Origin of the sequence: Desulfurobacterium indicum (assembly GCF_001968985.1) — a bacterium.
Lineage (GTDB): Bacteria > Aquificota > Aquificia > Desulfurobacteriales > Desulfurobacteriaceae > Desulfurobacterium_A > Desulfurobacterium_A indicum.
In genome coordinates this window covers 1-45,416 of record NZ_MOEN01000013.1, presented here as the reverse complement: position 1 = coordinate 45,416, position 45,416 = coordinate 1, and the positions used below count along the sequence as shown (strand labels likewise).

Sequence of the window (45,416 nt, the reverse complement as noted above, 5' to 3'; positions counted from 1 at the left end):
CCTGTAGCTATAGAAGAAGGACTCAGATTTGCTATTCGTGAAGGTGGTAGAACTGTAGGTGCAGGTGTTGTTACTGAAATCCTTGACTAATTGGAAAAAATACATAAATTCCCATCGGCGGGCATCCCTTGTGGATGCCCTTAATTTTGTAAAACTGTAAAACCTCATGATTTGGGAGTTTGAAATGGCCAAAAAAGGACCTCGTGAAATAATTCAGCTTGCATGCACAGAATGTAAGAGGAGAAACTACTCTACAACTAAAAACAAGAGAAACACTCAGGAGAGACTTGAGCTTAGAAAATACTGCCCCTGGTGTAATAAGCACACCTTGCATAGAGAAGTAAAATAGGTTATATTCTCTCACGCGAAACATGAAGGGTAGGCCAGTAGCCCAATTGGCAGGGCACCGGACTCCAAATCCGGCGGTTGGGGGTTCAAGTCCCTCCTGGCCTGCCATTTTATTTATTTTTACGGAGGGCTGATGTCCCCTATAACTTTCTTGAAAGAAGTTAAGCAGGAACTTGATAAAGTTACCTGGCCGACAAAGGAAGAGGTCGTAGAGGCTACTATTGGAGTGCTTGTTTTTACAGGTATAATAGCAGCATACTTCTGGGTTATAGATATGATATTTACGAAACTTCTTCAGTTCATAATCAAACAAGGGGTTTAAGTTAATGGCTGAGAACAGATGGTACACCCTTCATGTTCAGTCCGGTTTTGAAGACAGAGTAAGAGCAAACATTGTTAAGGCTCTGCAGCAGGAAGGGCTTCTTGATAAGGTTGAAGAGATATTTATTCCGGCTAACGAAAGAGTTGTAATAAAGGTTGCCGGAAAGGAAAAGGCAGTTTTTCCTCTTAAGGGAGAACCGGTTGCTTATGAAGTGGAGACGGAAGATGGCAAGAAGGTGATTTTTCATATTGAAGACGGGAAGGTGTGGGCAGAGCCGGTAGAAACCAGGAAAGGATGTCTTCCACAAAAACCGATAGGGAGGATTGGCCAGAAGATAAAGTGTCCAGAGCTTAAGGCGGAAGCGAAAATAGAGCTGAGGGATAAGCTTTATCCGGGATACATCTTTATTAAGGCGGACCTTGATAATAGAGTAAGAAGCACGGTAAGAGCCGTTCCAAGAGTGCTCGGATTCGTTAGCACAGGTGGAGAGCCGGTAGTTGTACCGGAATCTGAAATAGTGGCTATGAGAGAAAGACTGGAGAAAGGTGTGCCTAAAGTTACAAAACTTAAGTTTGATAAAGGTGATAGAGTTAAAATTAAAGAGGGTCCGTTTATTGGTTTTGAGGGTGTTATATCTGAGATTGATGCGGAGAGAGAAAAAATTATCGTTCTTGTAAACATTTTTGACAGACAGACACCTGTTGAACTCGAATTTGATCAGATAGAGAAAGTAAGCTAAATGAGATAAATAGCGGAGGAATAAAATGGCAAAAAAGGTTGTTGCTGAAGTTAAACTTCAACTGCCTGCTGGCGAAGCCACACCTGCGCCACCGGTTGGTCCGGCACTTGGTCAGCATGGTGTTAATATTATGGAATTTGTAAAAGCATTTAACGCCGCAACTGCAGATAAGAAAGGACTTGTTATTCCTGTAGTTATCACAATTTATGCCGACAGATCTTTTAGCTTCATAATGAAAACTCCTCCGGCTTCTGTTCTTATAAAGAAAGCAGCCGGGATAGAGAAAGGTGCTCACATGCCTAAGAAGGAAAAGGTAGGTAAGATTACCAGAGAGCAGCTCAGGCAGATTGCTGAAACGAAGATGCCTGACCTTAACTGTTATGATGTTGAGGCTGCAATGAGGATAATTGAAGGGACAGCCAGAAACATGGGTGTTGAAGTAGTTGACTAAAACTTTTCATACTTTACCACCAAAAATGGTGGGAGGCATAAAGAGTTAAAATGCCGATAGGAGGAAGTAATGGCTAAAAAGCACGGTAAGAAGTATATGAATGCTCTTGCCCTGATCGACAGGACAAAAGCGTATCCGATCGATGAAGCAGTTTCTCTCGTTAAAAAGATGGCGGATGTTACAAAGAGAAACTTTGATCAGACAGTTGAGCTGGCGGTGAGACTTAACGTTGATCCCAAATATCAGGATCAGATGGTTAGAGGAAGTGTCGTTCTTCCTAACGGTCTTGGAAAGGACGTAAAGGTTGCCGTTATTGCTCAGGGAGAAAAGCTTAATGAAGCAAAAGAAGCTGGAGCTGATTTTGTAGGCGGTGATGACCTTGTTCAAAAAATACAGCAAGGCTGGCTTGATTTTGACGTTCTTATAGCTACGCCTGATATGATGAGTAAGGTGGGAAGATTGGGTAGAATTCTCGGTCCAAGAGGACTTATGCCTAATCCGAAGACAGGAACCGTTACGTTTGATGTAGCTAAAGCTGTTAAGGAAGCAAAAGCCGGTAAAGTTGATTTCAAGGTTGAGAAAGCCGGTATTGTTCATGCACCAATAGGAAAGGTTTCTTTTGATGAAAAAAAACTTTTAGAAAATGCTCTTGCTTTGGTTAAAGCTATTCTTGCTGCTAAGCCTTCGGGTGCAAAAGGTCAATATATTAAAAGCATGGCTATATCTGCTTCAATGGATCCTGGCGTAAAAATAGATATTTTTGATGCTATTAATAAAGCACAATCTATCGAATAATAGCGCGGGGATTATCCCCGCATTTTCTTGATTTTTCCGACTTAGATTTTATTTTATATTTAGTCGAGTGTCGGGGCGTGGCGTAGCCTGGTAGCGCGCTGGCATGGGGGGCCAGAGGTCGCCCGTTCAAGTCGGGTCGCCCCGACCATTTCTTTTTGGGATTAAACAATGAAAAGATGGTTTTTTATAGTTTCTCTTCTTTTTTTCTCTTCATGTGTATTCCAATCAAAACCTGTAACACAGCCATATCCCTGGAATTTTGTTAAGAGACCGGCAGAAATTTTGAAAGGAGTAGTCAAGTGTTCTGTTTACTGCTCTAACGGTACTAACGTTTCGGGAAAGGCGGTTGTTAAGGTTGATAGTAACAAAGCTCTGGTGAAGGTTTATGGTCCTGCCGGTGTTTACGGCGGAAAGATTGTTATGAGAAATGGAGAGGTTTTTGCAGATGAGAATCTATCTTCTTTTGCAAAGTATCTTTACTCTCCAAAACAGTTAAAATCCATACTTACAGGTTATATCTACGGAAAATCGTATAAAATAATAACACCTTATACTTTGAGGATTTCTTTTGGGAGATTGAAAGAAACATATATGTACGGTGCGGAAGGAATTAAAAAAGTTGTTATATCTGATGGTACCTGTAACCTTGTGATTAAACCTGTTAAGGTTATAGAGGAGAAGAAATGAATTCTTGTGTTGTCATTCTATCCGGAGGTCTTGATTCTACTACGGTTCTTTATTGGGCAAAGAAACATTTTGACGATGTTTACGCGATAACTTTTTTCTACGGCCAGAGGCATAACATAGAAGTTGAAATGGCCAGGAAAATTGCTGAAAATGCACGAGTGAAGGAGCACAAGATTTTTGAGATAGACCTTTCTAGGATTGGAGGTTCGGCTCTCACCGATAAAAGTATAGATGTTCCCGAAGCTCATACTGTTGAAGAGATAAAGGATAGAGGTATTCCGATTACCTATGTTCCGTTCAGGAACGGTATTTTTATTTCAATAGCCGCGGCTTATGCCGAGACAAAAGGTTGTACCGATATAGCAGGCGGCTGGAATGCCGTTGATTACAGCGGATATCCCGATTGCAGACCTGAATTTTTGAAATCGATGGAAGAGACTTTAAATAGGGGAACAAAGATAGGCGTAGAAGGAGTTAGATGGCACATTCACGCTCCTTTGATAAATTTGACTAAAGGAGAAATAATTAAACTGGGGCTTTCTCTAGGTGCTGATTATTCCTATTCTGTCTCCTGTTACAGAGGCGGAGAGATTCCCTGTGGTAGATGTGATAGCTGTGTTTTAAGAGCTAAAGGCTGGGAAGAGGTTGGAGAAGAGGATCATCTTATAAGGCGTCTTAAGAGAGAAGGAAAAATTCAGGAGAGAATATGAGAATTATCCTGCTTGATGCTAATATTCCCGATTTAGATATTGAAGAGAGAGAACTGGAAAAGCATATTTTTTTCACGTTTCTCGTTGATGGTATTTCAAGAGCCTGTTCTCACCAGCTTGTTAGACATAGGCCTGCTTCTTACAGTCAGCAGTCTCAAAGGTATGTTTCTATGAAAGATTTTCCTTATGTAAAGCCTGAATCTCTAAAGGATAAGTTTATTTTATATGAAAATAAAAAGATCTCTTTTGACGATGTTATGTCTTTTTTAGGTGATGTTTATGAAGCGTTTATTGAAGCAGGAGTGCCTAAAGAAGATGCCCGTTTTGTTCTTCCTAACGCCTGCGCAACGAGAATTGTTTTTACCATGAACAGTAAAGAGCTTATTCATTTTTTGAAGCTCAGAACCTGTAACAGGGCTCAATGGGAAATAAGGGAAATGGCGATTAGAATGCTTAAATTACTTAGAGAAAAAATGCCTGAGATTTTTGATAGGGTTGGCCCCGGATGTTTTATGACAGGTGTCTGTCCGGAAGGAGGGAAAACCTGCGGTAAACAGCCAGAAGTTGTTTCATTCTTTGAAAACCTGTAGAATAGGCAGGTTTATGACAGGAGGTTCTTTATGGAAAAAGGACTCGAAAGGGTTATAAGTATCTTGAAAAAGCAGGATATAGGAAAGTTTGATATATATGCCGTTTCTACTGAAGGTTACAGTGTAGAAATTAAAAACGGAAGTGTTGAGAAGGTAAAAGTTCCTGTTAAGAAGGGTGTTGCTATAAGGGTTATTGTTGATGATAGACTCGGTTTTGCCTATACCAGAGATACAAGTGATGATGGTATAAGGATAGCTATTGAATGTGCCAGGGAGAATGCAAGAAGTGCTGATCCTGACGAGTATGAGCTTTCCATGCCTGCTCAATCATCTCTTGATTTTTCTCTCGCCGATGAGAATTTCAAAGATATTCCAGTAGATAGAAAAGTGGAGATAGCCAAACAACTTGAAGAAAAAGTCCGTTCTATGGATAGAAGAGTTAAAGTTGTGAGAAAAGCCTCTTATAGTGATTCTGTAACGAGAGTATTTTATTACAATTCCAACGATCACTCTTTTTCTTACGAAACAACCTCTTTCTCCCTTAGTGTAATGCTTAAAGCCGAAGATGATGGTGACAGTCAGATGGGCTGGGATTTTGATGTTGTGAGATATTTTTCCCGGCTTAATACAGATGTTGTTGCTATGAGGGCTGTTGAAAGTGCCGTTTCTCTTTTAGGTGCAGAACCAATTAAAACCAGGAAAATTCCTGTAATATTTAAAAATGTTGTTTTTGCCGAGCTTATAGATGCTCTTTCTGCCGGCTTTCTGGGAAACAATGTTTTGCGAAAGAAATCTCTGTTTGCAGGTAAGCTGGGTTTTGAAGTTGCTAGTCATGTTCTTTCAATTTATGATAATCCTCATCTTGAAGATGGAATTGGCTCAAGACCTTACGATGACGAGGGAACTGTTACCAGGAAAAAAGCAATTATAGAGAGAGGGGTTCTTAAGAATTTCCTTGTTGATATATACTCTGCCAGAAGATTGAATCATCCGACTACTGGTAACGGCATAAGAGCAGGCATAGCTTCTCTTCCGCAGTCGGGAGTTACAAATCTTGTGATAGAGCCTGGAGCTTTATCTTTTGAAAGCCTTGTAAGAACGCCTGAAGAAGTTCTTGTTATAACAGATGCAATGGGTATCCACACAATTAATCCGATTTCCGGTGAATTTTCCATAGGTGTCAGCGGACTTCTTTTGAGGGAAGGGACAGTTATTCAGCCGGTTGTTGGATGCACTGTTGCAGGTAACGTTAAGCATTTGCTTAATAACATAAGTGAAGTCGGAAGAGACAGCAGGTGGATAGGTAATATAAGCAGCCCTTCCGTTCTGGTTAAAGAGCTTATGGTTGGTGGAGTATGAAAAATAGAAGGAAAGAGAGAGTTGAATCTCTGTTAAGAAGGGAAATTTCGGATATTGTAACTTTTGAAATAGACAAACCAGAAGGGATTAAATTTGTTTCTGTTTCATCTGTAAACGTTTCAAAAGATGGACGGAAAGTGGTGGTTTACATATCGGCTTTAAAAATGGAAGAGGCTGCTGCAATGGTGGAGGTTTTGAATCATGCAGCGGGCTACATTCACCACTTACTTGGTAAGCGCCTGAGGATGAAAGTTGTTCCGAGGCCGGAATTTAAGGTGGCGCCGGATATAAATGTAATGCCGGGAGATGTAATTTGAAAAGGATGTCAAGGAGAGAAGTAGCTCAGCTAATAGAAAATATGGAAGGGAAAATTCTCATTACATCTCACAAGAATCCTGACGGAGATGCTATAGGTAGTGCTTTGGGGTGGTTTAATTTCTTGAGGAAGCTTAAAAGAGATATTAAAGTGATACTTTACGATAATGTTCCGTACTTTTACGATTTTCTTCCCAACGTAGGAAAAATAGTCTCTTCGAAAAGGATAGATAAGCAGTTTGATTGGGCTATAATTCTTGATGTTTCGGAAGTTTCAAGGACAGGTTTTGATTCCATCCCGGCGAAAAATTCTCTTGTGATAGACCACCATGTAACTGCAAATCCTGAAAGTACGTTTGCAGTAGTTGAACCTTCTATGCCCAGCACCTGTGAGCTTTCTCTGGAGATAATGAGACTTATAGGTGAAGATTTAATAGACTATGAAGTTGCCCTTCCTATATATACCGGAATGGTTACGGATACGGGAAGTTTTGGGTATAGTTCTACGACGCCTCAAACTTTGCGAAATGCTGCGTTTCTGCTTGAGAAAGGTGGTATTAATCCTTATACCGTTATAAAGAATCTTTTTGAGAGAAACCGTTTAACGAGAATCAAGTTGCTTCAGAAGGTTCTTGAAACGCTTGATTTTGCCCTTAACGGAAAGATTGCTCATATTACACTTTATCAAAGGTTTCTTGAAGAGACAGGAGCAGGAATAGAGGAGACGGAAGGTTTCATAGGGTATCCCCGTTCGATTGAAGGGGTTGAGGTAGCCGTGTTTTTCAAGGAATATGAACCAGGAAGATGGAAAGTCTCCCTTCGTTCCAAGGGAAGTGTAAATGTTGCAGCTATTTCAAGTAGATTTGGCGGTGGTGGCCATGTTATGGCGGCAGGCTTTGAATATTCCGGTGCAGAAGGACTTGAAAAGCTTAAAGAAGAGCTTTTCCACGCAATTGGAGAGGCTCTTTCTCAGTAATGTTTGTCTCCTATAAGAAATACCGGTCCACCTGGTGTCTGAATGATTTGAATTTTTACTCCGTAGATTTCTGAAAGTATTTTTTCATTCATGATTTCTTCTTTGCTTCCTGCTATAAATTTACCGTTTCCTACGATTATTACCTTTTCGATGTAGGGCCACACAAAGTTAAGATCATGGGTAACCATAAATATGCCGAAATTTTTTTCTCTGTTTAGCGTGGCTATAATGTCCAGAATTTTTCTGGAGCTTTTTATGTCGACTCCCGTAGTCGGTTCATCAAGAAATAAGTAGTGTGGATTGCTTATTAATGCCCTTGCTATTAGTATCTTCCTCTGCTGTCCCCCGGATAGTTTTGAAAACGGCTTCTCTGCGAGGTGGTCAAGCTCTAACATTCTTAACCAGTGGAGTGCAAGTTTTTTATCGCTTTCTTTAACAGGTTCGAATCTTCTTTTTCTGGGAAAGAGACCGGATATTACAATGTCAAGAGCTGTAGCCGGAAATATTTTTGAATAACTTTCCATCTGAGGAACATAGCTTAGAAAATGTTTTTCTTCACAGTAACCGGTGTCCGTGCAGTCAACGCCGTGGATGTATATTTCCCCTTCCAAAGGGGGGACTATTCCGAGTATAGTTTTCAGGAGAGTTGACTTACCTGCACCGTTTGGGCCCACGACTACCCAGAACTCACCTTCGTCCATAAATAGAGAAAGCCCCTTAATCAGGGGCCTTGTTATATCGTAGCCTACCGTAAGGTTTTTAAGTTCGATTCCTCGGTTTTGCATTGTCATTTCATCTTGAGAAGCTGGTCAAAGGGAATAAATCCACGATGGATGTAACCTTTGTTGTTCTCTCCTGGTGGGATGTAGATGATGGTTGGGGTTGCATTTATTCCTTTCTTGAGAAGGTCGCTTCTTATCTTTGTGTAAAATTTTTCAAGTTCCTTTCTCTCTTTTTCCGGTATTTTATTGTAATTCTTGTTTACTTCTTCTGCAAGGCTCTGGTTAAATTTCATAAAGTTACCGTTTCCTCTCATAAAGATGTGTCCCATTGCCTTTTGAGCACCTTCCTTTCTGGCAAGATATGTGTAGTAAACGAATCCTTTTATGGAACGTTCTCCGTGAACTGGAAGAGGGACAAATACAAGTTTTATCCCTTTTTTGAGAGATTCCGCTACCTTTGAGAAGTTCTGGTAACAGAATGGGCAATAGACGTCCCATACTATATAGATAATTTTATTTCCGTTTCCTACAACATGAGGTATGTTGTTTTTGTCAAGCTCTTTAAGGATATTTTTAAACCATGATAGGTCTGTTTTTATCATTTTTTCACGAACTTTAGGTTCTATGACAGAGGCAAGAGGCATACCGCCTTTTGTTTCGGAGTCAAACTTATACAGTTTGAGAGCCATATTTTTGCCGTTGTCCGTCATCCATACGTAGCCGTATATGTATCTGCTTCCGGCTTTATCTTTGAATTTAAGTTTATAAGCTCTGAGGGTTACTGTTTTGTTCGTCGGTTCAACGTCAACGAGTTCAAGATTTTTTCCGCCAGCGTGACCGAACATTTTTTTGATAAGTGTTTTTACGTTTTTTGAATTTGCTGTATCGGTTTGAGCTGTCTGTGTCTGTGCACATGAGAAGGATGTTGTTGCGGCAACTGCAAGAAAAAGATAGATAAGACGTCTCATTTTTTCACCTCTTGTTTCGTTATTTAAAAAAAGGGGGGCGAATGCCCCCTTAATTTTGCTTATTACTTAATCTAATCTTTGCCTGTGCCGCTGCAAGTCTTGCTATAGGAACTCTGAAAGGAGAAGGACTTACATACTGGATTCCTATCTGCTGGAAGAAGTTAATAGAACGAGGATCACCGCCGTGCTCACCGCAGACACCTGTTTTAATGCCGGGTCTTGTTTTGTTTCCTTTTTCTATCGCTATCTTTATGAGCTGGCCTACTCCGTTTTCATCAATATGCATGAAAGGATCGCCTTTTAGGATGCCTTTTTCTACATATTTTCCTATGAATTTGCCAGCATCGTCTCTTGAAAGTCCGAAAGTCATCTGTGTAAGGTCGTTTGTTCCGAATGAGAAGTATTCGGCGTCTCTTGCAAGCTGATCTGCTATAAGTGCAGCTCTCGGAATTTCTATCATTGTTCCTACCTGATAAGGGACTTCAACGCCTGTTTCTACGAAAACTTCGGCGGCAACTCTGTCTATCATTTTTTTAAGTTCTGCAAGTTCCCTGTCATCGGCAATTAGAGGTAGCATTATTTCAGGTTTTACGTCGATGCCTTCTTTTTTGCATTCACAGGCGGCTTCTATGATTGCCCTTACTTGCATTTCGTAGATTTCAGGGTAAGCTATGCCAAGTCTTGAACCTCTAAGTCCGAGCATCGGATTAACTTCGTGAAGTTCTTCTGCTCTTTTCTTTATCTCTTCAACAGAGAGTCCCATCTCTTTTGCTGTCTTTTCAAACTCTTCTTCTGTTTTTGGAAGGAATTCGTGAAGTGGTGGGTCGAGAAGCCTTATGTTGACAGGTAGTCCGTCCATAACTTCAAAGATTGCCTTGAAGTCACTTCTTTGCATCGGCAGAAGTTTTTTAAGTGCTTTTTCTCTTTCTTCTTTTGTCTTTGCAAGGATCATTTCTCTAACAACTGGAATTCTGTCTTCGTTGAAGAACATGTGTTCTGTTCTGCAGAGTCCTATACCTTCGGCACCAAACTTTCTTCCCTGAAGAGCGTCTTCCGGTGTGTCGGCGTTTACTCTTACCTTGAGGTCTCTTATTTCGTCAGCCCACTTCATGAGCTCTTCAAATTCACCTGAAATATTTGCTGGAATGGTTTTGATTTCACCGTGGAAAATTTCGCCGGTTGAGCCATCAATGGTTATGATATCACCTTTTTTGACGACGATATCACCGACACGAAATTCCTGCCTGTCGTAATCGACAGTTATTGTTTCTGCACCGACAATACACGTTTTACCCATACCTCTTGCAACGACGGCAGCGTGGGATGTCATTCCACCTCTTGCCGTTAATATACCTTCTGCAGCGTGCATTCCGTGGATGTCTTCCGGTGATGTTTCATGTCTTACAAGGATTACTTTTTCGCCTTTCTCTTTCATTTCAACAGCTTCATCAGCTGAGAAGACAACTTTACCAGATACTGCACCCGGAGCAGCAGGAAGACCTTTTGTAATAAGTCTTCCTTCTGCGATAGCTCTTTTCTTGTCTTCTTCATCAATCATTGGATGGAGAAGCTGGTTGATGAGAGAAGGATCTATTCTCATTATGGCTTCTTCTTTTGTTATGAGTCCTTCTTTTACAAGGTCAACTGCAATTTTTACGGCTGCTCTGGCAGTTCTTTTACCTGTTCTTGTCTGAAGCATGTAAAGCTTGCCGTTTTCTATTGTAAATTCTATGTCTTGCATGTCTCTGTAGTGTTTTTCTAGAATGTCTCTGATTCTTTCAAGCTCTTTGTATACTTCCGGAAATTCCTCTTCGAGAGATACCTGGGATTCGTCTGTTTTTTGTGACTTTCTAAGTGGTTGTGGCGTTCTTATACCTGCAACAACGTCCTCTCCCTGAGCGTTTTTTAAGTATTCGCCGTAGAATTCGTTTTCTCCTGTTGATGGGTTACGCGTAAATGCAACACCTGTTCCTGAGGTATCTCCCATGTTTCCGAAAACCATTGCAACGACGTTAACGGCCGTTCCGTAATCTTCCGGGATCTTATTGATCTCTCTGTATCTTATGGCTCTTGGGTTGTTCCATGAATCGAATACGGCTCTTACTGCCATTTCAAGTTGTTTATAAGGGTCTTGAGGGAACTCCTGTCCAGTTTCCCTTTTTACCATCTCTTTGTATTTTTTAACGATATCTTTGAAATCTTCGGCCGTAAGGTCTATGTCAGCTTTTGCTCCGACTTCTTCTTTTTTTGCTTCCAGAATTTCCTCGAATTTCTCATGAGGAATGCCCATAACGACGTTACCAAACATCTGGATAAATCTTCTGTATGAGTCCCATGCAAATCTTTCATTTCCGGTGCTTTCAGCAAGGCCTTCTACGGATTCGTCGTTAAGGCCAAGGTTGAGAATGGTGTCCATCATTCCAGGCATTGATACAGGAGCACCTGAACGAACGGCAACAAGAAGTGGTATCTTTCTGTCACCGAATTTTTTGCCAACAACCTCTTCAATCTTTTTCATTCCTTCTAGGATTTCTTCCCACAGTCCTTCGGGGAATTGTTGCCCGAGCTGGAAGTATTCTTTACATACTTCGGTTGTTATCGTAATACCTGGTGGAACAGGTAATCCGAGGTTTGTCATTTCGGCAAGATTTGCACCTTTGCCGCCCAGCAGATCTTTCATCTGTGCGGTTCCGTCCGCCCTTCCGTTTCCAAAGAAATAGACTCTTTTAGCCATTATGCCGCCCCCTAACTTCTAATATTTCTAAAGTTCGCAAATTGCGATAGAGTTTCTGAGATAAGTTTTAAGATTGATAACCTTCGATGCTTGATTTCTTCGTTTTTATCCATAACCATGACGTTATCAAAGAAAAGATCAACGTTTCTTTTAAGAGACCCGATTCTGAGAAGAGCTGATTTGTAGTCTCCGCGTTTAATGTCTTTTTCAATTTCTTCTTTGATGGTTTTAAATGCTTCAAGAAGTTGCCTTTCGTATTCGTTGTCCGTTTCTATTTCATTGCTGGTTGCATGGAAATCTGGCGGTATTATGTTCATCACTCTTCTCATAGTTAAAAGGACAGTTTCAAACTCTTCGTCTTTCCTGAGTTCATCTATTGCCCTTATCCTTTCAACCGCGTCGGTGATATTGTTTGTTACGTCAAGGACTGCATCTATTGTATCTTGGCGGAATTTTTCAGAAAGTAGGGTTTTGAGTCGTTCTTTTATGAAGTTTACAACGTCTTCCGGATTGCTCTCAGAAAGCTTCTTTCCCTGAGATTCATAAATGTTGAATGCAAGGGTAGCAATTTCCATTATGTCTATGAGAATGCCGTTTTCTGTAAGTGTTTTAATTATTCCTATGGCGTTTCTTCTTAGAGCGAACGGATCCATAGAGCCTGTAGGTTTGAGTCCAACTCCGAAGAAACCTACGATATTGTCAAACTTTTCAGCAAGTGATAATGCTATTCCTGTTTTTGTTTTTGCCGTTTGATCATCAGAGAATCGGGGTAGATACTGTTCGAATATGGCTTCAGCTACCTCTCTGTCTTCACCGTCAAGCAGAGCGTAATTTTTCCCCATTACGCCTTGAAGTTCGGTAAACTCTTTTACCATTTCGGTTACAAGGTCTGCTTTTGATAAGAACGCCGCTCTTTCTGCTTTTTCGGAATTGCCTTCAATGAGTTCTGCTATTTTAGGTGTAAGTTTCTGGAGTCTTTCAACTTTTTCAAACATCGTTCCCAGTTTGTCATGAAAAATAACGCCTTTTAGTTCGGGAACTCTTTCTTCCAGCTTCCTCTTCCTATCTTCATTGAAGAAGAAAAGAGCGTCTGATAATCTTGCTCTTAATACTTTTTCATAGCCGTGCCTTATAAGTTCCTCTTCTGGTGGTTTTATGTTTGCGACTGCTATGAAGTAGTTTTTAAGCTTTCCGTTTTTATCCTTTACGGAAAAGTATCTCTGATGTTCTTTCATAACTACAATGGGAACTTCTTCAGGTAGCTGGAGAAAACGTTCTTCAAAGCTTCCCAGCATTGGATATGGAAATTCAACCAGATTGGTTACTTCTTCCAGTAGATCTTCATCATCTATAAGAACACAGCCTGCTTTTTCTGCAAGGTCTTTTGCTCCGTCAAGGATTAAGGATTTTCTCTTTTGAACGTCTGCTACTACGTATCTTGATTCGAGTTCTGATATAAAATCGTCAACCTCTGAAACGTCGAAAGGTTCAGGGGATAGGAATCTGTGCCCTCGTGAAAGATTGCTGCTTTCTATTCCGTCAATGGAGAAGGGCACAGTCTCTTTTCCAAAGATTGCACATATCCATCTTATAGGTCTTCCGAACCTTAAGTTTCCATTGCCCCAGCGCATACTTTTTTTGAAAGGAATTGATCTGATAAGTTCAGGTATTTTTTCAGATAGGATGTTTCTTGTTTCTTTACCTTTTATCGTTCTCTTAATTCCTGCGTAGATACCTTTCTCTGTTTCTATCTTTATCAGTTCTTTTGCGGATACGCCTTTTGAGCGGGCAAATCCTTCTGCTGCTCTTGTCGGATTGCCGTTTTCGTCAAATGCTGCCTTCCATGCCGGGCCGGTTATTATCTCTTCTCTATCAGGTTGCTTTGTGGGAATTCCAGATGCTATGAGAATAAGTCTTCTTGGTGTTCCGAAAATTTCCAGACTTTCTGTTGACAATTTTGAATCTAAAAGGATTTTTTTAAATTGCTCTTTTATACTTTTTAACGCTGGTTCTATGAAAGATGCTGGAAGTTCTTCGGTTCCTATTTCGAGAATAAAATTTTCAGCCTTCACCTGCTGTTACCTCTTTCTCTTTTTTCAAGTATTCTTTTGCACAAAGGTTTGCCAGTTTTCTGACTCTTCCTATGTAAGAAGCTCTTTCTGCTACTGATATTGCGCCTCTTGCGTCCAGTACGTTGAATACATGGGAACACTTAAGACAGTAGTCATAGGCAGGAAGGACAAATCCTTTTTCAACAAGCCTTTTAGATTCTTTTTCATACATGGAGAAGAGATTGAATAGCATATTGACATCTGCTTCTTCGAAGTTGTAAACGGACCATTGATATTCTGATTCTTTGTATAGGTCTCCGTATTTCACTCCGTCTGTCCAGATTATGTCGTAAACGCTATCTACATTTTGAATATACATTGCTATTCTTTCAAGGCCGTAAGTTATTTCAACAGAAACAGGTTTAAGTGTTATACCTCCTGCCTGCTGGAAGTAAGTGAACTGTGTTATTTCCATTCCATCAAGCCATACTTCCCAGCCGAGTCCCCATGCACCTAATGTTGGTGATTCCCAGTCGTCCTCAACAAATCTTATGTCATGTTTGTAGGGACTTATTCCAAGGGCTTCCAGGCTGCCTAGATAAAGTTCCTGAGCATTTTCAGGAGAAGGTTTGAGAATAACCTGAAACTGAAAGTATCTTTGCAGGCGGTTCGGGTTGTCGCCATATCTTCCGTCAGCTGGTCTTCTGCAGGCTTGAACATAAGCTATGTTCCACGGTTTTGAATCAAGAACTTTTAAAAATGTAAAAGGGTGCATTGTTCCTGCACCCTGTTCTACATCGTAACTTTTTCCTATGACACAGCCTTTTTCTGACCAGTAGGTTTCCAGTTTAAAAATCAATTCCTGAAAAGTCACCGTATTCTCCGTTTACCCATAATTTCACACTTATTTTAAAATCTCTTCTTCAGGTAGTCAAACGCCCGCTTTTACTCTGGAATTGCTAATAATTTTAACATTAAATTTTTCGTATCGATCGACTAAACTATCCGATTTTAAAATAGTTTTTATTATGAAATTATTTTTGATGATGGTAAAAATGATAAACTATCTGAAGTTTTTAATATTTGACAAGGAGCGGAAACTCCGCTCCAAAAGATTAATTATTTTTTAATTTCTTCTGCTATTAGGTCGCCTATTTCTTCAGTGCTTACTTCCTTGCATCCTTCTGACATGATGTCTTTTGTTCTGTAACCTTTTGCAAGAACTGCTCTGACAGCTCTATCTATGGCTTTTTCAGCTTCAGGCATGTGGAAGGAATATGTAAACATCATGCCTGCAGAGTTTATTGTTGCAATTGGGTTTGCAATGTTCTGACCTGCAATGTCAGGAGCAGAACCGTGGATCGGTTCGTAAAGGCCTATTCTTCCACCGATGCTTGCAGAAGGGAGCATCCCGAGAGAGCCTGTAAGCATGGCACATGCGTCAGACAAAATGTCACCAAACATATTTGTTGTAACTATAACGTCAAACTGCTTTGGCCATCTGATTATCTGCATTGCCGCGTTGTCAACATACATATGGTTGAGTTCAACGTCCTGATAGTTTTTGTGAACTTTTTCAACAACTTCTCTCCAGAGGACAGTTGCTTCAAGGACGTTCGCCTTGTCAACGCTGGTAACTTTTTTGCCTCTTTTTCTAGCAACTTCAAAAGCTACCTTTGCAATTCTTTCAACTTCGTGTTCATAGTATCTGAGCGTATTTATACCTACTCTTTCATCACCATCGATAAAAATACCTTTTGGGATACCAAAGTAAATACCGCTGTTTAATTCTCTTACAACCATTATGTCAACGCCTTTTACAATTTCCGCTTTAAGTGAAGATGCATCTATCAGTTCGTCGTAAAGTTTTGCAGGTCTCAAGTTTGCAAAGGCGTTAAGGAGTTTTCTCAGTCCCAGGAGTGCCCGTTCTGGTCTTATTGAGAATTCAAGATTGTCCCACTTGGGGCCACCTACAGCACCGAGGAGAACTGCATCAGATTTGAGAACGATTTCTTTTGTCTCTTCCGGAAAAGGATTTCCAGTCTCGTCTATTGCAGCTCCGCCGATAAGGCCGTATTCGTAGTTGATTTTGAAGTTAAACTTTTCAGCAACTGCATCCATAACTTTTATAGCTTGTTTTACAATCTCCGGTCCTATTCCGTCTCCAGGAAGAACCGCAACGTTAAACTCTTTCAACTTTTTGCCTCCTAAATTTTATTTTTCTTGAAGCTTCTGTTTTGCGTATTCCATTAATCCGCCAGCATCCATGATTTTTCTTATTTCAGGAGGGATCGGAGTGGCTTTAAATTCGGTTCCTTTTGTTATGTTTTTGATTACTCCGGTTGCCGGATTAACTTCTACGATATCTCCTTCTTCTATTCCCTCTACTGCTTCCGGTGATTCGAAAATGGGTAATCCTATGTTTATACAGTTCCTGTAAAAGATTCTTGCAAATGATTTTGCAATAACAGCTGAAACGCCGGCAGCCTTTATCGCTATTGGGGCGTGCTCTCTTGAAGAACCGCATCCGAAGTTTTTTCCCCCTACGATTATGTCACCTTTTTGAACTTTTGAGGGGAATTCAGGATCAGCATCTTCCATACAGTGTTTTGCCAGTTCTGCCGGATCTGAGGTGTTAAGATACCTTGCAGGTATGATTTCATCAGTATTTATATCGTCTCCGAACTTAAAAGCTCTGCCTTTGTAAGTTTCTTCTGACATCCATGCCTCCTTAGATTTAAATAGTGATGAAATTTTAACATCTAATTTTGTAACGAAGTATTGGTTACGGCTAAATATATGTTACTATCTCAAATCATGGTATTTTTGCCTGATTATAATGCGGGTTAGTCTTCTTCGCTATATATTTAAAGTTTGAAATATATTTAAGGTATGGTGGTAGGATGAAGATAAGGACAAAGTTCATACTGCTCCTTTTTGTAATGGGTTTTTTTGGTTTTTTGGCGGCAACTACCGGAATGTATAGCATGCGCGTTCGTGAAAAGGTAGATGAGAAGATTGAAGCTGTCAGCACTGAAAGGTATCTTCTTGAAAGGATGCTCCTTGATTATGCTGTTTCTTACGAGAAAAATTTTTCGGGGAAGGAAAGAGAGGATTTAAAAAGAACAATTTCTATCTTTGAAAAGAATCTTTCAGCTCTTGAAAAAGGTGGAGAATTTGTTCATTTTACCGGTTTAAAGCATGAGTCTTCTTTGAAAGAAAAAATAGAGATCGATAAAGGTTTATGTAAAGAGAAAGGATGTCCGGCTGAGATAAAGATAATCAATGAACAATGGAAGCGTTTGAAGAAAGAGCTTTTAAGCGGAAATGTTCCTTTGGAGAAGATAAGAAGAGAAGCAGCTTCAATAAGGGAGGCATTTGGACGTATTGAGGATAGGTTAAGGAAGAGTGATGAAAGGCAGCTCTTTTATAAATTGGAGAGTATTTATATAGTTCTGGGAACCTTTGTCTTTGTTTTGATAGCTTTAATGTTAAGGGATGTTTCTTACAGGTTAGGCAAGTTAACTTATGCCATTTCAAGTATTCCCTCTGGGCTTGTGTGTAAACTTTCAAATGTTCCTGATAAATATAAAACAAATGATGAGATAGGAGAGGCTTTTAGAGCTGCGGAAGATACAGCCAAGTTAATCTTTACACTTCTTGGCAGAATAAAGTTTATGCTTCAGAATTTCCAATCCGGCAGAATTGAGAAGATACGTGTTGATGACCTTGAAGGTAAGTGGAAAGATATAGGTGAACTTTTGAATACTATATCCGATAAATGGGCAGAAGCTGCACAGGCAACTTTGAGATGGATAGAGTGTTTTAAAGGGCTTAGATCATGTGAAACTTGCGAGAATCGTTTTAACTGCATTGTTCCGGCGGACAATAGAGGAATTTATAAACAGATCTATGGAACGCTAAAAAGACTTAAAGATGAGACGATGGTTGCAGCTGATGAAATAGAACGTTTCAGGGAGGAGGTTTCAAAAGCGATAAGAGAAGGGAAGAGTTACATTCCGTCAACAATTGATTATTCTAAGATTCCAGAGTTTCTTATCCATATAGCGAGAGCACTTGAAGATATGGCTATCTATCTTATAAATGCGCTTTCAAGCCAGAAAATTTTTCTTGCCACGATTTCTCATGATATCAGGACTCCGTTGAACGGCATTATCGGATTTTTAAATCTTTTGTCTCAATCGGATAAACTTGACGAAAAAGATAAAGAGTATGTGGAGCTTGCCCTTTCAAGTGCGAAACAGCTGTTGAGCCTTGTTAATGATATTCTTGATGTGGCAAAGATTCAGGCTGAACAGATAGAGCTTTACACGGAGCCTCTTAACATAATAAAAGTTTTGAAAGAAACAGCTTATGCTTTATCTTCAAATCTTAAAGAAGGTGTGGAGCTTAAATTTAATTTCCCTGAAGATGAGATATGGGTTGTTGCAGATGAAAAGAGAGTTAAGCAGATATTTTTCAATCTCCTTTCCAATGCAGCTAAGTTTACGGAAAAAGGTTATATAGAAGTGGGTCTTAAGAAGAAAAAAGACCAAGGGGATCTTGTTAAGCTTCTATTTTATGTTAAAGATACAGGAATAGGTATTCCTTATGAGAAGCAACCGCTCCTTTTCAGGCCGTTTTCTCAAGTGAAAAGTCATATAAGTAAAAAAGTTGAGGGAACAGGGCTTGGGCTTTTTATAACGAAAAAACTCGCAAATATAATGGGTGGGGATGTCTGGGTAGAAAGTGCTCCCGGAAAGGGTTCTACATTCTATGTTTTAATTACACTTAAGAAGACCAAAGCACCTGCCAGACAATCAGCAATGAAATCTATAAGCTGTAGGCATGTTGATAAAAATCTGAAAGTTCTTGTTGCCGAAGATGTCCTGGTAAATCAGATATTTATAAGAGAGCTTTTGAAAAGGAAGTTCGGAATAGAGCACGTGAGAATCGTTGACAACGGTAAAAAGGCGGTTGAAGAGGCAGAAAAGAACGAATACGACATTATACTTATGGATTTAAAGATGCCGGAGATGGACGGATTAACTGCCGTTAAAGAGATAAGGAGAAGAGGAATAGATGTTCCAATTTTTGTTCTTACCGCCGATGCTTTCAGAGATTCAGAAGAAAAGGCAATGAAGGCAGGAGCAGATGGTTACCTGGTTAAGCCTGTTGAGTTTGCGCAGTTGTGTAAGGCTTTGACTTATGCAACAAAATATAAAATGCGGAAAGAAAAAGACGGCAAATAACAGACAGTTGCTTCTCTTTAGTTATATATCATATATTCACGTATGAAATATCTCTTCTTGTTGGAGTCTTGCAATGGCAGAAGAAAGAGAAAAAGTAGGAGTATGTCTTAACGAATCAACGCCCAGAGAAGTTGCGTTTATGAGTCCAGGCAACATTTCTCTCGGGGATTATGTTGAGCTGGAGTATGAGAATGCCCGCGTTCTTGGTTTTGTAAAGTCTTTGTCCTGTTCAAATCGTTTGTTTGATAATGATTTTGATTTTAAAGATGTTAACAGGTTAAAAGAGATTTCAAGTGATCACAGGATTTTATACGGTAAGATTTCCATTCTGGGAGATGTTGACAAAAATATGTTTATTCCGAGGGTTCCTCCTCCACCCGGGACAGATGTTTATCTTGCCTCATCGTCCACTTTAAAGAAAGTTTTCGGTGGAAGCGATGAAAAGAAAATATGTATAGGTTCTCTTCTTACCAGAGAGGATGTAGATGTTTATGTTGATGTTGACCAGATAGTTAGCAGACATCTTGCCATACTTGCCGTTACCGGTGGCGGGAAGTCAAATACAGTTTCCGTAATTATAGAAGGTATGCTGGAGAAGTTTGGTTCTATACTGGTTTTTGATATGCATGGAGAGTATGTAAACTTTGATTATAAAATAAATGGAGAAAGTATCGTTAAGAAACTTGATTTAAAACTCAATCCCGTTCATCTGAGTTACAGAGAGTTCAGGCAGTTTGCAAATGTTGATGATAATTCTTTTATTCAGGACAGATATTTGAAAAGGGCGTTCAAAAAAGTTATAGATGAAATATCAACCGGTGTGATTCAGGTGGATAATTTCTGGGAAAGGCTTTTAGGGGAACTTGAATATTATAAGGAGCTTGCTTCAGATAAAGATAGCGACATAAGAGAGGACAGAAAGTCCATAATTGGTGTTATTAATAAAGTTGAGGATATGAAAGAAAGTTACAGTGAGCTTTTTGATCTTTTTCAGAAGCCGATTGCTGAGCAGATAGAGCCTGCACGTTTGAACGTTATCGATTTTTCGCATGTTGATGAAAAGGTAGCAGATATTATAGTGAGTCATGTTTTAAGAAATATGCTTGAAAAGAGGAAAAGGTATGTTCACGGGTATGACGGAGGGCTTGAATTTCCAGTTTTCTCGATACTTGAGGAAGCCCATATTCTTGCGTCTTCTTCCGCACGCACCCGTTCAAAATACTGGATATCAAGGGTTGCAAGAGAAGGTAGAAAATTTGGATTGGGTCTTTGTCTTGTAAGTCAAAGACCCAAGGCTCTTGATGTGGATTCGCTTTCACAGGCGAACAACATGATAATTTTGAAACTTGTTGAACCGAGCGATCAGAGGCACGTTCAACAGGCTGCGGAAGCTCTGAGCAGTGAGCTTGTGGAACAGCTTTCGTCTCTGAATGTTGGTGAAGCCCTTATAATGGGGAAAATGATACCTGTCCCTGCCCTGGTTAAGATAAGACGCGCAAGGGGTAAAAAATCTGGTAACGACACAAGTGCTGTCGAAGAGTGGAAAAAGATTGCGAAGAAAAAGGAGAAGTTGCTTGAAGAAATAGAATCTTTTTACACTGACAAGGAGGAGTTTTGATATATAAAGAAAAGAAAAAAATAGCCCTTATGTCGGTTTTTTTAAATTTGACTCTGTTTTTGATTAAGCTTTCAGCAGGCCTTGTTTCTAATTCTGCATCTTTGATAGCCGATGCAATTCATTCTCTATCCGATCTGGCAGCGGCGATTTCCGTTTATGCTGGTATAACCATAGCGAATATGAAATCAAAAAACTTTCCTTACGGTCTTTACAAAGTCGAAAATATAGTTGCCATAATAAGTTCTTTTGCGATTTTCCTTGCAGGATATGAAATAGCAAAACATTCTCTTTTCGGTGGAATGGAAGAGAGGATAACGAATCTTCTGGTAGCTCTTGGAGCTATTGTGTTAACGCTTATTCTAACGCTCCTGTTTTCTCTTTATGAGAAGAAAAAGGGAGAAGAGCTTAATTCTCCGAGTTTGATTGCTGATGCGGAGCATGTTAAAACTGATATGTTCAGTGCTATTGTTGTTTTAGTTGGTGTTATCGCGAACTATGCCGGTTATCCGTGGATAGAAAAGATAGCTGTCGCTATAGTTGTATTGCTTATATTCCATGCCGGTTTCGAAATACTTCTTGAATCTCTCAAAGTTTTGCTTGATGCTTCTATAGACAGAGAGACTCTTGAAAAGGTTAAGAGCATCATGCATGAATTTCCAGAAGTTGCTGGGATAAAGTCTATAAGCGGGAGGAATTCTGGAAGTTACAAGTTTATAGAGGCGGAAGTTTACGTAGATTGTGATTCCCTTGAAGAAGCTCACAAAATTATAGATGCAATAGAACAGCAGGTAAAAAAAGAAGTTCCTTTCGTTGAGAAGGTAATAATTCATCCTGAGCCTTACGAGCCGGAAAAACAGGTGATAGCGATTCCTCTTGATTCGGAAGATAAAGTGTGTGAGGGATTTGGAAGATGTGATTTTATTCTTGTTGCCGTTGTTGATAAGAAGAAAAAGCTGATAGAAAATGCCAAACTTTACGTCAATCCTGTTAAAAATATAGAGAAAGGAAGAGGTATAGAGCTTGTTGAGTTCTTAAAGAGCAAGGGGGTAACCTGCATAATTCTTTCTAAACCGCCTTCTCACAGAGGTGTTCTCTATGCAATGGCAGAGAACAGGGTTAAACTGGCAGTTGTTGATGAGATAGGAAATCCTTATGATTTTTTGAATGATTTGGTTTCTAAAGGTTTGAAATGCCAGTCTCCTCTTTTGTTTTTAAGGGAAGTGATGGGAGGAAATGAATGAAAGCCAAAGATTTAATAGAGAGAGATTCTGTTTACGGTCATTTAAATGTTGCAGTTTTTGTTGACATGCAGAATCTCTATTACGGTGCGAGGAATACGCTTAAAAAGAAAATAGATTTTAAAAGGCTTCTTGAGATAGCCGTTAGAGGACGAAAGCTTCATAGAGCAATAGCTTATCTTGTTGACCTTGACAATGTTAATCAGGGGAGTTTCTTATATGTTTTGAAAAGTTTAGGTTACGAGATTAAATTGAAACAGCCCAAAAAGTTTTATAGCTGGGATAAGATTGAATATAAAGCTGATTGGGATATGGGTATAGCTATTGACGCAATAGCAATGGCGGAGTCTGGAAAGATAGATGTTGCCGTTCTTATGAGCGGTGATGGTGATTTTGTCGATCTGGTTAACTTTCTTAAGGCTAAAGGCATAAAGGTAGAAGTTCTTTCTTTTAAACAGATTACCGCAAAGGAGTTGATTACTGCGGCTGATGAATATATAGACCTTTATGAAGTTTCTGATTTTATAGTTTTTAAAGAGGAGAACGGTCATGGTGGTGAAGATATTTCCCCTGGGGCTTTTGACGGTTAATACCCTTTTTGTTTATGATCCCGAAAGTAAAGAAGGTATGATTGTCGATCCTGCAGGTGAGCTTGATGAGATAGTTGGAGTAGCAGACCGAAACGATGTAAAGGTAAATTATATAGTTAATACTCACGAACATCCAGACCATGTGGCCAAGAATGCATGGGCAAAGATAGAGTTTTCTGATGCCGAGCTTTTAATGCATCCTGCGGCTGCTGAGAGTATTAACCGCTGGATCGAATCCGATTTCGGCAGAAGTATCGGTGCAGAGTATTCTCCTCCGCCGGACAGAACGATTAATGATGGTGATGTTCTTGAGATTGGAAAGTATAAATTCAAAGTTTTTCACACTCCCGGTCATTCTCCCGGAAGTATATCTCTATTTAATGAAGATGATAATTTTGTAATTGTTGGAGATTTGATATTTAAAGGTAGCATTGGCCGTTATGATCTTCCCGGAAGTGATTATGAGACGCTGAAAAAGTCTATAGTGAGGCTTCTTGATAAACTTAATAAAGATACGGTTATTATTCCTGGTCATGGTCCTACAACAACGGTTAAACAGGAGTTACTTGATAATCCCTTTATAAGGGAGTTTATTATATGACGACGGGCACTCATATTCTTGCCGGAGTTGCGGTTGCTCTTTACTTTAAGTTGCCGATTTTTCCGGCTGTTTTCGGTTCTGTTTTTCCCGATGTTGATTTGAAAAAAGGCTTCCCGAAAAAGAGAACGCTTTTTAATTCTCATAGAGGTATAACACATCATGTGGCAATACCTGTAATTTTGACGTTTATGTTATTTTTTTTTAAGGATGTTATTCCATCTGTTATTTTCAGAGACGTTTTATCCTTTTCTCTGGGTTATGCCTCTCATCTTTTGCTGGATTCTCTTACACCTCTTGGCGTCCCTGTTGGATTTTCCTATCGCCAAAGGTTTTCCTTTAAGCTTTTAAAAAGTGGTAAACTTTCAGAGATAATTGTTGCACTTCTATTGCTTATTTTTCTGGCAGGGATATTTAAGAAAGAATCTATTACTCTGGAATCTTTTTTCGGCAGGGATAATATTTCATTTCTAATGAATATGCTAAAATAGGCTTTGTCGTAAATAATATCTGAAGTTTAGGAGGTTATATGAAGTTTTTCATTGATACAGCTGATGTTAACGAGATAAAGGAAGCAGTTGAGCTTGGTTTAATAGATGGAGTTACAACAAATCCTACACTCATATCAAAAACAGGAAGGCCTTTTAAAGAAGTAGTAAATGAAATTCTTAAACTTGTTGATGGGCCTGTTAGTCTTGAAGTTGTTAGTTTAGATGCAAAAGGTATGGTAGATGAGGCAAGGCAACTTGCAAAACTCGGAGAAAATGTTGTTATTAAAATTCCTATGACGACTGAGGGATTAAAAGCAGTTAAGATCCTTTCTGAAGAGGGGATAAGAACCAACGTTACACTTGTTTTTTCTCCTCTTCAGGCACTTTTAGCGGCGAAAGCCGGTGCCACTTACGTTTCTCCGTTTGTTGGCAGGCTTGATGATATAGGACATGATGGAATGGAGCTTATATCTCAGATTGTTGATATCTATGCCAATTATGGATTTATGACAGAGATAATTGTTGCAAGTATAAGACATCCTAAGCATGTTCTTGAAGCTGCTCTCATCGGTGCCGATATCGCGACTATTCCGTTTAAGGTAATTACCCAGCTTGCTAAGCATCCTTTGACGGATATAGGTATTGAGAGATTTCTCGAAGATTGGGCTAAGGTGCCTGATAGAGAATCTATTTTTAAGTGATTTTTGGGGGAAATGGTGATAGAAGCAGAGGCTCTGAAGCAGTATATAGGGGAAGCGAGGAAATTATTTAAAGACGGTATAGAAAAACTGGAAGAGTTTGAAGAAGCTGTCTTGATTCTTGCCAAGACTCTTGAATCGTATCAGGACCTTATAGACATTTCGACTATTGTTCCTAAAGAGAAATTTATCAAATATCGTTTAAGCAGGCTTATTAAAAGGATGTCTTTTGAAAGAAATAAAACGGTTTTAGGTATAAGGATAAAGTTTCATCTTGGTAATTATCAAGAGTTGAGGGATATCATTATCAATTATATAGATAGCCACATAAGGCCGACGGATACGCTCTTTCTGTTTGATGATTTCTCCTTAGGTATCATTTATATTCTTGATAAAAATGTAGAATCAAAGGTAAAGGTTTTGACCAGGATTGAGGAGATTTTATCAAACTTTGAAATACAGCTTGATTATAAGGTTAAGTCAAGTATAAGATGGGATCTTACAACGACGGAACTGGATCTTTCAGATAGTGTTGAACAGTTTTTAACGAGATTGAAGCAGGGGGAGGAGTAATCTAACATTTGTGCTTGGTTTCAAGTATCATTTTTATTGTTTTTTCCCATGAAAGGCTTGGTTCTGGTAAAGGTTCTTTGAAGAAATGTTCGTATCTTCTGGCCACTTTTTCCCATGTTGGAAGGCTGGTTTGTGCTCCTTCCGCTTCTATTGTAAATGATGCAACGGTAGAAGCTATTCTTCCGGCTGTTTCTATGTCATAACCTTTAAGAAGTGCCGTTAGAAATCCTGCCCTGTGAGAGTCTCCGGCCCCTGTTGGATCGATGACTCTGGTCGGTTTTACAGCAGGAATACGATAGAACTTTCCATCAAAAAGGATTATTGCCCCCTGTGCTCCTAAAGAGATGCATATTAACGAAGGTCCTTTTATCTCTTTTATGCTTTTCAGCTTTAGAATTTCTTTTATCCTTTTTGCTTCGTGATTGTTCATGAATAATAGATGACAATATTTAAGTAGCCTTATTACTCTGTAAGGATAGGAAAATGTTTCCTGTCCAGGATCGAAACTGATTATTTGTTCTCCTTTGTATTTTTTTAGAAACCTTCTGTAAAATTCAAAGTGTCCGGTTGAAAAGTGGAGTATTTTGTATTCTTTTGCCAGTGTTTTTGCCAGATGAATGTTATGGAATAAAAGTTGTGCTACGGCTTTTTTGCTTTCATAATAATATAGAATCTGATCTTCGCTCTCTTCTTTGCTCAAAATAAAACTTCTTGCCATCGGGAATTCAGATGTACGTATAACACCTCTTATGTCTACACCTTGCTCGGTCAGGCATTTTTCATAGTTCATCTTCTTGAAATCATAGCCTGAAACTGCAAAAAGACCACTTTTTGCTTTTAATCTTGCGGAAGCAACAGCAACATTTGCTCCGGCTCCGCCGTAAGTGTATCGGTATTTTTTTACAGGCACCGTTTCGTTTAGAGCTGCAAACTTATCTACTATCATCAGGTTATCTATGACGATTGATCCAAATGCTAGGATGTCCCTTTTCAATGTTTCCTCCCCAAAATATGTCGCTTTTATGAGTTTAACAGATTTTTGAAGGTTTGTGGGTTTGCTGATGAGAGGATGTCACTTAAGCAGACTTTTTAGTTTTTTTCCTATTATTTCGATTTTCTTTCCTATGCCTATAGGTTTCACAAAGACGGTTCCTATTTCTGCCTCTTTTTTTAGAGCGTTTCCTATTTCTTCGTTTGATAATATACCCTTTATTACGGTTGTTCCGTATTTTTCAAGATTTTCTGCAGTTTTCCTGCTGAGGCCTTTAGAGATGAAAAGTGTTCCCTTTTCCGGTTTCGTTTTCTTTATGTTGTCCTGACCAACTATTGTTATTCTTGATTTATGGGCTACTGAGAGCAATGAGAGGAGATAATTTTTGAGCTGGTTCAACGTCTCTTCTATGATACTTTCGTGAGAGATTTTTCCTTTGAACTTTTTTTTTACAAACTTTTTGATACAGTCTTTGCGGGGACATACGTTAAAGCCCCTCCCGGGCAATGTTCCTTTAATGTCCGGGAAGGGTTTGTTTTCGAATATGACAAATCTTATAAATTCTTCCTTCTCTCCCTTCTTTCTGCATCCAGCACAGGTTCTTTCCGGCATATCACTCTTCGGTTTCAAGAGATTCAAGCTCCTGTATCTTTTTAAAGTCGGACTCTTTGATTATATCTATTCCAACTATCTGTCCAACAAGTTTTGATGCAAGTCTTGCGTTGACACCGTGCTTACCTATTGCAAGGGATAGTTGGTCGTCAGGGACGACTACTTCTACTCTTAATTCGCCGTCCTCGTCTTCATAACTTTCGGCATGAAGAACCTTTGCAGGTGATAAAGCCCTAGCAACAAGTTCCGCAATATCGTTCGTCCACCTTATTATTTCTATCTTTTCTCCGGAAAGTTCTCGTGATACAGGCAGAATTCGGCTTCCTTTGACGCCTATGCACGCTCCTACCGGGTCTATGTGTTCTTCTTTTGTATCTACTGCCACTTTGGCTCTTATTCCCGGTTCTCTTGCAACGGCTTTAATCTCTACAAGTCCTTCTGCAACTTCTGGTATTTCGATTTCCATAAGCCTTTTTAAAAATTTGGGATGTGTTCTTGATAGGATTACGTAAGGTGGCGGATAATCACCTATTCTACTTTTACCTCTCTTTTTGTATTGTCTGTAATCAAAAACTATGTCGTATATGTATGCTCTTATTCTTTCACCAAGACGGTATCTCTCTTTAGATATCTGTTCTTCTTTCGGTAAAATGCCAATAACTCTTCCGAGGTCTATTACAATGTCTCCGTTTCTCATTATTTGTTTTATCGTTCCGGAGATTATGTTTCCAATTTTTTCCTTATAATAGTCGTATAGAGCTTTTCTTTCAGCTTCCGTTATCTTTTCATGGATAACCTGTGCGGCGGCTTTTGCGGCTATTCTGCCGAGTTCTTCTGCTTTGATTTCTACTAAAACTTTGTCGCCTATCTCTTTTTCTTCGCCGGTTATCTCTTTTGCTTCTTCAAGAGTAATCTGGTAGTCAGGATTTTCAACGGTTTCTACAATTTCCTTTTCCTGATATATACCGAAGTCCTTACCGTCTTCGTCTATTTTAACGACAAGGTTTCCTCTGTATCCGGCTTTTTTGGCAGCGTTTATTATGCCTGTTTTAACGGCTGAAATTACATCCTCTTTTGATATACCTTTCTCTTTGCATAACATTTCTATGGTTTTTCCAAGGCTTTCCATTGTTTCCTCCTTATTCACTTGTTAAAAAGAGAGTCAAGATCAAGCTTTGCTGTTTTGATTTTTTCAAAGGGTATTTCTACTTCTGCGTTTCTTGATACGTCATGGATCGTTACGCCTTCGCCATTTGCAGAGAGGATTTCACCTTTGAAATTTCTCTGATTGTCAAGAGGTTCTATTGTCTTAATCTTTACAACGCTTCCAATTTGCTTTTCAAAATCTCTTTGGTTTTTCAAAGGTCTGTCAAGACCTGGAGAAGATACTTCCAGGTTATAGGGGTGATGTATTAAGTCTTCAACATCAAGAATTGTACCTATTCTTTCGCTTATCCACTGACAATCTGAGATTGTAATGCCTCCATTTTCGCGGTCAGCGTAGATTCTTAAAACCCAACCTATTGGTTCTCTTACAAACTCTGTATCAATCAGCTCAAAGTTTCCTTCTTCCAGTATGGGAAGTAAAAGTTCTTTTACTTTTTCTATAAGTTGAGACACTCTTTCCTCGTTCATGGTTCACTCCTAAATTTGTTTGGGGTGAAATAAAAAGGAGCGGGCAAAACACCCGCTCTTCACACGGAATATGAATGCGATGAACACAGACAGCTCTTAACCGCTCTGTATAAATTTAGGGCAAAAAGATGTTTTTAGCAATCAATTTGGTATTAGAATATGAGGAAAGGGGCAGATTTGATGAGAACGGTTTTTGATCGTCTATTTCGATTTTTCGGGCCTCAATATTGGTGGCCTGCCGAAACAAAGTTTGAGGTGTGTGTGGGGTCTATTTTAACTCAGAATACAGCCTGGACAAATGTGGAAAGAGCAATACATAATTTGAAGAAAGAAAACTTACTTTCCCCTTATGCTATTGTTCAGGTTCCAGATGAGCGTTTAAGAGAGTTGATCAGACCGGCGGGTTTTTTCAACCAGAAGGCAGAGAGATTGAAAATATTTGCGAAGTTTCTTATAGATAATGGTGGTTTTGAAAAGCTTTCGCTTCTGCCACTTTATTCTTTAAGGGAAAAGTTACTAAATCTTAAAGGTGTTGGTAGGGAAACAGCAGATTCAATGATTCTTTACGCTTTTGAGAAACCGATATTTGTTGTTGATGCTTATACGAAGAGGCTTTTTTACCGTATGGGTTTTATAGATTCTGAGAAAATTGATTACGATGTTTTAAGGGAGAAAGTGGAACGCTCTCTACCGAAAGATATCGAGCTTTTCAGTGAATTTCACGCACTTATAGTTAAGCACTGTAAGGAGTTTTGCAGAAAAAAGCCTTTATGTGAAGGGTGTCCTTTGATTGATGGTTGCAAATTTTGGAGAAACGGGGCTGCACAGGGCAGCCACCGATAGATTACTTCTCTTTCTTTAGAGGAACGACATCAACGGTAATAGTGGCTTCGATATCCTGGAAAAGATGGATTTTAACGTCGTATGTTCCTGTTTCTCTTATCGGTTTTTCAAGTATGATTTGCTTCTTCTCTATGTCTTCGTATCCTGCTTCGTGGAGAGCTTTTTCAATCTGTGATGTTGTAACAGAGCCGAAAAGCTTTCCCTCTTCTCCGGCTTCGTGCTTTATCGTTACTCTTACGGAAGAGAGTTTTTCTGCAAGTTCTTTGAACTTTTCCATCTGCTTTGCAGCTTTCTTTTTGAGAGCGTTGATTTCGTTCTTTACTTTTTTAACGTTGGATTCTGTTGCTGGAAGAGCGATTCCTTGAGGAATAAGGTAGTTTCTACCGTATCCGTCTTTAACTTCGACGATATCACCAACCTTTCCCAGATTTTCCATATCCTGAATCAGGATTACCTTCATTGCAACCCTCCTTTAAGTTTTCTAAAGTCAAACCAGAAGTCAAAAAGTCCTGCCAATGTTATTATAACCAGTGCTGCCAGCGGAAACAGTATTGCCATAAAAAAGGTGATTATTCTGCTCAGCGGTTGCCATTTTTCTATGACCGCTGTGGCTACTGCAAAGCCCTGAATGAGAAAAAATCCACAGGTTGCTATAAGGGCATTTGCCCCTACTATTTGAATAACAGGAAACCACTTTAAAATAGCGGCTATACCGCTGAGTATAAACAGTGCAACCGGTGTGGCTCCAAAATTTATCTTTTTAAAATCAACCTCCTTTTTCGCTACAAGTGCCACAGTTCCCATTATTATTACCGCAAATAGAGCCGATGTGTAAAAGTAAAGTCCCCATCTGAAAGGAATAATTGCCTTGATGGGGTCTATGTCTTTTGGCGGGCCGTAGAACAGATCTTCAGCGATGGATATGATGTAAAAGTATAGTGTTAATAGGAGAGCCAGCCTCTCTCTTTTGATCTCTTTCTTTAGTGAAAACCAGGTAATATAGCCTGGTATTGTCATTTCTATTACATTTAGGGCTACTTCCCATCCGCCGATAATCCATACAATCCCTATTCCTGCTAATATTGCCATACTGGAAAATGCAAATCCTTCCCTTTCTATTCCCATGAAGAGTGTAACGGGAATGAAAAGGGATAGTCCCCAACCAAAAGCGGCAAAGGCCCCGTATCCCATTGCCACTCCGGCCAGGGATATAATAGCAAAAAGGATAAGGGATATCTTAACGTTTCTCATTAGTCCACTTTAACAAAAGGTAATAGTGCAAGGTGTCTTGCCCTTTTTACGGCTCTTGCAAGCTGTCTCTGATGCTTGGAGCATACGCCTGAAATTCTTTTAGGAATAATCCTTCCTCTTTCACTTATGAAAGGCTTGAGAAGTTCCACGTTTTTGTAATCTATATGTTCAATCTTTTGCGCGCAGAATTTACAGTATTTTCTTCTTCTAACAAATCTTCTCTGTTCTGCCATTTTAAACCTCCTTAAAATTCAATATCATCAATGTCTTCTTGTTCCCGTCCTCTTCCCGCCGGCTGGCTTAGAAGCTGGACTCTATCTGCAACTACTTCAATTCTTGAACGTTTTTCGCCGGAGTTCGTTTCCCAGGTTGATTGACGGAGCCTTCCTTCAATCAGAATCTCGGTGCCTTTGTTGAATCTGCTCACCGCTCTGTCTGCAGCATCACCCCATACGACTATGTCAATGAATGAGGTTTCCTCCTGCCAGTTCCCGTTTTTGTCTTTGTAACTGCGGTTTACTGCGATTGTGAATCGTGTAAACGGCGTTCCGGAGTTTGTATGCTGAAGCTCCGGGTCTCTTGTGAGTCTTCCGGCTAGAAAAACTTTGTTTAAATTAGCCATTATTTGCCTCAGAATCGGATTTAGCTTCTTCTTTCTTTAAACCTTTTACTTCGGAAGGTTTTATTCTGAAAGAGAGGAATCTTATGACGTCTTCATTAATTCTGAAGAAGTTTTCAAGGTTTTTAACGAAATTCCTATCATTTGTGTGAATATGGAGAAGAACATAATAGCCCATCTGGTAATCGTTAATCGGGTATGCAAGTTGCTTCTTTCCCCATTTGTCTATGTGGAGAACTTTACCGTTATATTTTTCTACGGCGTTGTTTACCTTTTCAATGGCTTTTTCTATCTCTTCATCAGAAAGAGTTGGTCTAAGTATATAAACTGTTTCATAATAGTATTCTCTCATTCCTTACCTCCTTTGTAGGTTAGAAGCTGGCACTTTTAGCTTCTATAGGCTTTCCGTTTATGGTTTCTGATGCCCAATCGGCTGCTTTTTCAACAGCCTGTTCTATTACTGTTAGCTGTTCGCCTGTAAACGGCTGTAATACATAGTTTACAACTTCTTCTTTTCTTGCAGGCCTTCCGATACCTATTTTAAGCCTCGGAAATTTATCAGTTCCGAGATGTTTTTCTATCGACATTAACCCTCTATGCCCGCCGTGCTTTCCCTTTAGTCTCATTCTGACTTTCCCGACAGGCATGTCCAGGTCATCGGAAATAACAAGTATCTCTTCCGGTTTAAGTTTATAAAACTTAACTGCTTCTATAACGCTTTCTCCGCTTCTGTTCATATATGTAAGCGGTTTTAGCAACGTTACTTTTCCAGCTTTCCCCGGAATTTCAGCCACAATGCCTTTAAATTTCTCTTTTGAAAACTCTTCGTTAAACTTGTGGGCAATTTTATCGAGCACCCACCAGCCCACATTGTGCCTGGTAAACGCATATTCTTTTCCAGGATTTCCAAGTCCAACTATGAGTTTAATCATTTTTATTCAGTAGCCTCTTCAGTTCCTTCCTCTTCGCCCTCTTCTGCAGCAACTTCTTCTGTTTCGGAAACAACAACTACGGCTGTTTCTGGATCTTCAAGGATTTTAACACCTTCAGGAACGGGGATGTCACTTATGTGAAGAGCATCTCCTGCATGTAGGTTGGAGATATCGATGACAAGCTTTTCCGGGATATTTCTCGGGAGTGTTTCGATTTCAACTTCTCTGAAGAAGATTTCGAGAACGCCGTTTTCCTCTTTAACACCAATAGGTGTTCCTACGAATTCGAGTTCTACCGTTGTTACAATTGTTTCTCCGAATGTTACTTCATGGAAGTCAACATGAATTGGAACATCACCGAGGTAGTTGTATTGAATCTCTTTGAGGATGCAAACTCTCTCTTCTCCCTCAACGTTGATGTAGATAAGACCTGAGTGGTGTTTGAGTTTTTTCAGGTCGCTCGCCTTTATGGCGATTGGTGTAGCCTCCGGTCTCCCTCCGCCGTAGATAACTGCTGGAAGGAGGCCTTCCCTGCGCAACTTTCTTGCTACCCCTTTACCAGTTTTTTCTCTGCGGGTAGCTTCCAGCTTTACGATTTCCATTCTTACCTCCTGAAAAAATTTTTGCGGGAAAGCACGCAATATTTACATTCAAATTCGTGATTTGTCAAGGGGTATATGATATAAAGTTGCTTCAAATATATGCTATATTTAATTAAATGCAGGAGGAAAACATGAAGAGTGTTAGGAGTTTAAATACAAATGTTAGAACTGGTGTGGGGGATTTTCATGTTCAGACGGAATTTTATCAATCGTCGGGTAAAGTGATAACACTTCTTTTTCAAGGTGGGCAAACTGTTTTGAGAATGGAAGACGAACCTGATGAGAAGTCTATAGATGAAGAGATAAGGAGAGTTCATGAATCTATAGTGAGAAGATTGTCTCTTTTGAAAATATCTGTTTCTGTTGGTAGGATAAAGGAGCTTTTAACGTTAAAAACAGGTTTACGTAATGTCATCTTTATAGAAGAAATAGTTAGGAGAGGTCCAGAAGAGCTTGACGATTTTGGAGTTCTTGTTGCAAGCGGTGCGCCGGTTCCGGCAGGTATTGTTGTTTTCCCGGAAGCTTCGGAAGATGAAATTGAAAAAGGATTTAGACTTTTAAAAGAGAAGTCAGGAGCAAGCAGGTTTATTGCTAAAACCGGAAAAAAAGAGGGGAGAGTTACCTTTTTTAATATATCTTCTTTTGAAAAACTTAGAAAGGCTGTTTTGCAGATAGTGAAGGATATGGGAGATATAGCAATAGTTTCGGAGATGATAGATGCGAGAAGTTCTGGATTCCTTTATTCTTCCGATCCGTTGACCGGTGATAATACTGTTATTATAGAATCGAGCTGGGGAATATGTGGATATATAAAAGGTAATAAACTGAATCTTGATAAATATAGAGTTGATAAGGAAACGTTTGAGTTCTGGAGAATAAAAAAGGAGATTGTTAGAAAATATACGGAGCTTTCTATAGATTCTGAAACTGGTAATATTACCGAATTTGAAATTTCCGATGATAGAGCTTTAATGGCAAGTCTTTCTGATGAAGAGGTTCTTGTTTTAGCAAAACTTGCCCTTTCTATAGAGAAGAACTTTAGCAGAACCATAAAGCTTGATTTTGTTATTTCAAAAGACGGGAGGCCGTTTTTTACAGATATTTCGGTGGTTGGACTGAAGGAGAAGAGAGAACTTTTAAGAAAACTTTCCGTTCTGGAAGAGGCGCCGTTTTATCCAACAGGTGTTAGGATTCTTGCCGAGGTGACGGATGTGGATATTGCAAGGACGATTAGCTTTCTTCCGTGCGACGGCATTTACTTTAATATTTCAGGTGTTATAGGTGAGATGTTTGAGAAGGTGTTGCTTGAGACGGCCGAAGCCGCTTTTCCGAAACCTGTTGTTGTAAGTGTTCGTAATAAAGAGGAGATTAATGCTGTTAGAGAAGCAAGGAATAAAGGTTTTACGAATGTCTGGGTTGCAACCGACGGCGTTTTGATCGTTCATGACGTTCCATCTTTTATAAAAGAGGAGACTCCTTTTATAACCGGCAGTGTATTCAAGGGTGCTTACGGAAAGCTTTTTACAGATGAAGGTTCGATTCTTTCACCCAATCTTTCTCTCGTAAGGGAGCTTGTCCGTTCTGGTTTTGACTTTATTGTTGTTCATCCTGACGAGATCGTTTATTTAAAAAAAGTTGTTGCTTCCGAAGAGAGAAGATTGATGTTAAAGATGGCAAGGCAGTTTTTGAAACTGGATGAACGTATTTGATTTTTTGACAAAACGAAAAGGTTGCATATAATTTCCTTCTACAAAATCTTAAATTCCGATCAGGTTTGTTCATTTAAAGATTTAGGAGGTGCAAATTGTCAACAAAGAGAACTTATCAGCCAAGTAGAATACACGGAAAGAGAGTTCACGGTTTTAGAGCGAGAATGAAGAGCAAGACAGGAAGGGAAATTCTTAGAAGAAGAAGGAAAAAGGGCCGTAAGAAGCTTACGGTAAGTGACGAGTGGAGAAGAAGGTAAATTTTTTCCTCTCTAAAGAGGATAGAATAAAAAAGAGTCGTGATTTTAAATATGTTTTTGAATCGGGTAAGAGCCTTGGTGGTGTCACCCTGGCTCTTTATTTTATTTTGAGAAACAGTGGGCAACCCAGGGCAGGATTTATAGCCTCTAAGCGTTTTTCGAAAAGGGCTGTTGACAGAAACAGGGCAAAGCGCTTAATGAAAGAAGTTTTCAGGCTTAATAAACATAAACTTTATCCCTGTGATATAGTTTTTATTGCAAAGAAAGGTATGAAGAATGCTTCTTACTCTGATGTGGAAAAGGACTTTTTAAAACTTGCCCGCAGGGCAGGAATTTTAAGGGAAAAGAAATGTTAAAAGCTTTAATGATAAGTGTTATAAAAGGTTATAAAAGGTTTGTTTCTCCTTTTTTGCCCAAAAGTTGCCGCTTTTATCCCACCTGTTCCGATTATGCTATCCTTGCGATAGAAAAGTATGGAGTTTTTAAAGGAAGTTTGAAGGCTGTTTGGCGTGTTTTGAGGTGTAATCCTTTTTCTTCAGGCGGAATAGATTATCCGTAAAATTTAGAGAATTGGAGAGTGAGTATGAATCAGGAACAGAACAAGAAGTTGCTTGTAATTATTCAAGCTGTTGCCATAACATTTTTGGTTTTTGCTCTTTTTACAAGGTTTAACAAAAATAAGCAGCAGGAAGTTAAGAAAACTGCAGAAGTTGCTACGGTTGCAGAGAACAAAAAGGATTACAGTTTCCCTGTTGAAGGACTTAAACACCTTGATTCCTTCATAAATATCGAGACACCTCTTTATAGAGCTAAAATTTCTAAAGTTAACGGAGCGGTTGTTGATTTCTATGTTAAAAAGTATAAAGCTGAGCTTGTTTCGGATGAGGCAAAAAAACTTAACATTTACCCTCTTACAACCGTATCCGATAATAAGACAGTTAATACATGGCTTATGGAAACACCTCTTGAGTCGGATGTTACTGAGATTTCTGTCACGAAATCTCCCAGAAAAATTGTTCTTAGAGGGACGTTGCCTGACGGTAGAGAATTTATTAAAGAACTTACTTTCCATCCTGATAGTTATGTAATTGATGTTAACGAAAGCCTTAAAGGTGCAAAATTGTCTGTAATAATCGGACCTGGCATAAAAGTAAACGAAGCTCATACTTCCCGTATGGGACATATAGGTCCTGTTATTGAACTTTCAAACGGAAAAGTGGAAAGAATAAATGCGAAGAAGATAAAATCTGTCGCTTTTAATTCGGTAAAGTGGGCTGGAGAAGAAGATAAATATTTCCTATGTGCTGTAAAAGATTCTGCTTTTTCAGTTGATATTGTAGCTTCAGACGGTAGATCTATCGTTAACAATCATGTAGCTACTTTTAAAGCTTTTTTCGGACCTAAAGAGCTGTCTCAGCTCGAGAAACTTGGTATGGATAAAGCTATAGACTTTGGGATATTTGGATTTCTTGCAAAACCACTTCTCAAATTTTTCCTGTTCCTCCACAGATTTATTCCTAATTATGGTCTTGTAATTATTCTTATCACTTTGATTATAAAAATCATAATGCATCCTCTTACACATAAAAGTTTTGAATCCATGAAAAAAATGCAGGTTCTGGCTCCCAAGATAGAGGAGCTTAAGAAAAAGTATTCAAAGGATCCGAAGAAATTAAACGAAGAGATGATGAAGTTATATAAAGAAGAAGGCGTGAATCCAATGGGTGGTTGCCTGCCTATGATTCTTCAGATTCCCGTCTTTTTTGCTCTTTATGAGATATTTCTTAATGCCGTTGAGTTAAAGGGTGTAAGCTTTTTATGGATTAAAGATCTTTCAACACCGGATCCTACCTATATTCTTCCTATACTCATGGGTCTTTCAATGATTCTCCAGCAAAAGCTGACGCCCAGTGCAAATCCGGAGCAGCAGAAGATCTTTTATGTTATGGCGATAGTCTTTACGTTTATGTTTGCGAAGTTTCCGGCAGGTCTTGTTCTCTACTGGATGACAAACAACCTTATCACCGCTGCCCAAAACTTTATAATTAATAAGATGATTCATCACGGAGAGTCGTAAGAGATGGACCCGGGCGGTGGTAGTAGCGTAATAACAGAAGGGCTGATTCTGGCGGTTCTCCTGCTTTTCTCGGCCCTTTTTTCCGCTTCTGAAACGGCTTTCTTTTCTCTTAATCGTTTAAGGTTAGAGAGACTTGCTCTTGCAGGTGATAAGACAGCAAAGGAAATCTACAATTTTCTGCAAAATCCTGCCGAGCTCATAGCAACAATTCTTATAGGTAATGAAATGGTCAACATTGCCATTTCTTCAACAGCAGCCCTTCTTTTCATGGATCTTTTCGGAGAGAGAGGTTCCATATACGCTGTTCCTTCTACGGTTATTGCTCTTCTGCTTTTTGGAGAGGTTACTCCGAAAACTTTTGCCGTTAAATACAGCGAAAAATATGCATTTTTTGTTGTGAGATTTATAAAACTTGTAAGTTTTGTTCTCACGCCGATAAGAGCTGTTCTTATTACGTTTGTTTCTTTAATTTTGAAACCTTTTAGTATTGAACTTTTCAGCGAGCAAAAAGTCATTTCCGACGAAGAGTTTATGATTCTGGTTGAGGAGGGGGCAAAGGAAGGAGTGATTGCTAAAGAAGAGAAGGATTTAATTGATCGGACTCTTGACCTTGACGAAAGTGATGTTAAAGAAATAATGGTTCCCAAGCACGAAGTTTTTGCTCTTCCTGCCGATATGAAAGTAAAGGACGCTTTGAATGAGATTAAAAAGAGACGGTTTTCTCGTATTCCGGTTTATGGTAAAGACCTTGATGATATAAAAGGCATTCTTTATACGCGGAAGATTATTCCTATTCAGTTGAAAGATGAGGACTTTGAAAGACCCGTTGTTGAATTTACAGATAAACCCTTTTTCGTTCCGGAGTTTAAAGAGATCGACGATCTTCTTGAGGAAATGCAGAGGAAGAAAAAACACCTTGCAATAGTTGTTGATGAGTATGGAAATACAGCTGGAATTGTTACTCTTGATGATATTCTTTCTTCTCTTATTGGTGAAATTCCTGATGAGAGGCAGACGGAAGAGAAAGATTTTGAAAAGATAGAAAATAAGAAATACAGAGTTAATCCAAGTGTTAGTATAGAAGATTTTAAAGACTTTTTCGGCATTGATGAAATAACAGAAGAAGAAAAGGATGTCGATACTGTCGGTGGACTTGTTATGAGACTTCTTGATAGGATTCCTAAAAAGGGAGACAGCGTAGAGTGGAACGGTCTCAGGCTAAAAGTGGAAAGGATGGAAGGTAACAGGATTAAATCTATAATAGTGGAGAGAGAGTGAGTGAGTGGCTTTTACATAGTTGCGATCTTAATTTGTGTTGCATTTGAAGCGTTTTTTTCGGGAAGCGAGATAGCCATTATTTCTGTTAGTCGTGTTGAGCTGAAAAAGCGCCTTAAAAGAGGTGATAGGGCTGCAGTTTTGTTGAATCAGCTTTTGAAAGAACCAGAGAAGATTCTTGCTACTACTTTAGTTGGAACGAACATATCTACTGTTTCTGCTGCAACGCTTTTCACGGCTTTTGTTATAGATAGTGCATCTTCAACATATCCTTTTATCGGGAAATATCCTGAGCTTTTTACGGTAGCTACACTTACGCCTCTTACAATTACCTTTGGAGAGCTCATTCCTAAAAGTTTGTTTCAGAAATATTCAGATAAAGTTGCTTTTAAGATAGTTTACCCTCTCTATTTCTTTCACAGGCTCTTTAGGCCTTTAACATTGCTTATTACTTTTGTTGCGGGATTTTTAACAAACCTTTTTGGTGAAGAAACAAAGAAAAATCCTTTTGTTACGAAGGAGGAGCTTGAACTTCTGGTTGAGAGTGCTTCCCGTTCTGCTTTTGAAAAAACCGAGAGAAAAATACTTAAAAATGTTCTTCGTTTGAAAGAGAAGACGTTAGGTGATATTTATGTTCCGCTGGTAAATGTAGTTGCTGTTAATATGAATTCCCGTGTAAAAGAGGCTTTAAAACTCTTTAATAAAACTGGATTTTCAAAATTGCCCGTTTATAGGGAGCGGTTTGATGATATTGTAGGCTATATATTGATAACTGACCTTCTTGATGCAAATGATAAGTTTGCCTCTGTTAAAAACTTCTTGCGGCCTATTCTTGTTCTTCCTGAATATATGAGCCTTATTGATGCTTTGAAAGAGTTAAGAAGAGCAAAAACTCAGATGGCTGTTGTTGTTGATGAGTTTGGTTCCACTTTGGGGATAGTTACCATTGAGGATATACTTGAGGAGATAGTTGGAAGGATTGATGATGAGTTTGGAGGTGAACATCCACTTGTAAATAAGCTTTCTGACGGTTCTTTAGTCGTTGACGGTTCAGTAGAGATAAATGAGATAAACAGGTACTTGAAAACTTCTCTTCCTTCAAAAGCAGATTATATAACGATTGCTGGCTTTGTTTTAAAAACTTTGGGCAGATTTCCAAAAAAAGGTGAAAAAATAAAATTTCATGATCTTACGATTGAAGTTGCCGATGTAGACAAAAGGCGCATAAAGAAATTGAGGTTAAAGGAAAGTTAAAATTTACCGTTGCCGTTCTTCCTGCACTTTTTACATTTATACATGTTCTTATCTGCTCTTAGTATGGCTTCTTCAGGGTCTTCATAAGCTTTAAGAATTTCATATCCTATGGATACGCTTAGATTAAACGGCAGTCCGAATATCGATGCTGACTTGGCAACATTTTCCTCTATTCTTTCTATTATCTCTTTTACTTCTCTTTCTGTAATGCCGGGTAGGACTATTATGAATTCATCACCGCCTATCCTGACAACAACATCATTTCTTCTTACTGCCGATTTAACGGCTTTTGCAACCGCATATATGGCTTTATCCCCCATTTCATGGCCGTAGTTGTCGTTGATTTTTTTTAAATCATCCATATCTACCAGGATAAATGCTACAGGGACAAGTCGCAGTTCTCTTATCTTTTTCAGTTCTTCTTCCAGGACATATCTGTTGTAAACACCTGTCAAACTGTCGTGGTATGCTTTCCATCTTATTGATTCGGACATTGTTACTTTTAACATTTCTCTGCACGTTTTTTTAGCAAGCTCTACCAGTTTTAACAGTAAATCTCTTTCATTTTTTTCGTTAAACTTTTCAGGAGATGGACTAAAATTTCCGGCAATAAGATATTCTATTGCGTCCATAAGATCATATGTATAACAACATTGAGGAGAATTTTTTTTTATAGCAATTCTTATTTTAAGCACTTCTAAAAACCTTCGTAGGGCTTTCATTACACATTCGGTATCTTTTATCTCTCTGAAAAAGATATTACGGTTGCTTGATATTAAATACCTTTTGTTCAGGAATTCTTCTTCGGCAAGTTTTAACAGTTTGCTTTCGGGAATGTTTGCTTTTCGCGCTATTTCTATGAGTTTTCTTCTTCTCCTTCTTGAAAAACTGGCTACACCTATTGAGCCTGTTCCTATACCTTTAAATTTTCCGTCTATGTAAATAGGGATGACATAGACAAGTTTCCCTATTGGACACTTTGTTGTGAAGGGCTCTTTCGTTTCCTGTGCTCTTTTAAAGTTTTCAGATAAAAATTCTCTGCACATTTTCTCGTCTTGCTTTTTCAGTATATTGCAAAGAGGAGACAGTCTTGTTACATAACGAACTTTTTTGTTTTCATCCAAAATAATACAGGAACCGCCAAGCGGGAGAATAAGTTTTTCAAGCAAATACCCTATCTCTTTGTAACTTACAGGTATGCCCCTTTTCTTTTCCATCAGTTCCTTTTAATAAGTGTAAATCAAATTTAGTGAACTTATATTTTAGCAACATTTTGTTATGTTTTCAATTTCCATAGAATAGAGTTGTTTTTCTGTGAATTTATTATAACTTAAAGAAACGTTGATAATTATTTGCATCTAGAGGAGGTAATGATGGCAGCTAAAGAGATAAAGAAAGGTATCTACTGGGTCGGAGCGGTAGACTGGGACAGGGTTCTTTTTGATGAGCTTGTTGCTCTGCCGGAAGGCACAAGTTACAATGCTTACCTTGTTGTGGGAAGTGAGAAGGTGGCGCTCATAGATACTGTTGAGCCTTATAAGAAAAAGGAACTTTTTGAGAATCTGGAGGAGCTTGGGGTTGATAGTATAGATTATGTCATTTCTAACCATGCTGAGCAGGATCATTCTGGTTCTATTCCTTATGTTTTAGAGAAGTTTCCGGAAGCCAAGGTTGTTACAAATGCCAAGTGTAAAGGAATGCTTCAGGATTTCTTTTCGCTTCCTGATGATGTTTTTAAAATTATTTCGGATAGAGAGACCCTTTCTCTTGGTGATAAGACCCTTCAGTTTTTTATGGCTCCCTGGGTCCACTGGCCCGAGACTATGTTTACTTATGCTGTTGAAGATAAAGTGCTCTTTCCGTGTGATTTTTTAGGTTCTCACATTGCGACGAGTGAGCTGTTTGATACGACAGATGAAAATAGGGCTAAAGTCTATCTGGAGACAAAGCGTTATTATGCAGAGATAATGATGCCTTTCCGCAATTTTATAAAGAAGCATCTTGCACTTATAGATGAGCTTTCGCCGGAAATAATAGCTCCTAGCCACGGGGTTGTTATCAAAGAAACGGAATTTATTCTAAATGCTTATAAAGAGTGGGTTTCTGACGATGTGAAACCGCTTGTTCTGATTCCTTTTGTATCGATGCATGAAAGCACCCGTGTAATGGTTGAATTTTTAACCAGAGAGCTTTCGAAAAGGGGCGTAAGAGTAAGGCCTTACAATTTAATAACATCAGATTTGAGTAACATTGCTATGGATCTAGTTGATGCTGCAGCTGTGGTTTTTGCTTCTCCTGCTGTTCTTGCTGGTGCTCACCCGTCTGTTATAGGTTTTGCTTATCTTATGAATGGTTTAAGGCCTAAAACACGTTTTCTTTCACTTATCGGATCTTATGGCTGGAGCGGAACAGTTGTTGAAAAACATATTAAAGGTGTTCTTTCTGTTATAAAAGCTGAATGGATAGATTCTGTTTTAGTTAAAGGAACTCCGAAAGAGAATGATTTTAAGAAGCTTGAAGTTTTAGCCGAAATTCTTTCCGAAAAACTTAGCACTGTTTAAAGAAGCGGGCTTTGCCCGCTTTAATGTTTATAAAAACACCATGTCGTCGCGGTGAATACACTCTTTGTCAAATGAAAGAAGCTCTCTGCTACTGCATTTCACAATGCCTTTAAATAGTTTTTTTCCTTCCGTATTTACAACTTCAACTACATCACCTCTTTCAAAAGTTCCTTCTACTTTTTTTACGCCTTTTGGAAGAAGGCTTTTTCCTTTTTCTAAGACTGCTTCTTCTGCTCCTTTATCTATTATCAGTTTCCCTTTTGGTTTTTCCAGGTAGAGAATTCTGTACGCTTTTGCTTTAAGTTCCTTTTTAGGTAGGAAGAGTGTACCTTTCTTTTTTCCTTTTAGAATTTTTACTGTTATTTTCTCTTCTCTTCCGTTGGCTATGATAACTGGAATGCCTTTTCTGGCAGCTTTAAAAGCTGCTTCGACTTTTGTCCACATTCCGCCGGTTCCGAAAGGGCTTTTGCCTGAGAAGTCACATGTTAGTTGAAGTTCGTGAATATCTTTTACTGATTCTATTTTTTTCGCATCGGGAAAGATGTTTGGATCTTTGTCGAATATGCCGTTGGTAGTGGTCAGCATTATAAGCAGGTCAGCCTCAACTACAACAGACACGTGAGCTGCAAGATTGTCGTTATCCCCGATTTTGATTTCTTCAACAGAAACTGTGTCATTTTCGTTCACTATGGGAATGACGTTTAATTTTGACAGTGCATGAAAGGTGTCTTTTGCATGAGAGAAGCGTTTTTTTGAGCGAAGGTCTTCGGCTGTTAAAAGGACCTGGGCTATGTTGTATCCATGTTTTTTAAAAGCTTGTGTATATTCTGCCATTAGATAGGGTTGTCCAACTGCAGAAAGTGCCTGTTTTTCTTGAAGGGATTTTGGTTTTCTATCAAGGTTCAAAACTTTTATACCTGCAAGAACAGCTCCAGAACTGACGAGAATAACCTCTTTTCCCTCTCTTTTTAATGTGGATATTTCTTCAGCGATTTTTTCTATAAAGTTTTTGTTCAATCCATTTTTTTCTGCCAGCAGTTGACTTCCTACCTTTATTACGACTCTTTTAACCTGTCGGAGCATTTAAAGTACCTCTTGGAATTTGTGGCTCATAAAGAATATCATTTTTCTTCCTGATTGCTCAAACGGAAAACTTTTTATAAACTTGTTTCGTAGTGTGAACGGAGGTTTAAATGGATACGGTTCTTCGTGTTGAAAATCTGTCTGTTACATTTGAAAATAAAGGTATTTTAAAATCTGAAGTGTTTCATGCTGTTAAAGGTGTTTCTTTTTCTCTTCATAAAGGTGAGGTACTTGGGATAGTTGGTCAGAGTGGTTCTGGGAAAACCACTGTTGGAAGGGCGATTCTTGGACTTGTTCCTTATGAAGGGAAGATAGAGTTTAAAGGTAAAACGATATCATGTATGTTTCAAGATCCTCTTGCTTCTCTACATCCTTACCTTTCAGTAAGGAGACAGTTACTCGATATTTTGCCTGATGAGGAGAGGATAAAAAGGCTTTTCGCAAGTTTTAATCTTAACTATGAAAGGCTGTCGGGAAAGAAGCCTTCGGAGCTTTCGGGAGGACAGAGGCAGAGAGTAATTATAATAAGATCACTTCTTGTTTCTCCTGATCTTATAATTGCCGATGAGCCGATTTCCATGCTTGATGTAACGCTTAAGATGTGGGTTTTAAAAACATTGAGGGAACTTAAAGAAAATTTTGATCTCTCAATGCTTTTTGTCACTCATGACCTTCTCACTACAAAGTATATTTGCGACCGTATCATGGTGATGAAAGATGGTGAAATCGTGGAAGAGGGAACGTTAGAAGAAATTTTTAAAAATCCAAAAAAGGAATATACCAGGGAACTTCTTCAGGCTATTCCAAGATTATGAGGAAAATTTGGTTGCGGGGGAGGGATTTGAACCCTCGACCTTCGGGTTATGAGCCCGACGAGCTACCAGACTGCTCTACCCCGCGTCAGTGTAACGTATAATATAGCCGGTTGTTCTTGTGTGTCAAGTCTTTTTTGCAAAAATGGGGCTATTTTGAAGGCAGCCCCATTTAGATTTTTTATTCTGTCCTGGATGTTATTTCTTTCGTAGCTTTTTCTTTTAGAAGCTTGAGTTTTTCAAGAATAGAGTTAAATAGAGAACCTGTCTCTTTCTTTCCTTCTATTGCTGTTTCAAGTTGCTTTAATTCTCTATCCAATTCTCTGTAAGTTTTTTCAAAGTCGTAGGCGTAACCTAAAGCTTTTGCAAGTCTTAATTCTTTTTGTGCTTCTTTAAGGTAAGCTATGGCTAACTTTCTGTCTTTTTTGTTCATAACTTTTGCTCTTTCTATCAGAGCTTGCACTTTAATCATAGGTATTGGGATTACGATTTTCTGAATGGCTATACTGTCTCTTATGGCCATGAGCATTTTCATGGCTTCTTCTTTCTTGCCTTTGTCTATCTCTTTGATTGCATCTTTTACAACTTTTTTATACATGGTAAGCGGTAGATAGACATTGATTACATCTATTTCGTCAGATAACGTGTTGAGGAGGGCTTTTGCATCCTGTACTTTGCCTTCTTTAAGAAGTTCTTCTGCCTTTTTGACTATTTTTTCTGCAGTTTTTACATCTCCTCTAAATTCTATGACTGCTATCTGCTGATTAAGGGGAACAAAGCCCATTCCTTTGTTTTCTTTCATGTATTTTTCGACATATTTCTCTGCTTCAGTTAAAACTTTTTTAGCTTGCTCTGTTTTTCCTTCTTTTAGCAGTATTATCGCTTCGTCAACTTTTTTCATTGCTGTTAAAGCTGTTGTAAAGGAAGGCCTCATTTTTCTTAATGATTCAACTTTTTTCCTTACAGCATTCATAGAGGTTTTTTTCGCAATCATCTTTTCTCTTCTTCCTGTATTTACCTTCCAGAAAGCGGCGGAGGATGTGCCGTGTTCAGGCATCATGCTACCGGTCATGCTACTTCCTGTAGATTCTGACTTTCTTTCTGATTTCATAGATGTTGCCATTGCTCCTGTTGGTGCGATGAGTGCGGCTGTCAGCATTGCAGCTATTAGTTTTCTCATTTTATTCCTCCTGGAGGGATATTTAATCTATAGTTAGATTTAAATTAAATTTTCTGAAGCAATTTTGCAAGTTTATGGGATATTTTTAAGATCTAAAGTTGTGCTTTTAGTGTGCATAATACTTTTTTTCTATCAGATTAGAGTAAATATTCAAAATTTGCTCAAAGGTTTGTTGCCATGAAAACATAGAAGTTATTTTTTTACTTATTTCTTTCCGGTTAATCTTGTTTTTATTCTTATATAATAATATGTCTATAAATTGGCTCTTATTGTGAACAAGAAATTCTGGATTAATTGTCACTTCCGGTAATGAAGCTTTTTTATAACCCACAACTGGAATTCCGCAACTTTGAGCTTCGATTATTGCAAGTCCAAAAGATTCTGCTATAGATGGGGTTATGAATATATCGCAGCTTCTATAGATAGATGCCAGAATTTTTTTGTCTCTTACGAATCCAAGAAATGTTGTGTTTTTTTTCATCTCTTTTCGGAGATTTTTTTCTTCCGGACCGCTTCCGATGATTAATAGGTGAAATTTGTCTGAGCGTTTTAATAGCAGGTTATATATTTCTGGAAGTTCTCGTATGTTTTTGTCGTTGGATAGCCTGCCTGCATATATGAGTAACGTTTTATCTTCCGGAATGTTGAAGGTTTTTCTTACCGGGTATCTTTCTCCATTTAAGGAGAATGTATCTGTGTCAACTCCCAGGTATACCGTGGATGTTTTGTTTATTCCTATGCTGTTTAAGTAGTTTTTCATGTATTTTGAAGGTGTTATAACCAGATCAAAAGAGGAATAGGTTTTCTTTATGTATTTCTGTATTAGGGAAGGTAGATTAATTTTATTACTGGCTTTTATAATCGAATTTATGCTTTCTTCTATATTTGAATGAAAAAA

Annotated in this window: 52 protein-coding genes and 3 tRNA genes; 32 read left to right on the top strand and 23 right to left on the bottom strand. The window is 38.8% G+C overall.

What is annotated here, in order from left to right; all coding sequences use genetic code 11:
• From BLW93_RS04705 to BLW93_RS04640, 14 genes are all read left to right on the top strand, one after another.
• Nucleotides 1-90, top strand: a 90-nt coding sequence (locus BLW93_RS04705) for an EF-Tu C-terminal domain-related protein (RefSeq protein ID WP_144444011.1), incomplete at its 5' end; no start/stop codon positions are given.
• 94 nt (nucleotides 91-184) lie between these two features.
• On the top strand, nucleotides 185-349 hold the full coding sequence (gene rpmG, locus BLW93_RS04700; protein WP_076712945.1) for a 50S ribosomal protein L33: 165 nt from the start codon (nucleotides 185-187) through the stop codon (nucleotides 347-349).
• Nucleotides 350-380: 31 nt separating this feature from the next.
• A tRNA-Trp gene (locus tag BLW93_RS04695) sits at nucleotides 381-456 on the top strand.
• Nucleotides 457-481: 25 nt separating this feature from the next.
• Nucleotides 482-670, top strand: coding sequence for a preprotein translocase subunit SecE (secE, locus tag BLW93_RS04690; RefSeq protein ID WP_076712944.1), 189 nt, complete (start codon nucleotides 482-484; stop codon nucleotides 668-670).
• 4 nt (nucleotides 671-674) lie between these two features.
• Nucleotides 675-1,409, top strand: a complete 735-nt coding sequence (gene nusG / locus BLW93_RS04685; RefSeq protein WP_076712943.1) for a transcription termination/antitermination protein NusG — start codon at nucleotides 675-677, stop codon at nucleotides 1,407-1,409.
• A gap of 25 nt (nucleotides 1,410-1,434) precedes the next feature.
• Nucleotides 1,435-1,860 carry a 50S ribosomal protein L11 gene (gene rplK, locus BLW93_RS04680; protein WP_076712942.1) on the top strand — a complete coding sequence of 142 codons (426 nt, stop codon included), beginning with the start codon at nucleotides 1,435-1,437 and terminating at the stop codon, nucleotides 1,858-1,860.
• A gap of 69 nt (nucleotides 1,861-1,929) precedes the next feature.
• The gene (gene rplA, locus BLW93_RS04675; protein ID WP_076712941.1) at nucleotides 1,930-2,655 is read left to right on the top strand and encodes a 50S ribosomal protein L1; all 726 of its coding nucleotides are present in this window, start codon (nucleotides 1,930-1,932) and stop codon (nucleotides 2,653-2,655) included.
• A gap of 71 nt (nucleotides 2,656-2,726) precedes the next feature.
• A tRNA-Pro gene (locus tag BLW93_RS04670) sits at nucleotides 2,727-2,803 on the top strand.
• A 20-nt stretch (nucleotides 2,804-2,823) separates the two neighbouring features.
• Nucleotides 2,824-3,342, top strand: a complete 519-nt coding sequence (locus tag BLW93_RS04665; protein ID WP_076712940.1) for a hypothetical protein — start codon at nucleotides 2,824-2,826, stop codon at nucleotides 3,340-3,342.
• Nucleotides 3,339-4,052, top strand: a complete 714-nt coding sequence (gene queC / locus BLW93_RS04660; protein WP_076712939.1) for a 7-cyano-7-deazaguanine synthase QueC — start codon at nucleotides 3,339-3,341, stop codon at nucleotides 4,050-4,052. The genes BLW93_RS04665 and queC overlap by 4 nt, the downstream gene beginning before the upstream one ends.
• Nucleotides 4,049-4,642: an FAD-dependent thymidylate synthase gene (gene thyX, locus BLW93_RS04655; RefSeq protein ID WP_076712938.1), complete on the top strand. Its 594-nt coding sequence runs from the start codon at nucleotides 4,049-4,051 to the stop codon at nucleotides 4,640-4,642. Before queC ends, thyX begins: the two co-directional genes overlap by 4 nt.
• Nucleotides 4,643-4,672: 30 nt before the next feature.
• Complete coding sequence (locus tag BLW93_RS04650) at nucleotides 4,673-6,001, top strand: TldD/PmbA family protein (RefSeq protein ID WP_076712937.1); 1,329 nt, start codon at nucleotides 4,673-4,675, stop codon at nucleotides 5,999-6,001.
• On the top strand, nucleotides 5,998-6,318 hold the full coding sequence (gene rbfA / locus BLW93_RS04645; protein ID WP_076712936.1) for a 30S ribosome-binding factor RbfA: 321 nt from the start codon (nucleotides 5,998-6,000) through the stop codon (nucleotides 6,316-6,318). The genes BLW93_RS04650 and rbfA overlap by 4 nt, the downstream gene beginning before the upstream one ends.
• A 5-nt stretch (nucleotides 6,319-6,323) precedes the next feature.
• The gene (locus BLW93_RS04640) at nucleotides 6,324-7,292 is read left to right on the top strand and encodes a DHH family phosphoesterase (RefSeq protein ID WP_076712948.1); all 969 of its coding nucleotides are present in this window, start codon (nucleotides 6,324-6,326) and stop codon (nucleotides 7,290-7,292) included.
• Here BLW93_RS04640 and BLW93_RS04635 read toward each other — a convergent pair.
• The 7 genes from BLW93_RS04635 to leuD form a co-directional block, all read right to left on the bottom strand.
• Entirely contained in the window at nucleotides 7,286-8,077 is a 792-nt protein-coding gene (locus BLW93_RS04635; RefSeq protein ID WP_076712935.1) for a metal ABC transporter ATP-binding protein, read from the bottom strand. The two genes, BLW93_RS04640 and BLW93_RS04635, sit on opposite strands and share 7 nt — an antisense overlap.
• A gap of 2 nt (nucleotides 8,078-8,079) precedes the next feature.
• A complete protein-coding gene (locus BLW93_RS04630) occupies nucleotides 8,080-8,982 on the bottom strand; it encodes a DsbA family protein (protein WP_076712934.1) in 903 nt (300 codons plus the stop codon).
• Nucleotides 8,983-9,031: 49 nt separating this feature from the next.
• Nucleotides 9,032-11,716, bottom strand: a complete 2,685-nt coding sequence (gene ppdK, locus BLW93_RS04625) for a pyruvate, phosphate dikinase (protein ID WP_076712933.1) — start codon at nucleotides 11,714-11,716, stop codon at nucleotides 9,032-9,034.
• Between the two features lie 11 nt (nucleotides 11,717-11,727).
• Nucleotides 11,728-13,788, bottom strand: coding sequence for a glycine--tRNA ligase subunit beta (gene glyS, locus BLW93_RS04620; RefSeq protein ID WP_076712932.1), 2,061 nt, complete (start codon nucleotides 13,786-13,788; stop codon nucleotides 11,728-11,730).
• On the bottom strand, nucleotides 13,778-14,641 hold the full coding sequence (locus BLW93_RS04615; RefSeq protein WP_076712931.1) for a glycine--tRNA ligase subunit alpha: 864 nt from the start codon (nucleotides 14,639-14,641) through the stop codon (nucleotides 13,778-13,780). Before BLW93_RS04615 ends, glyS begins: the two co-directional genes overlap by 11 nt.
• Nucleotides 14,642-14,886: 245 nt before the next feature.
• Nucleotides 14,887-15,963 (bottom strand): 3-isopropylmalate dehydrogenase, encoded by a 1,077-nt coding sequence (gene leuB, locus BLW93_RS04610; RefSeq protein WP_076712930.1) that lies wholly within the window; start codon nucleotides 15,961-15,963, stop codon nucleotides 14,887-14,889.
• A gap of 18 nt (nucleotides 15,964-15,981) precedes the next feature.
• Complete coding sequence (gene leuD / locus BLW93_RS04605) at nucleotides 15,982-16,488, bottom strand: 3-isopropylmalate dehydratase small subunit (RefSeq protein WP_076712929.1); 507 nt, start codon at nucleotides 16,486-16,488, stop codon at nucleotides 15,982-15,984.
• A gap of 182 nt (nucleotides 16,489-16,670) precedes the next feature.
• On the opposite strand from leuD, the gene BLW93_RS04600 reads away from it, so the two are divergent.
• From BLW93_RS04600 to BLW93_RS04565, 8 genes are all read left to right on the top strand, one after another.
• Nucleotides 16,671-19,019 (top strand): hybrid sensor histidine kinase/response regulator, encoded by a 2,349-nt coding sequence (locus tag BLW93_RS04600; RefSeq protein WP_076712928.1) that lies wholly within the window; start codon nucleotides 16,671-16,673, stop codon nucleotides 19,017-19,019.
• A gap of 73 nt (nucleotides 19,020-19,092) precedes the next feature.
• On the top strand, nucleotides 19,093-20,637 hold the full coding sequence (locus BLW93_RS04595) for a helicase HerA domain-containing protein (protein WP_076712927.1): 1,545 nt from the start codon (nucleotides 19,093-19,095) through the stop codon (nucleotides 20,635-20,637).
• A complete protein-coding gene (locus BLW93_RS04590; protein WP_076712926.1) occupies nucleotides 20,634-21,878 on the top strand; it encodes a cation diffusion facilitator family transporter in 1,245 nt (414 codons plus the stop codon). The genes BLW93_RS04595 and BLW93_RS04590 overlap by 4 nt, the downstream gene beginning before the upstream one ends.
• On the top strand, nucleotides 21,875-22,465 hold the full coding sequence (locus BLW93_RS04585; protein ID WP_076712925.1) for a LabA-like NYN domain-containing protein: 591 nt from the start codon (nucleotides 21,875-21,877) through the stop codon (nucleotides 22,463-22,465). The genes BLW93_RS04590 and BLW93_RS04585 overlap by 4 nt, the downstream gene beginning before the upstream one ends.
• Complete coding sequence (locus tag BLW93_RS04580) at nucleotides 22,425-23,066, top strand: MBL fold metallo-hydrolase (RefSeq protein WP_076712924.1); 642 nt, start codon at nucleotides 22,425-22,427, stop codon at nucleotides 23,064-23,066. Before BLW93_RS04585 ends, BLW93_RS04580 begins: the two co-directional genes overlap by 41 nt.
• On the top strand, nucleotides 23,063-23,554 hold the full coding sequence (locus BLW93_RS04575) for a metal-dependent hydrolase (RefSeq protein WP_076712923.1): 492 nt from the start codon (nucleotides 23,063-23,065) through the stop codon (nucleotides 23,552-23,554). The genes BLW93_RS04580 and BLW93_RS04575 overlap by 4 nt, the downstream gene beginning before the upstream one ends.
• Before the next feature lie 38 nt (nucleotides 23,555-23,592).
• Nucleotides 23,593-24,255: a fructose-6-phosphate aldolase gene (fsa, locus tag BLW93_RS04570; RefSeq protein WP_076712922.1), complete on the top strand. Its 663-nt coding sequence runs from the start codon at nucleotides 23,593-23,595 to the stop codon at nucleotides 24,253-24,255.
• A 15-nt stretch (nucleotides 24,256-24,270) separates the two neighbouring features.
• The gene (locus BLW93_RS04565) at nucleotides 24,271-24,825 is read left to right on the top strand and encodes a hypothetical protein (RefSeq protein WP_076712921.1); all 555 of its coding nucleotides are present in this window, start codon (nucleotides 24,271-24,273) and stop codon (nucleotides 24,823-24,825) included.
• A gap of 1 nt (nucleotide 24,826) precedes the next feature.
• Here BLW93_RS04565 and BLW93_RS04560 read toward each other — a convergent pair whose 3' ends face one another.
• The 4 genes from BLW93_RS04560 to BLW93_RS04545 form a co-directional block, all read right to left on the bottom strand.
• Entirely contained in the window at nucleotides 24,827-25,819 is a 993-nt protein-coding gene (locus BLW93_RS04560) for a carbohydrate kinase family protein (RefSeq protein ID WP_245791994.1), read from the bottom strand.
• A gap of 78 nt (nucleotides 25,820-25,897) precedes the next feature.
• Entirely contained in the window at nucleotides 25,898-26,428 is a 531-nt protein-coding gene (locus BLW93_RS04555; protein WP_076712920.1) for a YlxR family protein, read from the bottom strand.
• 1 nt (nucleotide 26,429) lies between these two features.
• On the bottom strand, nucleotides 26,430-27,557 hold the full coding sequence (gene nusA, locus BLW93_RS04550; protein ID WP_076712919.1) for a transcription termination factor NusA: 1,128 nt from the start codon (nucleotides 27,555-27,557) through the stop codon (nucleotides 26,430-26,432).
• A 14-nt stretch (nucleotides 27,558-27,571) separates the two neighbouring features.
• Nucleotides 27,572-28,063, bottom strand: a complete 492-nt coding sequence (locus BLW93_RS04545) for a ribosome maturation factor RimP (protein WP_078058136.1) — start codon at nucleotides 28,061-28,063, stop codon at nucleotides 27,572-27,574.
• A gap of 180 nt (nucleotides 28,064-28,243) precedes the next feature.
• Here BLW93_RS04545 and BLW93_RS04540 point away from each other — a divergent pair, with 180 nt between their 5' ends.
• Nucleotides 28,244-28,906 (top strand): endonuclease III domain-containing protein, encoded by a 663-nt coding sequence (locus BLW93_RS04540; RefSeq protein ID WP_216818663.1) that lies wholly within the window; start codon nucleotides 28,244-28,246, stop codon nucleotides 28,904-28,906.
• A 1-nt stretch (nucleotide 28,907) separates the two neighbouring features.
• Here the strand turns inward: BLW93_RS04540 and rplI are convergent, their stop codons facing one another.
• Genes rplI through BLW93_RS04505 form a run of 7 tightly spaced genes read right to left on the bottom strand, consistent with a single transcriptional unit; the run spans nucleotide 28,908 to nucleotide 32,310 of the window.
• A complete protein-coding gene (rplI, locus tag BLW93_RS04535) occupies nucleotides 28,908-29,366 on the bottom strand; it encodes a 50S ribosomal protein L9 (protein WP_076712917.1) in 459 nt (152 codons plus the stop codon).
• A complete protein-coding gene (locus BLW93_RS04530) occupies nucleotides 29,363-30,157 on the bottom strand; it encodes a YybS family protein (protein WP_076712916.1) in 795 nt (264 codons plus the stop codon). The genes rplI and BLW93_RS04530 overlap by 4 nt, the downstream gene beginning before the upstream one ends.
• On the bottom strand, nucleotides 30,157-30,390 hold the full coding sequence (gene rpsR / locus BLW93_RS04525) for a 30S ribosomal protein S18 (protein WP_076712915.1): 234 nt from the start codon (nucleotides 30,388-30,390) through the stop codon (nucleotides 30,157-30,159). Before rpsR ends, BLW93_RS04530 begins: the two co-directional genes overlap by 1 nt.
• A gap of 11 nt (nucleotides 30,391-30,401) precedes the next feature.
• The gene (locus BLW93_RS04520; RefSeq protein WP_076712914.1) at nucleotides 30,402-30,779 is read right to left on the bottom strand and encodes a single-stranded DNA-binding protein; all 378 of its coding nucleotides are present in this window, start codon (nucleotides 30,777-30,779) and stop codon (nucleotides 30,402-30,404) included.
• Nucleotides 30,772-31,128, bottom strand: a complete 357-nt coding sequence (gene rpsF / locus BLW93_RS04515) for a 30S ribosomal protein S6 (RefSeq protein ID WP_076712913.1) — start codon at nucleotides 31,126-31,128, stop codon at nucleotides 30,772-30,774. Before rpsF ends, BLW93_RS04520 begins: the two co-directional genes overlap by 8 nt.
• A gap of 19 nt (nucleotides 31,129-31,147) precedes the next feature.
• Complete coding sequence (pth, locus tag BLW93_RS04510) at nucleotides 31,148-31,708, bottom strand: aminoacyl-tRNA hydrolase (RefSeq protein ID WP_076712912.1); 561 nt, start codon at nucleotides 31,706-31,708, stop codon at nucleotides 31,148-31,150.
• 2 nt (nucleotides 31,709-31,710) lie between these two features.
• Nucleotides 31,711-32,310 carry a 50S ribosomal protein L25 gene (locus BLW93_RS04505; RefSeq protein WP_076712911.1) on the bottom strand — a complete coding sequence of 200 codons (600 nt, stop codon included), beginning with the start codon at nucleotides 32,308-32,310 and terminating at the stop codon, nucleotides 31,711-31,713.
• Nucleotides 32,311-32,441: 131 nt separating this feature from the next.
• Here BLW93_RS04505 and BLW93_RS04500 point away from each other — a divergent pair, with 131 nt between their 5' ends.
• The 7 genes from BLW93_RS04500 (at nucleotide 32,442) to BLW93_RS04470 (ending at nucleotide 38,882) form a co-directional block, all read left to right on the top strand.
• Entirely contained in the window at nucleotides 32,442-34,019 is a 1,578-nt protein-coding gene (locus tag BLW93_RS04500) for a PEP/pyruvate-binding domain-containing protein (RefSeq protein ID WP_076712910.1), read from the top strand.
• Nucleotides 34,020-34,114: 95 nt separating this feature from the next.
• On the top strand, nucleotides 34,115-34,276 hold the full coding sequence (gene rpmH, locus BLW93_RS04495) for a 50S ribosomal protein L34 (RefSeq protein ID WP_022847262.1): 162 nt from the start codon (nucleotides 34,115-34,117) through the stop codon (nucleotides 34,274-34,276).
• The gene (gene rnpA, locus BLW93_RS04490) at nucleotides 34,261-34,632 is read left to right on the top strand and encodes a ribonuclease P protein component (protein WP_076712909.1); all 372 of its coding nucleotides are present in this window, start codon (nucleotides 34,261-34,263) and stop codon (nucleotides 34,630-34,632) included. The genes rpmH and rnpA overlap by 16 nt, the downstream gene beginning before the upstream one ends.
• Nucleotides 34,626-34,835, top strand: a complete 210-nt coding sequence (gene yidD, locus BLW93_RS04485) for a membrane protein insertion efficiency factor YidD (protein ID WP_076712908.1) — start codon at nucleotides 34,626-34,628, stop codon at nucleotides 34,833-34,835. Before rnpA ends, yidD begins: the two co-directional genes overlap by 7 nt.
• A gap of 24 nt (nucleotides 34,836-34,859) precedes the next feature.
• Nucleotides 34,860-36,353 (top strand): membrane protein insertase YidC, encoded by a 1,494-nt coding sequence (gene yidC, locus BLW93_RS04480; protein ID WP_076712907.1) that lies wholly within the window; start codon nucleotides 34,860-34,862, stop codon nucleotides 36,351-36,353.
• 3 nt (nucleotides 36,354-36,356) lie between these two features.
• Nucleotides 36,357-37,631 carry a hemolysin family protein gene (locus BLW93_RS04475; protein WP_076712906.1) on the top strand — a complete coding sequence of 425 codons (1,275 nt, stop codon included), beginning with the start codon at nucleotides 36,357-36,359 and terminating at the stop codon, nucleotides 37,629-37,631.
• The gene (locus BLW93_RS04470) at nucleotides 37,632-38,882 is read left to right on the top strand and encodes a hemolysin family protein (protein WP_076712905.1); all 1,251 of its coding nucleotides are present in this window, start codon (nucleotides 37,632-37,634) and stop codon (nucleotides 38,880-38,882) included.
• On the opposite strand, the gene BLW93_RS04465 is transcribed toward BLW93_RS04470, so the two are convergent.
• Entirely contained in the window at nucleotides 38,879-40,099 is a 1,221-nt protein-coding gene (locus BLW93_RS04465) for a diguanylate cyclase domain-containing protein (protein ID WP_076712904.1), read from the bottom strand. The two genes, BLW93_RS04470 and BLW93_RS04465, sit on opposite strands and share 4 nt — an antisense overlap.
• Nucleotides 40,100-40,255: 156 nt before the next feature.
• Here BLW93_RS04465 and BLW93_RS04460 point away from each other — a divergent pair, with 156 nt between their 5' ends.
• Nucleotides 40,256-41,443 (top strand): FprA family A-type flavoprotein, encoded by a 1,188-nt coding sequence (locus BLW93_RS04460; protein WP_076712903.1) that lies wholly within the window; start codon nucleotides 40,256-40,258, stop codon nucleotides 41,441-41,443.
• A 27-nt stretch (nucleotides 41,444-41,470) separates the two neighbouring features.
• Here BLW93_RS04460 and proB read toward each other — a convergent pair whose 3' ends face one another.
• Nucleotides 41,471-42,526 (bottom strand): glutamate 5-kinase, encoded by a 1,056-nt coding sequence (proB, locus tag BLW93_RS04455; RefSeq protein ID WP_076712902.1) that lies wholly within the window; start codon nucleotides 42,524-42,526, stop codon nucleotides 41,471-41,473.
• Nucleotides 42,527-42,636: 110 nt separating this feature from the next.
• Between proB and BLW93_RS04450 the strand changes: the two genes are divergently transcribed.
• The gene (locus BLW93_RS04450) at nucleotides 42,637-43,341 is read left to right on the top strand and encodes an ABC transporter ATP-binding protein (RefSeq protein ID WP_076712901.1); all 705 of its coding nucleotides are present in this window, start codon (nucleotides 42,637-42,639) and stop codon (nucleotides 43,339-43,341) included.
• Nucleotides 43,342-43,349: 8 nt separating this feature from the next.
• Here the strand turns inward: BLW93_RS04450 and BLW93_RS04445 are convergent.
• From BLW93_RS04445 to BLW93_RS04435, 3 genes are all read right to left on the bottom strand, one after another.
• Nucleotides 43,350-43,426: transfer RNA gene (locus BLW93_RS04445), tRNA-Met, on the bottom strand.
• Between the two features lie 93 nt (nucleotides 43,427-43,519).
• Entirely contained in the window at nucleotides 43,520-44,518 is a 999-nt protein-coding gene (locus tag BLW93_RS04440; protein WP_076712900.1) for a YfdX family protein, read from the bottom strand.
• Nucleotides 44,519-44,624: 106 nt separating this feature from the next.
• Nucleotides 44,625-45,416: glycosyltransferase family 4 protein (locus BLW93_RS04435; protein ID WP_076712899.1), on the bottom strand; the 792-nt coding region annotated here is incomplete at its 5' end.

What these genes read in the sequence shown, in the direction of transcription:
- leuD (WP_076712929.1), bottom strand. Translation starts at nt 16,488, where the DNA reads ATGTCAGAAGAAACTTACAAAGGCAGAGCTTTTAAGTTCGGAGACGAT.
- BLW93_RS04520 (WP_076712914.1), bottom strand. Translation starts at nt 30,779, where the DNA reads ATGGCTAATTTAAACAAAGTTTTTCTAGCCGGAAGACTCACAAGAGAC.
- BLW93_RS04665 (WP_076712940.1), top strand. Translation starts at nt 2,824, where the DNA reads ATGAAAAGATGGTTTTTTATAGTTTCTCTTCTTTTTTTCTCTTCATGT.
- queC (WP_076712939.1), top strand. Translation starts at nt 3,339, where the DNA reads ATGAATTCTTGTGTTGTCATTCTATCCGGAGGTCTTGATTCTACTACG.
- rplK (WP_076712942.1), top strand. Translation starts at nt 1,435, where the DNA reads ATGGCAAAAAAGGTTGTTGCTGAAGTTAAACTTCAACTGCCTGCTGGC.
- BLW93_RS04505 (WP_076712911.1), bottom strand. Translation starts at nt 32,310, where the DNA reads ATGGAAATCGTAAAGCTGGAAGCTACCCGCAGAGAAAAAACTGGTAAA.
- secE (WP_076712944.1), top strand. Translation starts at nt 482, where the DNA reads ATGTCCCCTATAACTTTCTTGAAAGAAGTTAAGCAGGAACTTGATAAA.
- BLW93_RS04595 (WP_076712927.1), top strand. Translation starts at nt 19,093, where the DNA reads ATGGCAGAAGAAAGAGAAAAAGTAGGAGTATGTCTTAACGAATCAACG.
- BLW93_RS04640 (WP_076712948.1), top strand. Translation starts at nt 6,324, where the DNA reads ATGTCAAGGAGAGAAGTAGCTCAGCTAATAGAAAATATGGAAGGGAAA.
- BLW93_RS04465 (WP_076712904.1), bottom strand. Translation starts at nt 40,099, where the DNA reads ATGGAAAAGAAAAGGGGCATACCTGTAAGTTACAAAGAGATAGGGTAT.
- BLW93_RS04440 (WP_076712900.1), bottom strand. Translation starts at nt 44,518, where the DNA reads ATGAGAAAACTAATAGCTGCAATGCTGACAGCCGCACTCATCGCACCA.
- BLW93_RS04460 (WP_076712903.1), top strand. Translation starts at nt 40,256, where the DNA reads ATGGCAGCTAAAGAGATAAAGAAAGGTATCTACTGGGTCGGAGCGGTA.
- BLW93_RS04540 (WP_216818663.1), top strand. Translation starts at nt 28,244, where the DNA reads ATGAGAACGGTTTTTGATCGTCTATTTCGATTTTTCGGGCCTCAATAT.
- BLW93_RS04530 (WP_076712916.1), bottom strand. Translation starts at nt 30,157, where the DNA reads ATGAGAAACGTTAAGATATCCCTTATCCTTTTTGCTATTATATCCCTG.
- nusG (WP_076712943.1), top strand. Translation starts at nt 675, where the DNA reads ATGGCTGAGAACAGATGGTACACCCTTCATGTTCAGTCCGGTTTTGAA.
- fsa (WP_076712922.1), top strand. Translation starts at nt 23,593, where the DNA reads ATGAAGTTTTTCATTGATACAGCTGATGTTAACGAGATAAAGGAAGCA.
- nusA (WP_076712919.1), bottom strand. Translation starts at nt 27,557, where the DNA reads ATGGAAAGCCTTGGAAAAACCATAGAAATGTTATGCAAAGAGAAAGGT.
- rplA (WP_076712941.1), top strand. Translation starts at nt 1,930, where the DNA reads ATGGCTAAAAAGCACGGTAAGAAGTATATGAATGCTCTTGCCCTGATC.
- rbfA (WP_076712936.1), top strand. Translation starts at nt 5,998, where the DNA reads ATGAAAAATAGAAGGAAAGAGAGAGTTGAATCTCTGTTAAGAAGGGAA.
- proB (WP_076712902.1), bottom strand. Translation starts at nt 42,526, where the DNA reads ATGCTCCGACAGGTTAAAAGAGTCGTAATAAAGGTAGGAAGTCAACTG.
- BLW93_RS04555 (WP_076712920.1), bottom strand. Translation starts at nt 26,428, where the DNA reads ATGCCGGAAAGAACCTGTGCTGGATGCAGAAAGAAGGGAGAGAAGGAA.
- ppdK (WP_076712933.1), bottom strand. Translation starts at nt 11,716, where the DNA reads ATGGCTAAAAGAGTCTATTTCTTTGGAAACGGAAGGGCGGACGGAACC.
- rpsF (WP_076712913.1), bottom strand. Translation starts at nt 31,128, where the DNA reads ATGAGAGAATACTATTATGAAACAGTTTATATACTTAGACCAACTCTT.
- yidC (WP_076712907.1), top strand. Translation starts at nt 34,860, where the DNA reads ATGAATCAGGAACAGAACAAGAAGTTGCTTGTAATTATTCAAGCTGTT.
- rplI (WP_076712917.1), bottom strand. Translation starts at nt 29,366, where the DNA reads ATGAAGGTAATCCTGATTCAGGATATGGAAAATCTGGGAAAGGTTGGT.
- thyX (WP_076712938.1), top strand. Translation starts at nt 4,049, where the DNA reads ATGAGAATTATCCTGCTTGATGCTAATATTCCCGATTTAGATATTGAA.
- BLW93_RS04580 (WP_076712924.1), top strand. Translation starts at nt 22,425, where the DNA reads ATGGTGGTGAAGATATTTCCCCTGGGGCTTTTGACGGTTAATACCCTT.
- pth (WP_076712912.1), bottom strand. Translation starts at nt 31,708, where the DNA reads ATGATTAAACTCATAGTTGGACTTGGAAATCCTGGAAAAGAATATGCG.
- rpmG (WP_076712945.1), top strand. Translation starts at nt 185, where the DNA reads ATGGCCAAAAAAGGACCTCGTGAAATAATTCAGCTTGCATGCACAGAA.
- BLW93_RS04585 (WP_076712925.1), top strand. Translation starts at nt 21,875, where the DNA reads ATGAAAGCCAAAGATTTAATAGAGAGAGATTCTGTTTACGGTCATTTA.
- BLW93_RS04630 (WP_076712934.1), bottom strand. Translation starts at nt 8,982, where the DNA reads ATGAGACGTCTTATCTATCTTTTTCTTGCAGTTGCCGCAACAACATCC.
- BLW93_RS04650 (WP_076712937.1), top strand. Translation starts at nt 4,673, where the DNA reads ATGGAAAAAGGACTCGAAAGGGTTATAAGTATCTTGAAAAAGCAGGAT.
- rpsR (WP_076712915.1), bottom strand. Translation starts at nt 30,390, where the DNA reads ATGGCAGAACAGAGAAGATTTGTTAGAAGAAGAAAATACTGTAAATTC.
- yidD (WP_076712908.1), top strand. Translation starts at nt 34,626, where the DNA reads ATGTTAAAAGCTTTAATGATAAGTGTTATAAAAGGTTATAAAAGGTTT.
- BLW93_RS04475 (WP_076712906.1), top strand. Translation starts at nt 36,357, where the DNA reads ATGGACCCGGGCGGTGGTAGTAGCGTAATAACAGAAGGGCTGATTCTG.
- BLW93_RS04575 (WP_076712923.1), top strand. Translation starts at nt 23,063, where the DNA reads ATGACGACGGGCACTCATATTCTTGCCGGAGTTGCGGTTGCTCTTTAC.
- BLW93_RS04450 (WP_076712901.1), top strand. Translation starts at nt 42,637, where the DNA reads ATGGATACGGTTCTTCGTGTTGAAAATCTGTCTGTTACATTTGAAAAT.
- BLW93_RS04500 (WP_076712910.1), top strand. Translation starts at nt 32,442, where the DNA reads ATGAAGAGTGTTAGGAGTTTAAATACAAATGTTAGAACTGGTGTGGGG.
- BLW93_RS04635 (WP_076712935.1), bottom strand. Translation starts at nt 8,077, where the DNA reads ATGCAAAACCGAGGAATCGAACTTAAAAACCTTACGGTAGGCTACGAT.
- BLW93_RS04600 (WP_076712928.1), top strand. Translation starts at nt 16,671, where the DNA reads ATGAAGATAAGGACAAAGTTCATACTGCTCCTTTTTGTAATGGGTTTT.
- BLW93_RS04545 (WP_078058136.1), bottom strand. Translation starts at nt 28,063, where the DNA reads ATGAACGAGGAAAGAGTGTCTCAACTTATAGAAAAAGTAAAAGAACTT.